Source organism: Clostridium sp. ATCC 25772, assembly GCF_001573875.1.
Lineage (GTDB): Bacteria > Bacillota > Clostridia > Clostridiales > Clostridiaceae > Clostridium_J > Clostridium_J senegalense.
On the sequence record NZ_LFRG01000001.1, the window covers coordinates 57,672 to 115,342 of the forward strand.

General features: G+C 27.9%; 55 protein-coding genes and 1 other RNA gene (2 of these 56 cut by a window edge). 50 read left to right on the plus strand and 6 right to left on the minus strand.

The features are described 5' to 3' along the window. From AZI32_RS00230 to spoVAE, 21 genes are all read left to right on the plus strand, one after another. Nucleotides 1-701: the 3' portion of an O-antigen polymerase gene (locus tag AZI32_RS00230; protein WP_061993917.1), read on the plus strand. 655 nt of this gene lie to the left of the window's left edge; the window shows 701 of its 1,356 coding nt (coding positions 656-1,356); its start codon lies beyond the left edge, outside the window; the stop codon is at nucleotides 699-701. Nucleotides 702-792: 91 nt separating this feature from the next. After that, nucleotides 793-1,890: a glycosyltransferase gene (locus AZI32_RS00235; protein ID WP_061993918.1), complete on the plus strand. Its 1,098-nt coding sequence runs from the start codon at nucleotides 793-795 to the stop codon at nucleotides 1,888-1,890. A 19-nt stretch (nucleotides 1,891-1,909) separates the two neighbouring features. Next, a complete protein-coding gene (gene wecB, locus AZI32_RS00240; RefSeq protein WP_061993919.1) occupies nucleotides 1,910-2,971 on the plus strand; it encodes a UDP-N-acetylglucosamine 2-epimerase (non-hydrolyzing) in 1,062 nt (353 codons plus the stop codon). Between the two features lie 15 nt (nucleotides 2,972-2,986). Continuing rightward, nucleotides 2,987-4,015, plus strand: coding sequence for a glycosyltransferase family 2 protein (locus tag AZI32_RS00245; RefSeq protein ID WP_061993920.1), 1,029 nt, complete (start codon nucleotides 2,987-2,989; stop codon nucleotides 4,013-4,015). A gap of 93 nt (nucleotides 4,016-4,108) precedes the next feature. Then, complete coding sequence (locus AZI32_RS00250; RefSeq protein WP_061993921.1) at nucleotides 4,109-5,368, plus strand: O-antigen ligase family protein; 1,260 nt, start codon at nucleotides 4,109-4,111, stop codon at nucleotides 5,366-5,368. 91 nt (nucleotides 5,369-5,459) lie between these two features. Further along, on the plus strand, nucleotides 5,460-6,113 hold the full coding sequence (locus AZI32_RS00255; protein ID WP_061993922.1) for a sugar transferase: 654 nt from the start codon (nucleotides 5,460-5,462) through the stop codon (nucleotides 6,111-6,113). After that, on the plus strand, nucleotides 6,114-6,821 hold the full coding sequence (locus AZI32_RS00260; RefSeq protein WP_061993923.1) for a WecB/TagA/CpsF family glycosyltransferase: 708 nt from the start codon (nucleotides 6,114-6,116) through the stop codon (nucleotides 6,819-6,821). A gap of 451 nt (nucleotides 6,822-7,272) precedes the next feature. Next, the gene (locus tag AZI32_RS00265) at nucleotides 7,273-8,253 is read left to right on the plus strand and encodes a glycosyltransferase (protein ID WP_061993924.1); all 981 of its coding nucleotides are present in this window, start codon (nucleotides 7,273-7,275) and stop codon (nucleotides 8,251-8,253) included. Between the two features lie 526 nt (nucleotides 8,254-8,779). Further along, the gene (locus AZI32_RS00270) at nucleotides 8,780-9,217 is read left to right on the plus strand and encodes a MarR family transcriptional regulator (protein ID WP_061993925.1); all 438 of its coding nucleotides are present in this window, start codon (nucleotides 8,780-8,782) and stop codon (nucleotides 9,215-9,217) included. Between the two features lie 52 nt (nucleotides 9,218-9,269). Continuing rightward, nucleotides 9,270-10,700 (plus strand): MFS transporter, encoded by a 1,431-nt coding sequence (locus AZI32_RS00275; protein WP_061993926.1) that lies wholly within the window; start codon nucleotides 9,270-9,272, stop codon nucleotides 10,698-10,700. Between the two features lie 261 nt (nucleotides 10,701-10,961). After that, entirely contained in the window at nucleotides 10,962-12,533 is a 1,572-nt protein-coding gene (gene hutH, locus AZI32_RS00280) for a histidine ammonia-lyase (protein WP_061993927.1), read from the plus strand. A 29-nt stretch (nucleotides 12,534-12,562) separates the two neighbouring features. Then, complete coding sequence (gene ftcD, locus AZI32_RS00285; RefSeq protein ID WP_061993928.1) at nucleotides 12,563-13,459, plus strand: glutamate formimidoyltransferase; 897 nt, start codon at nucleotides 12,563-12,565, stop codon at nucleotides 13,457-13,459. A 275-nt stretch (nucleotides 13,460-13,734) separates the two neighbouring features. Beyond that, nucleotides 13,735-14,976: an imidazolonepropionase gene (hutI, locus tag AZI32_RS00290; RefSeq protein WP_345968942.1), complete on the plus strand. Its 1,242-nt coding sequence runs from the start codon at nucleotides 13,735-13,737 to the stop codon at nucleotides 14,974-14,976. Between the two features lie 16 nt (nucleotides 14,977-14,992). Next, nucleotides 14,993-15,628, plus strand: coding sequence for a cyclodeaminase/cyclohydrolase family protein (locus tag AZI32_RS00295; RefSeq protein WP_061993929.1), 636 nt, complete (start codon nucleotides 14,993-14,995; stop codon nucleotides 15,626-15,628). Between the two features lie 196 nt (nucleotides 15,629-15,824). Next, the gene (locus tag AZI32_RS00300; RefSeq protein ID WP_061993930.1) at nucleotides 15,825-17,576 is read left to right on the plus strand and encodes an N-6 DNA methylase; all 1,752 of its coding nucleotides are present in this window, start codon (nucleotides 15,825-15,827) and stop codon (nucleotides 17,574-17,576) included. Nucleotides 17,577-18,096: 520 nt separating this feature from the next. After that, a complete protein-coding gene (spoIIAA, locus tag AZI32_RS00305) occupies nucleotides 18,097-18,432 on the plus strand; it encodes an anti-sigma F factor antagonist (RefSeq protein WP_010293002.1) in 336 nt (111 codons plus the stop codon). Nucleotides 18,433-18,445: 13 nt separating this feature from the next. Next, nucleotides 18,446-18,877 (plus strand): anti-sigma F factor, encoded by a 432-nt coding sequence (gene spoIIAB / locus AZI32_RS00310; RefSeq protein ID WP_061993931.1) that lies wholly within the window; start codon nucleotides 18,446-18,448, stop codon nucleotides 18,875-18,877. 9 nt (nucleotides 18,878-18,886) lie between these two features. After that, nucleotides 18,887-19,642, plus strand: coding sequence for an RNA polymerase sporulation sigma factor SigF (sigF, locus tag AZI32_RS00315; protein WP_061993932.1), 756 nt, complete (start codon nucleotides 18,887-18,889; stop codon nucleotides 19,640-19,642). 109 nt (nucleotides 19,643-19,751) lie between these two features. Beyond that, nucleotides 19,752-20,213: a stage V sporulation protein AC gene (gene spoVAC / locus AZI32_RS00320; RefSeq protein ID WP_061993933.1), complete on the plus strand. Its 462-nt coding sequence runs from the start codon at nucleotides 19,752-19,754 to the stop codon at nucleotides 20,211-20,213. A gap of 4 nt (nucleotides 20,214-20,217) precedes the next feature. Beyond that, the gene (gene spoVAD, locus AZI32_RS00325) at nucleotides 20,218-21,240 is read left to right on the plus strand and encodes a stage V sporulation protein AD (RefSeq protein WP_157450809.1); all 1,023 of its coding nucleotides are present in this window, start codon (nucleotides 20,218-20,220) and stop codon (nucleotides 21,238-21,240) included. Beyond that, nucleotides 21,241-21,597, plus strand: a complete 357-nt coding sequence (gene spoVAE, locus AZI32_RS00330; RefSeq protein WP_061993934.1) for a stage V sporulation protein AE — start codon at nucleotides 21,241-21,243, stop codon at nucleotides 21,595-21,597. Between the two features lie 30 nt (nucleotides 21,598-21,627). Here the strand turns inward: spoVAE and AZI32_RS00335 are convergent, their stop codons facing one another. Further along, the gene (locus AZI32_RS00335) at nucleotides 21,628-24,084 is read right to left on the minus strand and encodes a PBP1A family penicillin-binding protein (protein WP_061993935.1); all 2,457 of its coding nucleotides are present in this window, start codon (nucleotides 24,082-24,084) and stop codon (nucleotides 21,628-21,630) included. Nucleotides 24,085-24,267: 183 nt separating this feature from the next. On the opposite strand from AZI32_RS00335, the gene yunB reads away from it, so the two are divergent. Beyond that, entirely contained in the window at nucleotides 24,268-24,900 is a 633-nt protein-coding gene (gene yunB, locus AZI32_RS00340) for a sporulation protein YunB (RefSeq protein ID WP_061993936.1), read from the plus strand. 50 nt (nucleotides 24,901-24,950) lie between these two features. Here yunB and hpt read toward each other — a convergent pair whose 3' ends face one another. Then, nucleotides 24,951-25,475 (minus strand): hypoxanthine phosphoribosyltransferase, encoded by a 525-nt coding sequence (hpt, locus tag AZI32_RS00345; protein ID WP_061993937.1) that lies wholly within the window; start codon nucleotides 25,473-25,475, stop codon nucleotides 24,951-24,953. A gap of 472 nt (nucleotides 25,476-25,947) precedes the next feature. Here hpt and hflX point away from each other — a divergent pair, with 472 nt between their 5' ends. The 7 genes from hflX (at nucleotide 25,948) to AZI32_RS00375 (ending at nucleotide 31,789) form a co-directional block, all read left to right on the plus strand. Then, the gene (hflX, locus tag AZI32_RS00350; RefSeq protein ID WP_061993938.1) at nucleotides 25,948-27,741 is read left to right on the plus strand and encodes a GTPase HflX; all 1,794 of its coding nucleotides are present in this window, start codon (nucleotides 25,948-25,950) and stop codon (nucleotides 27,739-27,741) included. A 126-nt stretch (nucleotides 27,742-27,867) separates the two neighbouring features. After that, on the plus strand, nucleotides 27,868-28,515 hold the full coding sequence (locus tag AZI32_RS00355; RefSeq protein WP_061993980.1) for a HEAT repeat domain-containing protein: 648 nt from the start codon (nucleotides 27,868-27,870) through the stop codon (nucleotides 28,513-28,515). 14 nt (nucleotides 28,516-28,529) lie between these two features. Beyond that, complete coding sequence (locus tag AZI32_RS00360; protein ID WP_061993939.1) at nucleotides 28,530-29,183, plus strand: YigZ family protein; 654 nt, start codon at nucleotides 28,530-28,532, stop codon at nucleotides 29,181-29,183. Nucleotides 29,184-29,312: 129 nt separating this feature from the next. Then, entirely contained in the window at nucleotides 29,313-30,053 is a 741-nt protein-coding gene (locus AZI32_RS00365) for a YebC/PmpR family DNA-binding transcriptional regulator (RefSeq protein WP_061993940.1), read from the plus strand. 164 nt (nucleotides 30,054-30,217) lie between these two features. Continuing rightward, nucleotides 30,218-30,739 (plus strand): hypothetical protein, encoded by a 522-nt coding sequence (locus AZI32_RS00370; RefSeq protein ID WP_061993941.1) that lies wholly within the window; start codon nucleotides 30,218-30,220, stop codon nucleotides 30,737-30,739. A 236-nt stretch (nucleotides 30,740-30,975) separates the two neighbouring features. Next, a complete protein-coding gene (locus AZI32_RS18200; protein ID WP_157450810.1) occupies nucleotides 30,976-31,137 on the plus strand; it encodes a hypothetical protein in 162 nt (53 codons plus the stop codon). Nucleotides 31,138-31,219: 82 nt separating this feature from the next. Further along, nucleotides 31,220-31,789 carry a GNAT family N-acetyltransferase gene (locus tag AZI32_RS00375; RefSeq protein WP_061993942.1) on the plus strand — a complete coding sequence of 190 codons (570 nt, stop codon included), beginning with the start codon at nucleotides 31,220-31,222 and terminating at the stop codon, nucleotides 31,787-31,789. Nucleotides 31,790-31,850: 61 nt separating this feature from the next. Here the strand turns inward: AZI32_RS00375 and AZI32_RS00380 are convergent, their stop codons facing one another. From AZI32_RS00380 to AZI32_RS00390, 3 genes are all read right to left on the minus strand, one after another. Then, nucleotides 31,851-32,879 carry a PTS sugar transporter subunit IIC gene (locus AZI32_RS00380; protein WP_061993943.1) on the minus strand — a complete coding sequence of 343 codons (1,029 nt, stop codon included), beginning with the start codon at nucleotides 32,877-32,879 and terminating at the stop codon, nucleotides 31,851-31,853. A 474-nt stretch (nucleotides 32,880-33,353) separates the two neighbouring features. Next, nucleotides 33,354-34,214, minus strand: coding sequence for a response regulator (locus tag AZI32_RS00385; RefSeq protein WP_061993944.1), 861 nt, complete (start codon nucleotides 34,212-34,214; stop codon nucleotides 33,354-33,356). Between the two features lie 2 nt (nucleotides 34,215-34,216). Then, a complete protein-coding gene (locus tag AZI32_RS00390; RefSeq protein ID WP_061993945.1) occupies nucleotides 34,217-35,500 on the minus strand; it encodes an ATP-binding protein in 1,284 nt (427 codons plus the stop codon). A 214-nt stretch (nucleotides 35,501-35,714) separates the two neighbouring features. Here AZI32_RS00390 and AZI32_RS00395 point away from each other — a divergent pair, with 214 nt between their 5' ends. The 21 genes from AZI32_RS00395 (at nucleotide 35,715) to AZI32_RS00495 (ending at nucleotide 57,244) form a co-directional block, all read left to right on the plus strand. After that, nucleotides 35,715-36,335, plus strand: a complete 621-nt coding sequence (locus tag AZI32_RS00395; protein ID WP_061993946.1) for a hypothetical protein — start codon at nucleotides 35,715-35,717, stop codon at nucleotides 36,333-36,335. Nucleotides 36,336-36,555: 220 nt separating this feature from the next. Then, nucleotides 36,556-37,146 (plus strand): Holliday junction branch migration protein RuvA, encoded by a 591-nt coding sequence (gene ruvA, locus AZI32_RS00400; protein ID WP_061993947.1) that lies wholly within the window; start codon nucleotides 36,556-36,558, stop codon nucleotides 37,144-37,146. A 57-nt stretch (nucleotides 37,147-37,203) separates the two neighbouring features. Then, nucleotides 37,204-38,205 carry a Holliday junction branch migration DNA helicase RuvB gene (gene ruvB / locus AZI32_RS00405; protein WP_061993948.1) on the plus strand — a complete coding sequence of 334 codons (1,002 nt, stop codon included), beginning with the start codon at nucleotides 37,204-37,206 and terminating at the stop codon, nucleotides 38,203-38,205. A 320-nt stretch (nucleotides 38,206-38,525) separates the two neighbouring features. Beyond that, nucleotides 38,526-39,551: a tRNA preQ1(34) S-adenosylmethionine ribosyltransferase-isomerase QueA gene (gene queA / locus AZI32_RS00410; protein WP_061993949.1), complete on the plus strand. Its 1,026-nt coding sequence runs from the start codon at nucleotides 38,526-38,528 to the stop codon at nucleotides 39,549-39,551. 62 nt (nucleotides 39,552-39,613) lie between these two features. Then, nucleotides 39,614-40,741, plus strand: a complete 1,128-nt coding sequence (tgt, locus tag AZI32_RS00415) for a tRNA guanosine(34) transglycosylase Tgt (protein ID WP_157450812.1) — start codon at nucleotides 39,614-39,616, stop codon at nucleotides 40,739-40,741. Nucleotides 40,742-40,964: 223 nt separating this feature from the next. Next, a complete protein-coding gene (gene yajC / locus AZI32_RS00420) occupies nucleotides 40,965-41,258 on the plus strand; it encodes a preprotein translocase subunit YajC (protein WP_061993951.1) in 294 nt (97 codons plus the stop codon). 56 nt (nucleotides 41,259-41,314) lie between these two features. Next, on the plus strand, nucleotides 41,315-41,683 hold the full coding sequence (locus tag AZI32_RS00425) for a TIGR04086 family membrane protein (RefSeq protein ID WP_061993952.1): 369 nt from the start codon (nucleotides 41,315-41,317) through the stop codon (nucleotides 41,681-41,683). A gap of 156 nt (nucleotides 41,684-41,839) precedes the next feature. Continuing rightward, nucleotides 41,840-41,977, plus strand: a complete 138-nt coding sequence (scfA, locus tag AZI32_RS00430; protein ID WP_010292964.1) for a six-cysteine ranthipeptide SCIFF — start codon at nucleotides 41,840-41,842, stop codon at nucleotides 41,975-41,977. Nucleotides 41,978-42,040: 63 nt separating this feature from the next. Beyond that, nucleotides 42,041-43,414, plus strand: a complete 1,374-nt coding sequence (gene scfB / locus AZI32_RS00435; protein ID WP_061993953.1) for a thioether cross-link-forming SCIFF peptide maturase — start codon at nucleotides 42,041-42,043, stop codon at nucleotides 43,412-43,414. Between the two features lie 93 nt (nucleotides 43,415-43,507). Next, nucleotides 43,508-44,752, plus strand: a complete 1,245-nt coding sequence (secD, locus tag AZI32_RS00440; protein WP_061993954.1) for a protein translocase subunit SecD — start codon at nucleotides 43,508-43,510, stop codon at nucleotides 44,750-44,752. A gap of 1 nt (nucleotide 44,753) precedes the next feature. Continuing rightward, nucleotides 44,754-45,623, plus strand: a complete 870-nt coding sequence (gene secF, locus AZI32_RS00445; RefSeq protein WP_061993955.1) for a protein translocase subunit SecF — start codon at nucleotides 44,754-44,756, stop codon at nucleotides 45,621-45,623. A 156-nt stretch (nucleotides 45,624-45,779) separates the two neighbouring features. After that, nucleotides 45,780-46,655 carry a DHH family phosphoesterase gene (locus tag AZI32_RS00450; RefSeq protein WP_082761087.1) on the plus strand — a complete coding sequence of 292 codons (876 nt, stop codon included), beginning with the start codon at nucleotides 45,780-45,782 and terminating at the stop codon, nucleotides 46,653-46,655. 331 nt (nucleotides 46,656-46,986) lie between these two features. Then, complete coding sequence (locus tag AZI32_RS00455; protein WP_061993957.1) at nucleotides 46,987-47,505, plus strand: adenine phosphoribosyltransferase; 519 nt, start codon at nucleotides 46,987-46,989, stop codon at nucleotides 47,503-47,505. A gap of 338 nt (nucleotides 47,506-47,843) precedes the next feature. Next, entirely contained in the window at nucleotides 47,844-50,021 is a 2,178-nt protein-coding gene (locus AZI32_RS00460; RefSeq protein WP_061993958.1) for a bifunctional (p)ppGpp synthetase/guanosine-3',5'-bis(diphosphate) 3'-pyrophosphohydrolase, read from the plus strand. Between the two features lie 19 nt (nucleotides 50,022-50,040). Continuing rightward, nucleotides 50,041-50,496 carry a D-aminoacyl-tRNA deacylase gene (dtd, locus tag AZI32_RS00465; RefSeq protein WP_061993959.1) on the plus strand — a complete coding sequence of 152 codons (456 nt, stop codon included), beginning with the start codon at nucleotides 50,041-50,043 and terminating at the stop codon, nucleotides 50,494-50,496. Between the two features lie 19 nt (nucleotides 50,497-50,515). Continuing rightward, complete coding sequence (locus tag AZI32_RS00470) at nucleotides 50,516-51,121, plus strand: MBL fold metallo-hydrolase (protein ID WP_061993960.1); 606 nt, start codon at nucleotides 50,516-50,518, stop codon at nucleotides 51,119-51,121. A 27-nt stretch (nucleotides 51,122-51,148) separates the two neighbouring features. After that, on the plus strand, nucleotides 51,149-52,597 hold the full coding sequence (locus AZI32_RS00475; RefSeq protein ID WP_061993961.1) for a coproporphyrinogen III oxidase: 1,449 nt from the start codon (nucleotides 51,149-51,151) through the stop codon (nucleotides 52,595-52,597). A gap of 12 nt (nucleotides 52,598-52,609) precedes the next feature. After that, nucleotides 52,610-53,863, plus strand: a complete 1,254-nt coding sequence (hisS, locus tag AZI32_RS00480) for a histidine--tRNA ligase (RefSeq protein ID WP_061993962.1) — start codon at nucleotides 52,610-52,612, stop codon at nucleotides 53,861-53,863. A 253-nt stretch (nucleotides 53,864-54,116) separates the two neighbouring features. Then, nucleotides 54,117-55,907 carry an aspartate--tRNA ligase gene (gene aspS, locus AZI32_RS00485; protein WP_061993963.1) on the plus strand — a complete coding sequence of 597 codons (1,791 nt, stop codon included), beginning with the start codon at nucleotides 54,117-54,119 and terminating at the stop codon, nucleotides 55,905-55,907. Between the two features lie 139 nt (nucleotides 55,908-56,046). Further along, nucleotides 56,047-56,227: non-coding RNA, 6S RNA (gene ssrS / locus AZI32_RS00490), on the plus strand. Between the two features lie 447 nt (nucleotides 56,228-56,674). Next, a complete protein-coding gene (locus AZI32_RS00495; protein WP_061993964.1) occupies nucleotides 56,675-57,244 on the plus strand; it encodes a DUF3867 domain-containing protein in 570 nt (189 codons plus the stop codon). Between the two features lie 108 nt (nucleotides 57,245-57,352). Here the strand turns inward: AZI32_RS00495 and AZI32_RS00500 are convergent, their stop codons facing one another. After that, nucleotides 57,353-57,671, minus strand: the 3' portion of a protein-coding gene (locus AZI32_RS00500) for a threonine/serine exporter family protein (protein ID WP_061993965.1). 131 nt of this gene lie beyond the right edge of the window; 319 of the gene's 450 nt are visible here — the last part of the coding sequence; its start codon lies off the right edge, out of view; the stop codon is at nucleotides 57,353-57,355.

The following is a 57,671-nucleotide window of genomic DNA, read 5'->3' on the forward strand; positions in this document are numbered from 1 at the left end:
AAACTTACAATTTTGCTAAGGCACCAGTGGTATTTTACTTATTTGTATTTATAATTATATACATATATGTAAAAGGAGAAATAAAATTAAAATTATTTATTCCATTAGTTGCATTTTTAGGAGCAATTATATTTGCTATGTATGCTTTAAATGGAAGGTTAAATCATATATTTAGTATCTATGAAGGGCCACTTGGAAGAACTATATATACTCAAGCAGTTACTCTAATATTCCATATAGATTTATTTACTTCAGGACTGCCGTTACTGATGGGACGTAGTTTTTCGCCTACAATATTGTCATTGGTAGGTATAGGGCAAAGTCATATAAGGTCTGCTAGAGTTGTTATGACTTATTATGGGAGTAGAAATGTATATAAAGGTATAGCTGGAGTTATGAATGCTATGTTTATTGGAGAAGCTTTTGCTAATTTTGGTGTAAAAGGTGTGGTATTTGCAGCAATATACATGGGTATACTGTTTGGAGGTATATTTATAATATTCTTAAAATGCAAAAAAGATCCTATAAATATAACTTTATTTGCAGTTTTAACATCAAATTTTGCAATAACAAGTCAAGCAGGATTCTGTGATTTTATGTATAGTTCTAGTACTATTAGTATAATAGCACTTTTGATGTTTATAAAATACTCTACGTTCATATTTGAAAAGTTAAATATAAAGTCATTAAAAAGAAACTAGTAAATATAGATAAGCATACATAATTAATATTTTAAAATTATGATTTGCTTATCTTATATTATTAATAAAAAAGTTTATTTTGGAGGAAAATATGCAAAAAAAATGTATAGTCCATTTACCATTTTACATAAATACAGAGCATCCATCAGGATCGCAAATAAGACCAGTTAAAATAATTAATGCATTTAAAGAAATAGGATATGATGTAGAAATTATAAGTGGATATGGTAAAGAGAGAAAGACAAAAATAAGTATTGTTAAAAATAATATAAAAAATGGAATGAAATATGATTTTGTTTATAGTGAGAGTTCTACAGAACCAACACTATTGACAGAACAACACCATCTACCAGTATATCCAACTTTAGATTTTGAATTTTTAAAGTTTTGTAAAAAGAATAATCTTAAGGTAGGACTATTTTATAGAGATATATATTGGAAATTTCCTATATATAAAGAAAGTGTTGGATTGTTGAAAAGAACATTTGCAAGCTTTTTTTATAAATACGATTTAAAAAAATATAATAATATATTAGATATTTTATATTTACCTTCAATGGAAATGAAAAAATACATATATGAGATTAAGAATTTAAATGTAAAAGAATTGCCTCCAGCAATAGATTTAAAGAAAGATATAAATGTAAAGAACTCTATTGAAGATAATAGTCTAACTATATTTTATGTAGGTGGAATAACAGGGTTATACGATTTAGAAAAGCTTTTCTTAGCTGTATCTAAATGTAAAAATGTAAAACTTATAGTATGTTGTAGGGAAAATGAATGGAAAAAATCAAAGGATAAATATGAACAATATTTAACTGGAAATATAGAAATTATTCATAAATCAGGTAATGAGTTGGAATCCTATTATAAAAAAAGTGATATTGCAAGTCTATTTTTTGAACCATCTGAATATAGAAGTTTTGCAATGCCTTTAAAACTTTTTGAATATATGCAATATGAAAAACCAATAATAGCAACTAATGGAACCGCTACGGCTAAATTTGTAGAAAAGTATGATATTGGATGGAATATAGATTATAATGTTGAAGATTTAATTGAATTACTTAATAATATAGGTAATAATAATATTGAAATATCTAATAAAGTTAAGAATATATCAAATATATTAGAAGATAACACATGGAAAGCAAGAGCATTGCAAGTATCTAGAGATTTACAATAATTAAGAGGTGAGATAAATTATGAAAATAGTAACTGTAGTTGGAGCTAGACCACAATTTATAAAGGCTGCAGCAGTATCCAATATATTAAGAAAAAAACATACTGAAATTTTAATACATACAGGACAACATTATGATACAAATATGTCAGAAATATTTTTTGAGGAATTAAATATTCCTAAACCTAATTATAACCTTTCAGTAGGTTCAGGCGGACATGGTAAACAAACTGGAGAAATGATGGAGAAACTAGAGGAAATTTATAAAAAAGAGAAACCAGATTGTGTTTTAGTATATGGCGATACTAATTCTACATTAGCAGGTGCATTAGTTGCTAGTAAAATGTTAATACCAGTAGCTCATGTAGAAGCCGGACTTAGAAGTTTTAATAAAAATATGCCAGAGGAACAAAATAGAATTCTTACAGATCATATTTCTAAATTTTTATTTATTCCAACTGAAAGTGCAAAGTTAAATTTAAAAAATGAAGGTATAAATAATGGTGTTCATAATGTTGGAGATGTTATGTTCGATGCTGTATTACATTTCAAGACTATAGCAGCACAAAAAAGTAAAATAATAAGTGAATTAGGATTAGAAAAAAATGAATATATATTGACAACTATACATAGAGCTGAAAATACTAATTCTATAGATAGATTAAGAAATATAATAGAAGCATTAAATGAAAGTAAAGAAAATATAGTCCTACCATTACATCCTAGAACAAAAAAGTATATGGATGATTATGGATTAAAGTTTAATGAAAATATAAAAATAATAAATCCAATAGGATATTTAGATATGCTTTCACTTGAAGCTAATAGTAAAAAGATAGTTACTGATAGTGGTGGAGTTCAAAAAGAAGCGTTTTTTATGAGTAAACCATGTATCACTATGAGGGATGAAACTGAATGGATTGAAACTGTTGAAAATGGATGGAATATAATAGTTGGAACAGATAAAGAAAAAATATTAGACGCTATCAAAAACTTTATTCCTAAAAAAGAAAAAGAAGATATTTTTGGAGACGGAAAAGCAGGTCAAAAGATAAATGATTTATTAGAAGTTAGTATCCATTAATAAAGGAGAGTTTACATGAATTATAGATATACCGTTTCAGTAGTCATTCCTTGTAGAAATGAAAAAAACTACATAAAAGAATGTTTAGATTCTTTTGTGAATCAGACATATCCTAAAGATTTATATGAAGTTTTAGTTTGCGATGGAATGTCTGATGATGGTACGAGAGATTTAATTAAAGAATATGAAGATAAATACGATAATATACATTTAGTTGATAACAAAGGATTAACAGCTCCTAAAGCTATGAATGAAGGAATACGATATAGTAAGGCTGATAGTATAATAATATTTGGAGCTCATGCGTATGCTGATGAAAAATTTGTAGAAAATAATATGAATTTATTATTTAATAATAAAGAGGTAGGTTGTGTAGGTGGTCCCATAGAAACTATTAGTGAAAATGATAAAGGAACAGCTATTGCCTTGGCAATGAGTTCACCGTTTGGTGTAGGAAATGCATTATTTAGATATGCAAAAGAGGAAATGTTTGTAGATACAGTGGCCTTTGGTGCATATAAAAGAGAAGTTTTAGAAGATATAGGTTATTTTGATGATGAATTAGTTAGAAATCAAGATGATGAGATTAACTTTAGAGTTACTAAAGGTGGATATAAGATATTACTATCTCCAACAATTAAATCCACATATTATAGTAGAGGATCCTTTAAAAAACTTTGGAGACAATATTTTCAATATGGTTTTTGGAAAGTTAGAGTAATGCAAAAGCATGGAGGTACACCATCTATAAGACATCTAGTACCAATGGCATTTGTTTTGGGAAATATAGGTGCAGCTATATTAAGTTTATTTTTAAAACCTATATTCTATATTTGGATGTTAGTTTTAGCTTTATACTTAATAGGAGATTTAATATCTTCATTTAAGATAACCAAAGGGAAAAGAAAGCTTTTAAAATACATTCCCATAGTTTTTCCTATATTACATTTTAGTTATGGTATAGGATTTCTAGATGGATTAGTAAATTTTTATGTATTAAAGTCAAATAAAAGGATAAATAAAAATACTAAGACTTCAAGATAGATTAATTAGAAAAGAGTACTTACAATAGAGCATATTAGTGAAAGTATAAATTATAAATTTTAAGGGCCCTTCCTTTAGGTATGGGCACTTTAAATGTTAAAAAGAGTTGGTGATAATATGAATAAAACATCTAAATTATTATATTATTTAATTTGCATATATGTATTAATTTTGCCTATAATAAATGATAAGCTAGGGCTTATAGGTAAAATTCCAGATATTATATTGATGTCAATTATTTTTATTTATGCTATATGTTCATTAATAAATAAAAATAATAGAAAAAAACTTTATTTAAATTTAAACAATTTTATAACCTCATTTTTAGGTATTAGTATAATTGTACTAGCTATAGTTATGGCTTTTTCAACAATATATTCTGCAGAAAAAGGATTAGCATTAAAAGAAACATTTAGATTTGTAACATATATAGCTTTAGTATTTATAGTAAAATATGAAGTAAAAGAAAAGAAAAGTATAGAAAACATAATAAAGTGTTTTGTATGTACAACGGCAATTTTATGTGTATATGGAGGTATACAGTATTTTACCAAGATTGGATTAGATCCAATATTTATATCTTCAGAAGGAACACGTATTACATCGACTATGGAAAATCCAAATGGATTAGGAGCATATTTAGTTTTAAGTTTCTTTCCTATATTTATGTTGATTTTTAATGAAAATAATAAAAAAAGTAAAAGTTTTTACATTATAACATCATTATTAATAGTTATAAATATATTTTTAACTTATTCAAGAAATGCTACTGTTGGATTCATCATAGGACTTTTAGTTTTAGCATTTTTATATAATTATAAATTTTTATCTGTTTTTATAATATTTGTACCAATAATTTTATTTGATAAATCTTTAATAAATAGATTTTCCAACATTAAAATATCTGTGTTAAATGACCCGCGAATAAAGCTGTGGAAGGTAGCAGGAAAAATGATAAAAGAAAATCCCATATTAGGAATAGGAAATGGTAATTATGTAGCTCTATATGATCAATATATTGAAAAATATCCAGAACTAAGATACAAAGATTACCATAGATTTAGTAGTCACAACTCATATCTAAAAGTTCAAAGTGAACTAGGGATATTAGGAATAATTTCATTTGTTCTTGTTATTGTAAGTTCTATTAGAAGTGTAGTTAGAGTTTATAAGAATTCTCATAATAAAATGTATAAATTATTTTTCATGGGAGTTATGGCATCTATTATAGCTTTTTTAGCTATGAACTTTTTAGATAATCTATTTTTTTCACCACAGACAACTACTTATTTTTGGTTGTTTATAGCATTATCAGAAAGTATTTTGTTTAATGATTTGAAAATATATAATTAATTTCATAATCTTATAGAATTATAAAATTAAAATATGGCAAGTATTAAAATAAAGAATAAATGTTTATAAATAGATGATGTGGAGGGATACAATGGACGCAAATGACATAAAAATAGACGCTTATAGTGAAATTAGAGGGAAGGCTATACAGTTTGGGATAAAAAGAATTTCAGATATAATATTATCAATTATAGGTATATTAATATTATCTCCAATATTTATAATATTGTGGGCATGGATAAAATTAGATTCAAAAGGACCAGCACTTTTCAAACAAGTGAGAGTAGGTAAGGATGGTAAAAATTTCACCATATTGAAATTTAGAACTATGGTAGTTTCAGCAGAATCAAAAAGAGAATTAGAAATAGATCCTGAAAATATGGATAATTTTGTTTTTCAAAGCAAAAGTGATAATAGAGTTACTAAGAGTGGAAAATTTCTAAGAAAAACTAGCTTAGATGAAATACCACAATTATTTAATGTTCTTAAAGGAGATATGAGTCTAATTGGTCCTAGACCAGAGATACCTGATGTTGTAAAATATTATCCAGAAAGCTATTATCAAAGATTATTAGTATTACCAGGGATAACAGGACTTGCACAAGTAAATGGAAGAGGAGAAATAGAACTTGGCAAAACTGTTTACTATGATTTAACGTACATAAAGAAGTTCTCTTTAATATTGGATATAAAAATATTATTCCAAACAGTTGTAAAAGTGTTTAAAAGTGAAGGGGCATTTTAGATGGGAATAAAATTATTAGATTATGATATTTTTTCAGGAACAAAAGAAGATCTTATTAAAGAAGTTTTTTCAAAAGAAAAAGTAAATATTGTATCTGGAAATCCTGAAATATTAAATCTAGGATTAAATAATAAAAAACTATTTGATTTTTTTACATCAGATAAATCAATAATAATTCCAGATGGAATTGGAACTATTATAGCATCAAAAATAGTAAAGAATCCTATACAAGAAAAACTAGCTGGAATTGAAATAATGGATGAAATAATTAAAGTTTGCAATAGTGAAAATAAAGGTATATATCTATTAGGTGCAAGTGAAGAAGTTTTAGAAGAATGTAAGAAAGAATTAAAAGAAAAATATAAAAATTTAAATATAGTTGGAAGTCATAACGGATATTTTGAGATGAGCAACTGTACACATATTACGAAAGAAATAGAAGAAAAAAAACCATATGCTATATTTGTAGCAATGGGTGCACCAAGACAAGAAGAATTTATTATAAAGAACATGGAAAGTTTACCATGTAGTATATATATGGGTGTCGGTGGAAGTTTTGATGTAATTTCAGGAAAAATTAGTAGAGCGCCTAAATGGATGATAGATTGTGGATTAGAATGGCTTTATAGAACATTAAAAAATCCTTCAAGAATAAAAAGGTTAGGTGTTATACCTAAATTTTTAATCACTACCATGAAAAATAGGTAGAATAGGGAGCATATTATGCTCTTTTTTTATAAAAGAATATAATATAGGGTTCTAAGTTGACTTTTAAAATTATCCATTCCAAAACTTGGATACCTAAAATAGTGAGACATGCTCCGAATCACTTAAAATTCAACACTATATCTTGTGTGAAAATATTTTAAAGTTATTGAATAAATTTAAATTCGAGCTTGTTTCTCTATATAATTTGATATTGTAACTTATTTTTAAAGTATAGATTATTATTTTAAAGTATTATATAATAGACTGATTAAATTAAAAATATAGATTGCTTTTTATTTCTCTTTAAACTTTTTAGGAGGGGATTAAAATTAAGGTTTTACATATTATATCGGGAAATGATAATGGCGGAGGAGCCAGCCATGTATTAAGTTTATGTAGCAAGGATAATAAATATTTTGAAAATGTTTTAGGTTGTGTAGGCGAAGGATATTTGTCTAACAAAGTAAAAAATACAAATATAAATTATAAAACTTTTCAGAAGAAGGTTTTAAATAATGAAATAGTAAAATATGTAGATGAAAATGATATAGATATTGTTAACTTTCATGGAGCATCACCATTTTTGATACATTTTTTTATAAAAAATAAAATAAAATGTAAAACTGTAGCAACAGTTCACAGTGATTATAGATATGATTTTTTAAATAATAAACTTAAGTATTATTTATATACACCATTAAGTTCATTAGGGTTAAAAAGTTTTGATAATTATATTACAGTTTCTGAGAATTTACTAAGATTGCTAGAAAAAAAGCAGTTTGAAGGAAAGAAAGCAGTAGTTAATAATGGTATAAGAATTAATAAATTTATTGAAAAAGAATCATCAGATCAATTAAAAAATAAATTTAAAATAAATGATGATGATTTTATTTTTGGAGTTATTGCAAGATTTCATCCTATAAAAAATCATGAAAATATAATTAAAGCATTTGCTAAATTTAATAATGATAATAAAAGTTCTAAGTTGCTTTTATTAGGAGATGGAGAATCAAAAGACAGAATAAAAGAACTTATAGTAGAGTTGAACTTGGAGAAAGAAGTTATTTTAGGCGGCTTTGTTGAAAATGTAGGAGATTATTTAAAAATATGTGATTGTACAATTATAGCATCTTACAGTGAAGGTGGTGCTCCGCCACTAGCAATGCTTGAATCAGCGGCTATGGAAATTCCAGTCATAACCACAAAAGTTGGAGACTTGGAAAATATAATAAATTTTAATAATGGAATATTGATAAAGTCACAAAGTGAAAAAGATATTTATATAAGCATGTTGGAGGCTTATGATAAAGGTGATAATTTAAAAGTTTTAGGCCATAATATTAAAAATTTAGTATTAAAAGAATTTACAATGAGTAGATTTTGGCAAAAGTATCATAATTTTTATAAAGAAATTTTGAAGGACAAACACTAGATAATCATCTAGTGTTTTTTATATAGTGATTTTAATGAAATTGTGGAAATATTTTTTAAAATAAGAATAATTCACATATGGTTGACTAGTCAACTATACTGTGATATATTTTTAAAATAATTAATGAAGCAATTATAGGGATGCAATCTATAACTTAAATTTATACATCAAATTTTTGTTATCAGTTGAGAAAAATAACCACAACTGTTCACTATTCACTCTTAACTTTTAACTAAAATAATCTGTTAGTTATTGAAAAAATATTAATTTGAGTTTTCTCATTTGATAAATGAATAAGTTTAAGATTTAATTTGGAACCCTATATAGGGAAACAAGCTCAAATTTAAATTTATTCAATAACTTTAAAATATTTTTATACAAAATATAGTGTTGAATTCCAAGTGATTCAGAGCATGTCTCACTATTTTGCGTATCCAAGTTTTGGAATGGATAATTTTAAAAGTCAACTTGGAACCCTATACAGAAATAAAGTTAAATTTAAAATAAAAAATAAGGAGGTGTATAGATGGATAAAAGAAGTTTTTTGCTAAAATATGTGGCTATAATATATAGGGAATCTCAGGGGTACATAGATGAAGCATTAAAAAAGTATAATTTAAGCTTTGGAACATATCCTTTTCTTTTAGCTTTATATAACAATGAAGGAATAAGTCAGAATATCTTAAGTGAGTATGTGAAAGTAGACAAATCTTTTTCAGCAAGAGCTATAAAAAAACTTATAGAAATTGGCTATGTAGAAAAAATAGTTAATAATGAAGATTCAAGAGCTTATAAATTATATCTTACTGAGAATGCTAAGGATATAGTTCCAGGTGTTTTAAATGAACTTGATGGATGGTTAAATATGATAACTGATGGATTAGAAGAAACAGAGAAAAAAAATGCAGAATCCCTATTAGAAAATATGTACAAAAATGTTGAACAATTTAATACTAAGGATTAAATAAAGGGATAAGAGTTTAAAATTAAATTAATTAAGGAAGGTAAATTAAAATATGACAAAAGATGAAAAATATATACATAACAATAGATGGTTAATACTTGCTATAGTGGTTATGTCTCCATTTATGGCATGTATAGATAGTAGTATAATAAATGTAGCACTGCCAATTATGGCAAAAGATTTAGGCACATCAATGGCAGGTATAGAACAAGTAGTTACAAGCTATCTTATAATAATTTCAGCTACAATACTTATATTTGGAAGACTTGGAGATATAAAAGGGAAAACTAATGTATTTAAATATGGCTTTTTAATATTTGTTTTAGGTTCTTTATTATGTGGAATATCAAATACATTAAATTTTTTAATATTTTCTAGAGTTATTCAAGCAATAGGTGCAGCAATGACTATGTCCACTAGTCAAGGAATAATAACTCAGATTTTTCCACTAAATGAAAGAGGAAGAGCGATTGGAATATCAGGGACATTTGTAGCACTAGGAACATTACTTGGACCTCCGTTAGGTGGACTTATAATATCTGTAGTAAGTTGGGAATACATATTTTTGATTAATGTACCTATAGGAATAGTAGCATTTATAGCAGCGTTAAAATATTTACCTAAAGATACAACAACTAGTAACCAAACTTTAGATATAAAAGGTGCATTACTTTTCTTAGTATGCGTAATTACATTGTTTTGGGCAATGCTTACAGGTCAACAAATAGGATATGGAAACATAAAAATAATATTATCCTTTGTAATAGCTGTAATATGTTTTATTTTATTTATTAGGCTAGAATTAAAAATTGAAAATCCAATGGTAGATTTGTCTATATTTAAAAATAAAACTTTTTCAATTAACATATTTTGTGCTTTTGTAGCATTTATAGGAATTAGTTGCATAAACATAATTCAACCATTCTATCTTCAGGATGTATTAAAGTTGTCACCTGCTAAAACAGGATTTATGATGATGGCATATCCTATAGTATTAACTATTGTGGCACCATTAAGTGGATACTTATCAGATAAAATAGGAAGTAAAATACTTACACTAATTGGACTTATTATAACGACTTTAGGGTTAATAGGAATGTCTACATTAAATGAAAACTCAACTTTTATAATTATTATTTCTATACTTGCAGTAGTAGCAGTAGGAAGCGGATTATTCCAATCTCCTAATAATAATTTAGTTATGTCCTCAGTTGAAAAAAGTAAATTAGGAATAGCTGGTGGAATCAATGCTCTTATTAGAAATTTAGGATTTGTGTTTGGGGTTTCAATTGCAACATCTATTTTATATAACAGAATGAGCTACAAAATCGGTTATAGAGTATTAAGTTATGTAGAAGGAAGAGAAGATGTATTCATATATGGCATGAGATGGGTTTATATTATTGCAGCAATAGGATGTTTTACTGGATTTTTAATATCTTTAATAGATAAAACAAAATTCAAATCGAAAATAAATAAATAAGTTTAAAAACAAGGTTTAGCTGGGTATAGTAAAACCTTGTTTTTTTGTAAAAATAATTTATAACTTTACTAAGTTAAAAATATTCAGACAATTTAGTTTTTATTTTTTGAAGGGGAATTAAAAAATATAAAGAATATGTAGTATAAAGATATAAAATAAGAGCTAATTGCAAAATTTGGAAGTTTAGGGGATTATCTAAATTATATGCAATATTTTATCTAAATTTAGTTTATATATAATATTAAAAGGGGGCAATCAGATATGAGCAATGTTACAGAACAAGAAAAAGGTAGAACTATTTTAGAAAATGATAAAAAGGTTATTATAAATGGAAAAGATTTAGATTTACAACAAATTATAGATGTTGCAAGAAATGATTATTTTGTAGAGTTAACAAACGAGGCAAAAGAAAGAGTTATAAAATCTAGAAACATAGTAGATAAAATAGTTGAGGATGAAAAGGTTGTTTATGGTATCACTACAGGATTTGGTAAATTTGCAGATGTAACAATAACAAAGGAAGATTGTAAAACATTACAAAGAAATTTAATAATCTCTCACTCATGTGGATTTGGGGAGAATTTAGATAGAGAGTATGTTAGAGCAATAATGTTATTAAGAGCAAATAACCTTTCAAAAGGATATTCAGGAATAAGATTATCTACATTAGAAACTTTAATAGATATGATAAACAAAAAAGTACATCCATTAATACCAGAAAAAGGTTCATTAGGCGCTTCAGGAGACTTAGCACCGCTTTCTCATATGGTTTTACCAATGATAGGTGAAGGTGAAGCAGAGTTAAATGGAGAAATTTTATCAGGAAAAGATGCTATGAAAAAAGCTGGAATAGAAACAATAGAACTTGTTTCTAAAGAAGGGTTAGCTCTTATAAATGGTACACAAGTTATGACAGCAGTAGCATCTATAACAACATATGATGCTATAAACTTGTTAAAACTTAGTGATATATCAGCAGCAATGACATTAGAGGCTTTAAGAGGAATAAAAGATGCTTATGATAACAGAACTCATAGAATAAGAAATCATTCAGGACAACAAAAAACAGCTATAAACATATTAAACTTAGTAGATGGTAGTACATTTGTAACTCGCCAAGGAGAATTAAGAGTTCAAGATGCTTATACACTAAGATGTGTTCCACAAATACATGGTGCATCTAAAGATGCTATAAGATATGTTGAATCTGTTATAGAAACAGAAATAAATTCTGTTACAGATAATCCAATAGTTACAGAAGAGGGGGATGTTATATCTGGAGGAAACTTCCATGGACAACCAGTTGCATTAAGTTCTGATTTCTTAGGAATTGCAATTGCTGAAGTAGCAAATGTTTCAGAAAGAAGATTAGAAAGACTTATAAACTATCAATTAAATGATCTACCTGCATTTTTAGTTAAACATGGTGGACTAAATTCAGGATTTATGATTACTCAATATGCAGCAGCAGCATTAGTTTCTGAAAATAAGGTTTTAGCACATCCAGCTAGTGTAGATTCTATACCATCATCAGCTAATCAAGAAGATCATGTTAGTATGGGAACAATAGCAGCAAGAAAAGCTAGAGATATACTAAAAAATGCTGAAAGAGTATTGGCTACTGAGCTATTAGCATCATGTCAAGCTATTGATTTCAGGAATGATTTAAATTTAGGAAAAGGTACTAAAGCTTGTTATGATACAATAAGAAAAAATGTGGAATTTATAGAAAATGATGTTGTTATGTATAAAGAGTTGGATAAGGTTTTAGATTTAATAAAATCAGGCGAAATATTATCTGCTGTAAATAATATAGTAGATATAAAATACTAATGATATAAAAAATATTTGGGGGTAATAGTATGGCAAAAATTATTGAATGTATTCCAAACTTTAGTGAAGGAAGAGACAGAGAAAAAATTGAAAAAATAATGGACACTGTTAGAGGTAAAGAAGGGGTCAAATTATTAGATTACTCTAGTGATACAGACCATAATAGAAGTGTTGTTACATTAGTTGGAGAACCAAGCAAAGTAGAAGAAGTAATAATAAATATGGCTGAAAAAGTTTATGAATTAATAGATATGAGTACACATGAAGGTGGACATCCTAGAATGGGAGCATTAGATGTAGTTCCATTTGTTCCAATAAGTGAAGTAACTATGGAAGAATGTGTTGAAATTGCCAATAGAGTTGGTAAAACAATAGGAGAAAAGTTTAATATACCAGTATATCTATATGAAAAAGCTGCTACAGCAGCACATAGAGAAAATTTAGCAAAAGTTAGAAAAGGACAATATGAAGGATTTTTTGAAAAAATAAAAGAAGAAATGTGGGCACCAGATTATGGTCCTAAAGAAGTTAATGTTAAAGGTGGCTGTGTTGCAATAGCAGCAAGACAACCATTAGTAGCCTTTAATGTAAACTTAGATACATCAAATGTTGAAATTGCAGATAAAATTGCTAAAACAGTAAGACACTTAGGTGGTGGGTTAAGATTTGTTAAAGCTATGGGAGTTATGTTAGAAGAGAGAAATATAGCTCAAGTTTCTATGAATCTTGTAAACTATGAAAAAACAGCAGTTTATAGAGCATTTGAAATGATTAAAATGGAAGCAAGAAGATACGGTGTTTCAGTGGTAGGCAGTGAAGTTATAGGACTTGTACCAATGAAATCTTTAATAGATTGTGCAGAATATTATCTTCAAATAGAAAACTTTTCAATGGATCAAATATTAGAAAAAAGAATTAGCGAATAGTTTATAAATTAAGGCATAATCAAATAAATAATAGACCAGTATTCTCGTATATTTATAGGGAAACAAGCTCCAATTTAAATTTATTCAATGACTTTAAAATATTTTTATATAAAATTCAGTGTTGAATTCTAAGTGATTTGGAGCGTGTCTCACTATTTTAGGTATCCAAGTTTTGAAATGGGGAATTTCAAAAGTCAACTTGGAACCCTATAGTACATTATTTCTTTTCGTATGCTTTACTTTGAAGATGTATATTTAAAATTGAGGTGTTTAATATGTCAATGATAATAAAAGAAATTGACTGTTTGGTAACTTGTAAAGGTAGTCATAAAAAGACTAGAGGTGATATGAACGATGCTCATATCATAGAAAATGGATATATTATTATAAAAGATGATGTTATAGTTGAAGTTGGACAAGGTGATGGCTATAAAAAACATTTAAATGATTGTGATAAGTTAATTGATGGAAAAGGAAAAACTGTTACACCAGGACTTATAGACCCGCATACTCATTTAGTTTATAGTGGATCAAGGGAAAAAGAATTGCCATTAAAATTAAATAAGGTAGGATATATAGAAATTTTAAATGCTGGTGGGGGTATTTTAAGTACTGTTGAAAATACGAAAAAAGCTTCATTACAGGATTTAGTTAATGAAAGTAAAACTAGATTAGACATAATGCTAAAATATGGAACAACTACTGTTGAAAGTAAATCAGGATATGGTCTTGATTTAGAAACAGAACTAAAAATGCTTAATGCAAATAAAATATTAAATGAAAGCCATCCAATAGATGTAGTTTCAACTTTCATGGGATTACATGCACTTCCAGCAGAATTTAAAAATGATAGAAAAGAGTTTTTAAAAATTGCCAAGAAAATGATTCCAGAGATTGCAAACAAAAACTTAGCTGAATTTATAGATTGTTTTTGTGAAGATGGTGTATTTTCAGTAGAAGAGTGTAGAGAGTTTTTAGAAGAAGGAAAGAAGTTTAATCTTATACCAAAGGTTCATGGCGATGAAGTTGAACCAATGGGGGGAGCAGAACTTGCAGGAGAAGTTAAGGCAATCTCAGCAGAACATCTTATTGCAGCAAGTGATGATGGAATAAAGGCCTTAGCAGATAATAATGTAGTAGCAGTACTACTTCCATCCACAGCTTTTTACCTTATGGTTGGAAGCTTTGCAAGAGCTAGAGATATGATAGAAAATGGAGTTGCGGTTGCTTTAGCTACAGATTGCAACCCTGGAACTTCACCAACAGAATCTATGCAAGCAGTTATGACATTTGCAGCATTTGGAATGAGGATGTTCCCAGAAGAAATAATAAATGCAATGACTATAAATGCAGCAGCAGCAATAAATCGTGAAAGAGAGATTGGAAGTATAGAAGAAAACAAGAAGGCAGACATAGTTATATTTAATTCTAAAAATTTAAATTACCTAATTTATCATTTTGGTGTAAATGCAGTAGACAAAGTTATAAAAGATGGTAAAATTGTTGTTGAAAATTAATTAGGGAGGCGAAAATATGTTAGACAAAAAAACAATTAGAGAATTCATGAGTGAACTTGCATCAAATTCACCAGCACCAGGTGGTGGTAGTGTTTCAGCAGTAGCAGCATCACTATCAGCATCATTAGTATCTATGGTGTGTAATTTAACAATAGGAAAGAAATCTTATGAAGCACTTAGTGAAGAAGAAAAGCTTCAAGTAGATAATAGCTTAAAAGTTTGCGATGTTGTGAAAGATGAATTCCTAGATTTAATGAATGAAGATACTGAAGTGTTTTTAGAACTTATGAAAGCATTTAAAATGCCTAAAGAAAGTGATGAAGAAAAGAAAGCTAGAAGTGCAAAAATACAATTAGGTTATAAGGGGTCATTAGAAGTACCTTTAAAAACCGCTAAAAAAACATTTAGCTTATATGACTATATATTAGCAGTTGCTAAATATGGAAATAAAAATGCAGTTTCAGATGCAGGGGTAGCTGCACTAATGGCTCAAAGTGGGTTAGAATCAGCTATATTAAATGTAAAAATCAACGTAACTTCTATAAAAGATGAAGAATATGTAAAAAATGTGAAAGCAGAAATAGAGCATTTGGTTAATGATGGACGAGCTAGAAGAGATGAAATATTAGCTATAGTTGAAAGTAAGTTATAAAAATTAATTTAATAAATTTATAAATGTAAAAATAGTCATCTTGAAATAGAAAACTAAATCTATTTCAAGGGGACTTTTTTTATTACCATTTTGATATAAACCCTTTTATTTACAGAATTACTTCAATAATTTTACAAATTATGATATACTAAATTAAAGAAATTGTTTGAATATTGAGAAAAGATGAGGGGAAGTTATGGATTTTGATTTTAAAAGGCAAATTATGGAGTTGTATAACCTTTTAACAACTCCAATTGATGAAATTTTTAAACAAACTGCCATAGTAAAATTTAAAAAAGATATTAAATTAAAAGAGGATGATTTAATTGGAGAATATTATTATGAAGGGCTAAAAGAAAATAAAGAGAAGGGGATTGTATACACTCCATATCCTATAGCTAAATATATAATTGAAAATAGTATAACTAAAGAAGATATATTAAGTAATCCATATATTAAAGTAGTAGATCCTTCTTGTGGTGTTGGAAATTTGATTATTCCGTGTTTTACACATTTATATAAAATGTACAAGGAGAATTTACCTAATATAAATAAAGCTAATGGTATAAATATTTTAGAAAAAGATATAACTACACATATTATAGAGAACAATTTATATGGTTTTGATATAGATGAATTGGCGCTGAAAATTTTGCAAATAGATTTGTTCAGTTATAGTAATTATATATATGATAAAAATCTTAGTAATGAGGATTTTTTATTTTTAGAAGAAGATTTAAGATTTGATATATTTATAGGCAATCCTCCTTATGTAGGACCTAAACAAATAGATAAAGAATATTCATTAAAATTGAAGGAAAGATTTAAAGCTATATTTAAAGATAAAAGTGACTTATCATATTGCTTTTTTAAAAAGTCATTAGATTTATTGAGAGTAAAAGGAAAATTATCATTTATAACATCGCGATATTTTTTAGAATCATCTAGTGGTAAAGAATTAAGAAAAACCTTAAGAGAAAATACTCACATAATAAGAATAATAGACTTTTATGGGGTTAGGCCTTTTAAAGGGGTAGGTATAGACCCAGTAATTATTTTTATGGAAAAAGAAAAAAATAGTTTGAGAGATGTAGAAATTATAAAGCCATTATCTGACAAAGGACGTAAGGATGATAAATTTTATAATTCGCTATTTTTAAATGAAGGAAATGCTTATAAAAAATTTTTGATAAGTGAGTCTACATTGAACGGAGAACGATGGATATTAAGAAATAATGATATAAAATCTATTATAGAAAAAATAGAAAGTTTTTGCCAGTTTCAACTATCAGATATTTGTACAAGTCATCAAGGAATTATTACTGGATGCGATAAAGCTTTTGTTGTTGATGAAGAAACTATAGAAAATGAAAATATAGAAAGAGAATTACTAAGACCTTGGATAAAAGGTAGCTTTATAAAGAAAAATCAAGTAAATAGAAGAAAAAACTATATAATATACTCGGATTTAATAGAAGATGAAGAAATGCAGCCTAATGCTATAAATCACATAAGACAGTATAAAGAAAAACTAAGTAAAAGAAGAGAGTGTATAAAAGGGGTTAGAAAATGGTATCAGCTTCAATGGGGAAGAAATAAAGAAATTTTTGAAGAAGAAAAAATAATATTTCCATTCAAGGCATCTGCTAATAAATTTTCTTTAGATAATGGTAGTTATTTTAGTGCAGATGTTTATGCACTAAGGCTTAAAGAGAATAAAAATTTCAAATATGAAGATTTATTATTTATATTAAATAGTAAGATTTATGATTTTTATTTTAAAACTTTTGCCAAAAAACTTGGAGAAGACTTATATGAATATTATCCTAATAATCTTATGAGATTATATATACCTAATATTAAAGTAGAAAAACTTTCAAATGAACAGCAATTATATGAATATTTTAATTTTAATGATAAAGAAATTAAACTAATAAATGAACAATAAAATGGAGATAAAGTTCTAAGTTGGTATTTAAAATTATCCATTCCAAAGCTTGGATACCCAAAATAGTGAGGCATGCTCCAAATCACTTAGAATTCAACAATGTATCTTGCATAAAAATATTTTAAAGTTATTGAATAAATTTAAATTTGAGCTTGTTTCCCTAGAATTATTTCCAGGTTATATTTAATAACTAAAAATAGTAGCTAACTTAAAGTTATAATTGTCACTGAAAACATGTTAAATAAGTGAATAAGTTGAAACCTCAGTTTGGAGTACTATACAAATGTTAATAAAAAGTCTTTATTTATAAAATCTATAACACTAAAAGTATTGGATTAAGTTAGAAATTATTTTATGTTTTACTTATAATAAATAAGTTTTGTTATAAAATAATAGTAAAATAATGTAAAAAATATTAATTTGTGTTATAATGTTTGTGTAATATAACATATTTAAAAGAATATAATAGTAAGTTAAATAGATTAATATTAGAATTATAGTAATGGTTGGAGGGAATATTATGCAATTAACATTTGAAAAATTAAATGAAAAGCTAATAGTAAAACTTAATGGGGAACTAGACCATCATAGTGCTTCAGAACTAAGAAATAAGATAGATGACAGAATGGATATGGAAGGAACTATGAAGCTTATATTAAATTTTTCAGGAGTATCTTTTATGGATAGTTCAGGAATAGGAGCTGTTATAGGAAGGTATAAAAAAATATCTATGCATGGTGGAAGTCTATGTGTGACAGATTTAAAACCTTCTATAAAAAAGGTTTTTGAGTTGTCAGGTTTATTTAAAATTATTGATGTTTATGACAATGTTGATGAAGCATTAAAGAATGTTTAATGGAGGGATTAAGATGAGTCACAATAGAATGAAAATAGAGTTTTTAAGTAAATCTGAAAATGAAAGTTTTGCAAGAGTTGTGGTATCGGTATTTGCAGCTCAATTGGATCCAACAATAGAGGAGATAAATGATATAAAAACTGCTATATCAGAGGCTGTTACTAATGCTATAATACATGGATATGAAGAAGATTCAACAAAAATGGTTGAAGTAGAAGCAACTATAGAGGATAATGAATTGACTGTAATTGTTGTAGATAAAGGAAAGGGTATAAATGATGTGAAGACAGCTAGAGAGCCACTGTTTACTTCAAGACCAGACTTAGAGAGGTCAGGTATGGGATTCACTGTTATGGAGACCTTTATGGATAGTTTAGAGGTAATATCAACACAAGGTGAAGGAACTAAAGTTATTATGAAGAAAACTTTTAACTCAGCAGTATAGGTGACTAATATGGGGGAAAAAAATTATAAGGTGAATAATTATAATTACGATGATAATATGGAGCTTATAAGAAGAGCTAAAGGTGGCGATAAGGAAGCTCTGGATTTTCTAATTGAAATGAATTTACCATTAGTATCTGCGTTAAGTAAGAAATTTTTAAATAGGGGCTATGAGTATGACGATATATTTCAGATTGGCTGTATAGGGCTTGTAAAGGCTGTAAACAATTTTGACGATGGGTTTAATGTTAAGTTTTCAACTTATGCGGTTCCAATGATTGTAGGAGAAATAAAAAGATTTTTAAGAGATGACGGAATAATAAAAGTAAGTAGAAGCATAAAAACTGTTGCAAAAAAGATACATTATGATAAAGATACACTTGCAAAAAAATTAGGAAGAGATCCAACGATAGAAGAATTATCTAAATTTTCGGAAATACCTAAAGAAGAGATAATCACTGCACTAGAGGCATCTAATAATATGCAATATTTATATGATACTATTCACCATGATGATGGTGCACCAGTATTATTAATTGATAAATTAAGTGAGGATTATGAAGAAGACACAGAGGTTTTAGATAAATTAGCATTAAAAGAAGCACTAAGTAAATTAGATGCAAAATCAAGACAAATTATTATGTTAAGATATTTTAAGGATAAAACACAAGTTGAAGTTGCTAAAATGTTAGGTATAAGCCAAGTTCAAGTATCTAGAATAGAGAAAAAAGTATTAAAAATTATGAAGGAAAAATTAAGTGGTTAAGATGTAAAAATATCTTAACCACTTTTAATTTTTAGATATTAAAGAATAATAGTAAGATTAGTTACTAATAATATATAAAAGAATAATAGTTATAAAAGAGGTGAACTTTATGAAGAAAAATAATATGAAGGAAAATAAACTGAAAAAAAAATTTCAGCAGTTATATGAACAAGAAACGCCTAAACCTAATTTAATAAAAAACTGTTTTAGGGCATTTTGGACCGGTGGATTAATTTGTACTATAGGTCAAGCAATATATAATGTGTTACTTAGATTTGGAATATCTGTTGAGCAAGCTAAAGTGTATTTACCTATAATAATGATATTTATAGGAGCCAGTCTAACAGGAATTGGTGTTTATGATAAAATTGGCGATTATGCAGGCGCTGGTTCTGTAGTTCCAATAACAGGGTTTGCTAACTCTGTAGTATCTCCAGCTATTGAATTTAAAAAAGAAGGATATGTTTTAGGTGTTGGAGCAAAAATATTTACAATTGCAGGCCCAGTTTTGGCATATGGAACAACGGCTTCAGTAATATTAGGACTTTTATACTATTTTATTAGGTGGTGATTTTTTGGCAGTTAGAATGGGAAAACAAACAGTAAAATTAGAAAGTAAACCTAAAATTCTCTCTACATATACAGTTGTAGGTCCGAAGGAAGGAGAAGGGCCATTAAAAGATTATTTTCACGAAATATTAGATGATGATATGTGTCAGTGTGAAACCTTTGAAAAAGCAGAAAGTAAAATACATTATTCAGCAGTTCAAGGATGTATAAAAGATGCAAATTTAAAAGAAAGTGATATAAACTATATATTTAGTGGAGATCTACTAAATCAATTATTTTCTTCAAGTTTTATGGCTAGAGATCTTTGTATACCTTTTATAGGTATGTATGGTGCTTGCTCTAATATGACAGAAACTCTCTCAGTTGCAGCAATGGCTGTAGAGGCAGGATGTGCTAATTATGCTATTGCATCTACATCCTCACACTTTTCATCAGCAGAAAGACAATTTAGAGTTCCACTAGAAATGGGAAGTCAAAGAACGCCTAGTTGTCAATGGACTGTTACAGGAGCCGGAGCAATGATATTAACAAACAGAAATGTTAAGCATAGACCATATGTTACATATATTACAACAGGCAAGGTCAAAGATTATGGAATAACAGATCCTAACGAAATGGGAGCTGCAATGGCACCAGCAGCAGTAGATACAATTAAACAACATTTTGTTGATACAGATTTAAAACCTAATTATTACGATTTGATTGTTACTGGAGATTTAGGTAGTATAGGGAAAAAAATAACAGAAGAATTATTATTGGAATATAAAATAGATGTTAGAAAAAACTACATTGATTGTGGTGCGGAGATATTTGACTGCAAAAAGCAAGATACCAATTCTGGAGGTAGTGGTTGTGGTTGCTCCGCGGCTGTTATGGGAAGCTATATTTATAAGAAGATGATTAAAGGAGAATTGAAAAGAGTTCTTCTAATTTCAACAGGAGCACTTTTAAATTCTATATCAACCCTTCAAGGTGAAACTATACCAGGTATTGCACATGCTATAGCTATTGAAATGGATGGTGATTAAATGAACGAATATTTATCTGTATTTATAGTTGGTGGAATAATATGTGTTATTGGTCAAATATTAATGGATACAACTAAGTTAACTCCAGCAAGAATATTAGTTTTATTTGTTACCAGTGGTGTTATACTACAGGGCCTTGGAATATATGAAAAAATAGTACAAATAGGAAAAGCTGGTGCTACTGTACCACTACCTGGTTTTGGATATTCACTAGCGAATGGTGTGATGAAGGCTATCGATAAGGATGGTTTTCTAGGAATATTTACTGGAGGTGTTCAAGGTGCAGCTGGAGGAATAAGTGCAGCTATTGTATTTGGGTACATAATGTCAGTTTTGTCTAATGCTAAAACAAAGTAGAGCTTTGAATTTCAAAGCTCTACTTTATTTTTAAAATAATTTTCTATTACTAGATTTATTTTTGTCCTTATTTGAATTTGAATTTTTATCTTTATCTTTATCTTTATCTTTGTCTTTATCTTTATCTTTGTCTTTATCTTTGTTCTTGTCATTGTTTTTATCTTTATCATTAGTTTTATAAGAAGTTGGGTCCGTTTCAGTAGGAACTAACCATTTTGAATCATTAAGGAATACATATGGATAATAATCCCTAGTTATAAATACTCCTGTTTTTATTTTACTTTTTGGTGTATTTTCAGATGGTAAGTAATATTTACCATCAGCACCTAAAACATATTGAGACTCTACGTGAATGTTATCTAAAGAGGAAGGTTGAGTTCCTTCAATAAATAATTCTGAATACACACGATTTCCTCTAGGATCTTTATAAGACAATTGTGTAGGAAGAGTACCTGAATCTTTACAGATATCTACACTAACAATTCCATCAGGACGTGCCAATTCCGAATATTCTAAGCTCTTATGAGCAGCAGCCATAACTCTACCCCAAAGTGCAGCAGGTTTATCACTGTTCATATTATAGATTGGAGTATAATCATCATTTCCAATCCATACTGCAGCAGAAAGATAAGGAGTTAATCCTGCAAAAGTTAAATCTGTAGAATCAGAAGAAGTACCAGTTTTACCTCTAACTTCCATATTACCAAAAGCAGCACTAGGACCAGTTCCAATTACAGGTTCTTTTAGCATATCATAAACTATATATGAAGCTTGAGATGATAATACAGTGTTCGTTTCAATTTTATTTTCTAAAATTACTTTTCCATGTCTATCTAAAACTTTTGTATATAATCTTGGCTTAGTATAAACTCCATTATTACCAAAGGTTCCATAAGCTGCAGATAATGCTAAAGGATTGGTTCCAGCTAAACTACCGCCATCTAGCTGTCCGAGAGCTAGAGCTGAAATTGAGCTTTTATCTGTTTCATCTAGTTGGATTCCAAAATTCTCACCATATTTTGCAGAAGTAGCAAGACCAATAGTATCTGTTACTTTAGTAGCAACTGTATTTCTAGAACTACGTATAGAATCTCGTAGTGTCATATAACCTTCATAGTCTAACTGTGCATTTTTAGGATCATATGGAGGGTTTCCATATTTTGAACCTATTGAAGTTGGAATTGGAGAATCTTCAATCATTGAACCAGCAGTTAAAATCTGCTCATTTATAGCTGGAGCATAAACTGTAAGCGGTTTTAATGAAGAACCAGGAGAACGTAAGAAATTTTCAGAAGCAGCTCTATTGTAAGAGTTTGGTTCTTGCTCACCACGACCACCAACTATACATTTAACATCACCAGTTTTATAGTCTATAATTGTTGCCGATGCTTGTAAATTTGGATTATCATAAATATTTAATATAGATCCATTAGAATCATTCACTATTTCTTGAACCTCATTTTGAAGTTCTGTATCCATAGTGGTATAAACTTTGTAACCACCATACATTAACTTATCAAGGGCTTCAGATTTAGAAATTTTATAAATCCCTACCATATCATCTACAACTTGATTTATTGCAGGTCTTGAAAAATATTCAAAGTTCATTCCATTGTTAGAATTAATATTAAAATCAAATGTCAAAGGATCTTCAATTGCAGCATCATATTCTGAATTAGTTATTTTGCCAAGTTCTAGCATTTTATCTAAAACAGTTTTTGTTCTAGGGGAATCAAAAGGTATATTATTTTTAAAATTTTCATAAGCATTATAATAAGACACAGATGGATTCTGTGCAGCGCCTGCTATAAAAGCTGATTGCTTTAATGTTAAATCTTTTGAAGATTTATTAAAATACATTTGAGATGCAGCTTCTACACCATGGGAAGTTCCCCCTAAGTATATAGTATTCATATAAGATTCTAAAATCTCACTTTTACTAAGTTCTTTTTCAAGCTTTAAGGATAAGTACATTTCTTGAACTTTTCTTTTTATGGATGTTCTATTTTCTAAGGAATCCTCTAAGAAATATCTATATTTAACTAACTGTTGAGTTATAGTGGATGCACCTTGTAAATTACCTTCAGACATACCGAAGATGATTTTAACATCTTGAAATATTGCGCCACCTATTCTTCTAAAATCAATACCTTTGTGAGAATAAAAACGTTCATCTTCTATACTAACAAAAGCATCTTTCAAATTTTCAGAAGTTTTATCTATATCTATAGATATTCGTCGCTCTGGAGTTAAGAATTCATCTATTAGATTACTTTTAGAATCATATATAGTAGAAGTTTCCTCAATATCAAGAAACTTTTCTACATCTATTGTTGGTGCTGTTTTTATCATACCGTAAACTACACCAGTACCTATTGCTGCACATGATAAGAATAATATAATAAATACAATAAATATACCTTTAAGTATTTTTTTTCTACTTGTTTTATTATTTTTATTTTCAACCGTAGGCTTTTTTTCACTCATAAGCATCCTCCTTAGGATTATTCTGTTGATTATCATTTTTGTATTATATCACACTATATAAAATTAATAAAATTTATAAAAATATTCTTTATATAAATAATAGTACATATAATTTATTATTACTATTTTACTAGAAAGTAAACATATTAAGAAAATTTTATTAGAAGAAGGGGATAATTGTATATGAAAAAATACACGAAATTAAAAATAGTAATGGTAATTATATTTATATTCGCCATACTTAGTTCATTTATATATTATTTTGATGAAATCATATTACCAAGTGTTCTTGCAATCTGTGATGGAGAAATGAGGGCAAGAGCAGTGCAAGTTATGAATAAATCCATTTTAGAAAAATATGTAGATGAGTTCGATTATGAAGATATTATTAAATTTCAAAAAGATGAGAATGGCAATATTGTATTGGTACAAGCAGATACATTAAAGATGAACAAAATTGCTAATGAAGTGTCTTTAGAAATTCAAGAGGAACTAAATAATTTAAGTTATCAAGATGTAAAAATTCCAACGGGATATATAACTAAAAACAATATATTGGCAAATTTCGGACCGAAAATAACAGCTAAAATGCAACCAATAGGGCATGTAGAAACAAAATACAGTTCAGATTTTGAAACTGCAGGTATAAATCAAGTAAGACATAAAATATATGTGGAGGTAAAGACAAATATTAAAGTAATATTACCTATGGCTAATGAGGATGTACAAGTCGTTACCCAGGTACCTATAGCAGAAACAATTATAGTAGGGAAAATACCTGAAACTTCAATACAAATGGATATGAATAAACAATAAAAAACGAGTGATTTTTCACTCGTTTTAAAATTAAATAAATTTAATATTAATTATGATTCCCAATTAAATATGTAAGGGATGTTTCTATAATAATCACCATAGTTTAAACCATAACCAACTACAAATAAATCTTCAATAGCAAATCCGCAAAAGTCTGGTTTTATATTTACTTTTCTTCTTGATGGTTTATCAAGTAAAGAACAACATTTAACAGAATTTGCACCTAAACTTTTTATATGATTTACAACAAAATCCATTGTTATTCCACTATCAATGATATCATCAACTATTAAAACGTCAAATCCTTCTATATTATCAGGAACATCATTAACAACTTTAACAATACCAGATGATTCTTCATTATGGCCGTAGCTAGATGTTGTCATAAAACCTATTTTTGTAGGAACAGATATATATCTTACTAAATCAGCAGCAAATATAAAGCTACCTCTAAGAAGTGATAAAACATAAAGTTTTTTTCCTTCATAAGCCTCAGAAATTTCTTTTCCTAATCTAGCATTTGCTTTTTCAATTTCTTCTTTAGAAAATAATACATTAACTTTCTTGTTTTCCATTTGAACACGCCCCTATATAAATATTTTGTTTAAATTTATTGTTTAATTAATACTTTTGAAAATAATATATACGTTAAATATTATGCCCTTAGTGTAAATAATATATTGAATTTTAAATAACAATAAATTGTATTATGAAAATGATATATTATTTATATTAACAACAATTATAAACTTTTTCAATAAATATATAAAACAAGCTATAATCCTAGTGTTTGATAACTGAAAAAACTATAGTTGAATTTAAAATTTTAAACAGCAACTTATGAATTTAACTAGATATATAATTTGAAAAAAACATGTGTAATAGTACTATAGGCTAAGTGCTTACGTTACTAGAATTTATGGTATTAAATTAATGGGAAGTTGGAAAGGCTATAAATATTAGTAGATATTTAGCTTAAGATGCTATACTATTATTATGTGATTTAAAAAAAAGTATGCTAGTTAGCTTTTATAAGGAGGATTTTGCATGATAGATGGAAATATAGATGGAGTAAAAAAATCCATATTAAATAAATTAGAAGTTATACAGGATTTAAAGGTGCCTAGAGATACTATTGTTACTTTAGATATAGTAAATATATTAAAAGAAGTTACATTAGAAATTGAAAGGGAAGTTAGTGTTGCAATAGATAGAAAGGGGAATATAGTGTCAATAGCTGTAGGAGATAGCAGCACTGTTGACGTGCCTTTAATTGATGTTCGTGAAGGAAAACTTTCAGGCGTAAGGGTAATACATACTCATCCCAATGGTAATCCTAAACTTTCCGCATTAGATATATCAGCATTAATAAAATTAAAATTAGATGCTATGGTAGCAATAGCTGTTAGCGAAAGTGAAGAACTTAATTATAATATTGGCTTTTGTGATGTAACTGATAATATATTAGTAGAAGAAGAAATACATTTAAGAAACAGTGAGAAACTTTTAAATTTTAACCTTTTAGAAAAAATAAAATATATAGAAGATATTATTAAAAATAATAATGTTGTTGAGGATAATACGGAAAGAGCAGTTTTAGTAGGTACTGAAGATGAAGAAAGTTTAGAGGAATTAGAAGAACTTGCTAAAGCTTGTGAGGTAGTTCCTGTATATTCAACACTTCAAAAGAGAAGTAAGAATAAAATAGATCCGGCTTTTTATATAGGAAGAGGAAAAGTTGAAGAAGTGGCTTTAATTAGACAATCATTAAGGACTAATGTTGTTATATTTGATGAAGAACTTTCTGGGGCACAGGTTAGAAATTTAGAGCAAGCATTAGGTGTTAAAGTTATTGATAGAACTACATTAATTCTTGAAATATTTGCAAGACGTGCTAAATCAAAAGAAGGAAAAATACAAGTAGAACTATCTCAACTTAAATATAGACTTTCAAGACTTGCAGGACTTGGAACTGTTCTTTCAAGAACTGGTGGAGGTATAGGTACAAGAGGACCAGGAGAGAAAAAATTAGAAACAGATAAAAGGCATATAAGAGAAAGAATACTAGATCTTTCAAAAGAACTTGATAGAATAAAACACGTTAGGGTTACACAAAGAGAAAAAAGAAGTAAAGATACTGTGTCTAAAATAGCCCTTGCAGGTTATACAAATGCAGGGAAATCAACATTAAGAAATAAGCTATGTGATTTATATCCTTTAAAATCTGCTACCGTTAAAGAAAAAGTTTTTGAAGCAGATATGTTATTTGCTACCTTAGATACTACTACAAGAGGAATTCTTCTTCCAGATAATAGAGTAGGTACAATAACAGATACAGTTGGATTTATAAGAAAACTTCCTCATGATTTAGTTGAAGCATTTAAATCTACATTAGAGGAGGTTATATATGCGGACCTAGTACTTCATGTTGTTGACAGTGCTAATAGTGATGCTGAAAAGCAAATAGAAGTTGTAGAAGAAGTTTTAAAAGAACTTAAAGCTGATGATAAACCTACTATGTTAATCTTAAATAAGATAGATAATGCAGATGAAGATATGATTAATAACTTAAAAGAAAAGTATGATAATTATGAGATAATAGAAGTGTCTGCAAGAGAAAATATAAATTTAGATTTGCTTTTAAATAAGTGTACAGAGTTACTTCCATATAAGTTAAAAGGATTTAAAGTTTTAATTCCATATAGTGACTCAAGTACTGTTGCATATATTCATAGAAATGGAAAAGTGGATAGTGAGAGTTATGAAGCAGAAGGAACTTTGATGGAAGTTCAAGGGGATGAAGAAGTTTACAATAAGTGCAAAAAATATATAGTAGAATAATATTTTTAAAAGGTGTCTCTATTCATTGTTAATGAAATTGAGACACCTTTTAATTATGCCATGCTATGAAATTTTAAAATGGTATATTATAATGGAGATAATAAAATGTGTACAGGTGGTGAGAAGATGAGCAAAGGATTAGTAAAATTCGATTGGAATTTTATAGAAAAATATTCTGAAGAGGAAATATCATATTTTCTACATTTAGAAGGAAAATCTTTAGATGCCATAAGTAAAATTAGAAATATTGACAAAAGTGATGTTCAAAGACATCTTATATCGTCAAAGATGAAATATAGATATTTGAATAAGAGTGAAAACATTGAACAATTATTTAAAAATTTAACTACAGTAGCTAAAAATGAAAGAGTATATATACTAAACAGCTTAGATGTTGTTAATAAAACTAAGCTTATAGATTACATATTAAATAACCATCTAAATATATCATTAAAGGAAAAAGAAGTAGCAGTGTGGATGTTAGGGGAGCTAAGGTCTAATAAATCTGTTGATTTTCTTATAAGATGTACGGTTCATAAGTTTGTAAACATAAGAAGATTGTCTATTTCGGCACTGGGAAAGATTGGAGATAACAAGTGCGAATCAGCACTTATAAGAGCATTAAAGGATGATAATGGTCAAGTAGTTAGCTATGCCATAAAATCATTAAAGAAAATTAATGCTATAGATTATAAGGAAAGAATAAAAGAAATATATAATTCTACAGATAAAGCCTATATACAAAAGGCTTGCGAAGAATATTTAGGTATATAGAATGGAGTGAGGATATGAGTTATTTTACTATAAAAGATGAAGCAAAGGCAGAATTTAATGAAAGAAAATCGGTTTTTATAGGATATACAAAAAGGGTAAAAACAGAAGATGAAGCAAAAGAATTTGTGAGTAAAATAAAAGGTATGCATAAACAAGCTACACATAATTGCTCTGCATATATTGTAGGAGAAAATAAGAATATTCAAAGGTATAGTGATGATGGAGAGCCTCAAGGAACAGCAGGAATACCTATATTAGAAGTTTTAAAGAAAAATGATTTAACAGATATAGCAGTTGTTGTTACAAGATATTTTGGTGGTATACTTTTAGGGGCTGGTGGGCTTGTAAGGGCTTATTCTAAGGGAGCTTCTGAAGTTATAAAAGAAGCTGGAATTGTTGAAAAGGTTAAGGGGTTTGAGATAAGAGTTATATTGGATTATGATTTATTAGGAAAAATACAGTATATATGTGGAACTAACAATTGGTATATAGAGGATACAATTTACACAGATAAAGTTGAATTGATAATGTACTGTGAAAGTAGTAACTATGAAGAAGTTTCTAATAGTTTTGTAGAAGCAACAAGTGGAAAAGTTATAATAAGTGAAGAAGATGAAGAATTTTACTTTAAAATGGGAAATAGGTTATATAAAGAGTGCAATGTTTAACTTGATTTTGATAAGAATTTATATATTCTTAAATTTGAAAGGAATATTTCATTATGTTATAATGTTGCAGTAATATTTAAAATAAGCCATTATAGGCAGTATTTATATATTTAGTTAGGAGGAGTTCAAATGTCAGGACATTCAAAGTGGCATAACATACAAGCTAAGAAGGGTAAAGTTGATGCTAAAAGAGGAAAAATATTCACAAAAATAGGTAAAGAAATAGTTGTTGCGGTTAAAAATGGTGGACCTAGTGAAGACACAAATGCTAAACTAAGAGATGTTGTAGCAAAAGCAAAAGCTGCAAATATGCCAAATGATAACATTCAAAGAGCTATAAAAAAAGCAGCAGGAGAGTTAAATTCTGTTAATTATGAAACAATTGTTTATGAAGGATATGGTCCTGAAGGAACAGCTGTTATAGTTGAATGTTTAACAGACAACAAAAATAGAACAGCAGGAAATGTAAGATATGCATTTTCTAAACAAGGTGGGAATATGGGTTCAACAGGATGTGTAGGATTTATGTTTCAATCTAAAGGTGAAATAGTTATAGAAAAAACTGATAGCACAGATGAAGATGAATTAATGATGTTAGCTTTAGATACAGGAGCGGAAGATTTTGCTGCAGAAGAAGAAGTTTTTGTAGTAACAACTGCACCAGAGGACTTTGGAAAAGTAAGAGAAGCATTATCAGAAAGTGGAATTGAATTCTTAGAAGCTGGAGTGAAAATGATACCAGATACATATACTGAAATAGATGAAGAAACAGCTGTGAAATTCCAAAAAATGCTTGATGTTTTAGAGGATGATGAAGACGTTCAAGAAGTTTACCATAATGCTGAATTCCCAGAAGGATGGGAAGGTTAATAGTTGTAATAAACTATTAGAAAATCTATCTTTCATTACATAGTAGCTATTTGTAATGAAAGGTAGATTTTTTTAGTTGATAAGTTTTTTATTGGTACATAATGTAATAGTAAATTAAAAAAATTATAATTTAAATGTCTAAATTATAAGAATGGGGTGTTTGTATGATTTATACAATAATAGCTAGCATAATAGCTATTATATTATTTATATCTTTAAGAAAAAATATAAATAGAATTATAAGAGGGATTTTGTTTTTATTTATAATAGTTCTTATTATTGGAAGTAGTTTTATAAGAGGAATGAATTTTGGAACTTATGTTGGATCTTTAAATATAAATTGGAATTTGAACATTCCAAAGGCTGAAAAGGAATTAAAAGTTTTAGACAGTGGTTCAAGTTTTCATGGCGATGGAGAAGATGTGGTTATATTACAATATTCTAAAGAAAAACTACTTAATATAGAAAAAGAGCTTAAATGGGAACAATGTAATAAATATATTGTAGAGGATATGCAAAGGTTTTATAGTGATAGTAATGAAAGTTATAAAAAAGAAAGTTTAGTGCTAGATAATAAAAAGAAGTATTTATATTTTCATAAGTTTGAAAATAACAATTATGATTGGGTTACTTTTCTTTTAGATGAAAGAGAAAGTTGTATTTATGTTTTTGAAAGTCATATGTAATTTATAAAAAGTTGCTTATAAAAATATAATTCAATTTAGGGATGTGTTTCAGTAAATTAGATATTTATAATATATTATTGTTTTAGGTTCAGTTTAGAATGAAAAAAGGATACAAAAAACAATGGGTTTAGTTGCTATATTTAGAATATTTTGATAATATATATAATAATATGAGAGTCAATTTATGGTTAATTATATGAAATCAATTCATATAATTAAGTAGGGGGGTGCTATTTATGTTGGATAGTTTTAAAAGAACTTCAGCTAGAGAAGCAGAATTTAGAGGAGAACCAAATGACACTAAAAAATATTTTTTAAAACCAAATGCTAAAGCAAATGCAATTATAGTAGGAGCTATTATAGTTGGTATTGCAATAGGTTTTTACTTTTTATCATAATATTAAATAAATTACAAAGGCAATAACTAATATTCTATATAGTTATTGCTTTTAATTTATAAAAATAATAGAGGAGTTCTTTATGAGTATAGAAGATAGAAATGATTATTTTAAACATTTTCCTTTTTTGAAAAGTGAGAGATTTTACTTAAAAGAAGTAAATTACAGTTTAAAAAGTGAATTTATTAAAATGATGTCTGATAATGAAAATATGAAAAATTCAGGCATGGAGGTTACTAACGTAAAAAAACAGTGTGATATGTATTTAAAAAAAGTTAAGAATATGTATGAAAATAAAACAGGTATAAGGTGGAGTATAATAGATAAGAAAACTGAAAAATTTTTAGGTGAGATAGGAATATATAATATAGATTTTAATTCAAATAATGCAGAAATAGGATGTAGCATTTTGAAAAAATATTGGAGATGTGGAATTGCAAGTGAATGTATATCAACTGTTGAAGAATTTTTTTTCAATAATCTTAAAATGCATAAAATTATGGCTAAAATAGATATAAAAAATACACCCTCTATAAAATTGATAGAAAAACTACATTTTTATAGAGAGGGAGTTTTAAGAGAACATTATTTTAATAATATAGAAAAACGATATGTTAGTATAGCAATATATTCAAAGATAATTAATAATTAAAAAATAGAATTAATAAAAGACAGGCTATTTTCACAGTCTGTCTTAATTTATCTTTTATATTTTAGGCTACTTCTTCAGTTCCGGTAGCATTAGCAGGTTGTCTGCCTTTATTTTTAAATACAGAGCCACCAAGTAATCCAGCAACAGTTCCACCAATTATAGCAAATATTATAGCGAAGATTACATTTTTAGGATTATTAAAAGCAAATGGCGCTAATAGACCGGGAATCGGTGATGCTGTACCAGGGGCATTGTTGATTATTCCAAATGCTGCGGCTGAAAGTCCAGCAAGACCTCCACCTAAGAAGTTTGAAACATATATAGGGATTGCATTAATTGTTATTATATGAGCTTGAGTTAATGGTTCTAGCATTACTGCTACAATATTGCTTTTATTGCCTAGTTTTAATTTTTTAAATATTAATCCATTTGTAAAAGACCCTCCTACACAAGCTATAGAAGCAATACCCATTGCTAGACCTTTGAGCCCTAACATTGCAGTAAGAGCCATAGAACTTAATGGAGATGTACAAATCATTTTCATTATCCCACCTAGTAAGAATCCCATTAATAATGGTGATTGTTCAGCTGCCACAGATATCATTCCACCTATACTAACTAAAGTAGAATTAACCACAGGATCTATACCTACAGCAATAAATCTCGCAAGTGGAGCAATGATTAAGGCACCTAATATTACATCTAATCCTTCTGGTAAATATTTTTCTATATAGGGAGATATAAGCCCAACAATATATCCAGCTATGAATCCAGGTAATATACCATATCCACCAACGGCTACACCGCCAGCTACAGCAAAAACAGGATTAGCACCCATGTTCGATGATACCAATATTACAGCGGCAACTCCGCCTAAGCTGCCAGCGGCATTACCGACAGTTCCAAAGAAAGTTAATTGTAATAAATCACCAGTTATATATTTATGGATGGCCTCTACTAAAAAAGTAGCTACAGCTGCATTAGCAAGTCCCGACATTGCTTTTTGTCCTTTAGGCATTTTTAAACTAAATAGTGAGAATAAAACTAAAGTTAATAGTAAAAGTCCTATACCCTTAACTAGTATTAACATAAAACCCCTCCTAAAATTAAAGCTTGTATGTGAAAGATATTTTAAAGCAGAATATGATAATAAGAATGAATTCCATAGGTAAAAAAATATTAACAATTTTTAAAACAAATAGGTTTCTTTTAACTTATTTATAAGTATAATAGGTAGTTACAGAAAACTACAGATAATTACAAAAAAGTTATTTAAATTTTTAGAATATACTAAAAATTTAAATAATGTACATGGCTTTATAAATGCAATTAATAATAATTTAAAAAAATATATAAAGCTTTAATAGGTTGTTAAAAAATTTAAAAGTATAATTGATGTTTCAAAAAATTAAAATAAAATGTATGTATAAAAATAGAAGCTATCTTCACACATACATTTTATTTAAGTTTATATTATAACATTTAAATTAAGTTTTTTATTTTGTTAAATCCCATGTTGTAAATTTCTATACTTATTAATAAGTATAAATGAAAATTATAAGTATTAATCGTTACTATAAAACATTAATGCATTTAAAAATTTTTTTATGTTCGTTTTTCCGCCAGAAGAAACTTTCCCTCTTATAAAATCCATTTCTTTTTTTACTTGTTCAAAATTATAAAGAGTATTAGAATATTCATTAAAGCTATCATTCATATAATCTTCAAGGCCAAGATTAGCAAGGTTAATCATTCCGGCATTTGCTGCTCTACGAATTCTTTGTTCCATTGATTTTGGACTATCAGTAAATTTTTTACAAAGTTTGTTCAGTGTAAAATCATATACACTCTGATTAGTTTTTATTAAATATTCAACTAAAGTTAAAATATCTTTACTGCCTAATTCACCCATAATACCTAATTTTTGAAGTACTGCTTGGAGTTTTAACATAAAACTATTTTCTTTAGACTCTTCCTCATCTTTAGGAGCAGAATCATTTATGTTTGTTGATATTTCTTTTATAAACAAATTCTGCATCTTGTAAAAAGTTCTATTTATCGACAGTGATTTACAGACTTTATCTATAACATTTTCTACTTCTATAGCATTTACAGGCTTTTGAATGAAAAATTCAATACCAGATTCATATGCTTTACCTATAATATCTTTTGAATTTACTTGAGATAACATAATAAAACTGATATCTAAATTTTCTTCTTTGCATTCATGAACTAAAGATATACCATCCATCAAAGGCATTAATAAGTCCACTATAACAATATCAGGGGTCAAGGTTTTTATATCTTCTAATCCATCTATTCCGTTAGTAGAATAACCGATAACTGTTCCTAAATTTCTATTTTCTATAATTAATTTTAATATATTTATTATGTTTACATCATCATCTATTAAAAAAAATTTCATGGTTATAATTCCTCCAATATATTCTTTGGTATTCGAATTAAAAAGGTTGTCCCTATATCTTCAAGGGAAGTAACATCAATTGACCCTTGTAATTCATCAGTTATTATGTCTTTTACTAAACTTAATCCTAGGCCGCGATTAATTTCACCTGTTTCGTAATTGATTTTAGTTGAATAACCTGGTGAAAATATATAATTCAAATTTTCCTTCTTTATGCCAGATCCATCATCCTTAATTTTAAAAATATGATTTTTTTGATCTGTATAATGAATAGCACTAATATAATGCTTTTTATCATCATTAATAGATTCTATTGAATTCATAATTAAATTTCTAAGAATAGACATAAGAAAGTAATGTTTATTTGTAAAAAAGTTTTTTTCTATAGAGAAAGATAAGGAAATATTTTTTTTGTAAGAAGAAATTTCTCGTATCATACTAATTTGAAGAATTTTTATAATTTCTTCAAAATCAATACCATTATCGTTAAGGTTATCTTCTAAAGCGTCTTTAATTCCTCTAACAACTAAAGAGTATTCTTTTTTTATTTCATGAATGTCTTTTGCAATTATTAATGAATCGTTAGCCCACGTATCGCTAGATGCATTTTTAGATATTTTCTCGAAAAGGCCATAAGATATAGACATCACATTCTCAATAGCATGCATATTTTTTTCTATCCAAAAAACTTCACTTTTTAATTTAGCTGTTACCCATAAAAGCTTTTTATATCTTTCAGCATGTTCTTTTTTCAAAAGGATAATACTGTAATAATCAATAGCAACGAAAACTATATACACTAAAAGAGAACGGATAATAGCAACTAAAATAATACTTTCTTGAACTTTAAAGGAAAAAACTATAGTACCAACACGAATAAATCCTTCAATAAAGTTAGAAACATAATCTATGATTATTAAATTAAGTAGAAAAAACTTATTTTTCAAGCTATAGTTAATAGTTTTTATATAAAAATTAAAAGCTAATCCATAAAATATATAAAAAAATATTTCAGGAGAGTATGATGAAATTGAATTGTCAAAACTACCTGTAGTAAGAAAATGAACAATTATTCTTAGAAAAAAAACTCCTAGTGAAGACAATAATGTAGTTAAGGTAACATTAAAACTTCCTAGAAAATATATAAATATAGGCAGCAATATTATAGCAAATGAAATTTTGAAATTCGTTAAAAATAAGTTGATATGAAATTGTGCCCCAATAGAGATAAAAAAACTAACTAAAATAGTTCTTTTTATATTATTATCTAAACTTAAATTCATCATATAAAAACCCTTCTTAATCATTTGAAATGTTGAAAAATTCACACTATTAATTTTATCACAAAATATAAATTATCTAAACTTTTCATAAATAAAAATCATAACTAATTATAATTAAAAATAAAAAAATTATAAAAATTCATTGTAATTGTATAAAAAGTATAAAAATGGATAAAAATCTTAATAAAGACTTTTATACAAAGGAGTGAATTTAAAAATGAACAAATTAAAGGAATATAAGTTTCAAATTTTATCATCATTAATAATAGTTTTTGCATTATTTTTTTGTGGATATTCATTTTATATAAATATGGCTAAGAATAAACAAATAGATACATTAACAAAGGAAGTTAGTTCTACAAATATAAAAGATAATACAGTGGTGGAATTTTTTATAAAATACTCTAATTGCAACAACTTCATAACTGATGATAAAATGATGAAGTTAGTAGAAAAGGATAAAGATAAAATTAAAGATTTAAAAGAAGAACAATTGGAAGAAATATATAAAGGATATGGATATAAGTTAGATAAACATACTTCTGACAAAATTACTTTTATTAAAGAAATACCAGGATATGCATATGAAAGTGGAAAGTATTTCATAGGGGTAAATGAAAATAAGGTTGTTATATACAATAAAAAAGAAGATAACAGTTTAGTAGTTGTTGAAAATATGATTCCAAATGTAAGAAGTGAAGATAAGAGACCTATAACGCTAGAAAATCTTAAGGATAAAGGTAATTTAATAGAAAGCTTTTATGAAGGAAAAAAAGAATATCAATTTGATGATAAAGAATCAGCGTTAGAATATGCAAAAGCATTATGTAGTTCCTAAAATATAAAATAATTAAGTCTAAAATGCATAGTAATTTTACTATGCATTTTTTATATATGCATATAAAAACTAACTAAGGCCATACATTGATGTAATTTAAAAGTGTTAAGGTTGAATTGAAAATCTGTTGATGTTAAAGTAATATAGTGAAATACTATATAAATTTAATGTTATAATTTATTAGTAAAAAATTATAAAATGTTAGGAAGGATTTATAAAAATGTATGAATATATAAAGGGTAAATTCATTTCTATAAATAAAGATTATGTAGTTCTAGAGAATAATGGAATTGGATATAAAATATTTACATCAGGAAATACAATGGCTCAGATGCCCAATACCAATGAGGAAGTGAAGTTAAATATTGTTCAAATTGTAAGGGATGATTTTATAGGTCTTTATGGATTTTTGACAAAAGAAGAGGTTGAAATGTTTAATTTACTACTTACAATAAATGGAGTTGGGGCAAAGGCCACATTATCATTATTATCTATATGTACAGTTGCAAATCTTAAATATGCAATATTAAGTAGTGATGAAAAAACTATTACAAAAGCTCCTGGAATAGGAAAGAAGATAGCTCAAAGAATTATTTTAGAATTAAAAGATAAGCTAGATTTGCAAGAGGTTATGGAAAATGGAATAGATGAGACTATAATAGAAATGGATGTTATTCATAACGAAGCTTTTGGGGCTTTACTAGCTTTAGGTTATTCAGAGAAAGAAGCTGAAAAAGCAGTTAAAGCTGTTGGAAAAGAAGCAAATGTTGAAGATATGATTAAAAAGTGTTTAAGATACTTAATGAAATAATCTGAATTTAAAATAGTATATAAAGTTACTATATAATTTTAAGAAAGGAGTGATTGTATGGAGGATAGAATTGTTACTTCTGATTTTATAGAAGAAGATAGCGATGGAGAGTACTCATTAAGGCCGCAAAGATTAAAAGAATATATAGGTCAAGATAAGGTTAAAGAACGATTAGATATATTTCTAAAAGCAGCTAAAATGAGAGGGGAACCTTTAGATCATACTCTTTTTTATGGACCACCAGGTTTAGGAAAAACTACTCTTGCTAATATTATTGCAAAAGAAATGGGTGGGAATTTAAAAGTTACTTCTGGACCTGCTATAGAAAGGGCTGGAGATTTAGCATCTATTTTAACATCTTTGTGTGATAATGATGTTTTATTTATAGATGAGATACATCGACTAAATAGGGCTGTAGAAGAAATTTTATATCCAGCAATGGAAGATTACTCTTTAGATATAGTTATAGGAAAAGGTGCATCAGCAAAGTCTATAAGACTAGATTTACCTAAATTTACTTTAATAGGTGCTACAACTAGGGTAGGACTTTTAACAGCTCCACTTAGGGATAGATTTGGAGTACTTTGTCCTATGGAATATTATAGTGAAAATCAATTAAAAGAAATAGTTGTTAGGTCAGCAGAGATTATGAATGTGTCTATCAAAGAAGATGCTGCATTAGAGATTGCAAAAAGGTCTAGAGGTACTCCTAGAATTACAAATAGGCTATTAAAAAGAGTAAGAGATTATTCCATTGTAAAAGGAAATGGAATAATTGATTATGAAGTAGCAAATAATGCAGCAGATCTTTTAGAGATTGATAGTGAAGGGTTTGATCAAATAGATAATAAAATAATAGAAGCAATAATATACAATTTTGGTGGTGGACCAGTAGGAATAGAAACTTTAGCCTATTATATAGGAGAAGAACTAGGGTCTTTAGAAGAAGTATATGAACCATATTTGATAAAAAAAGGGTTTATAATAAGAACACCTCGCGGAAGGATAGCTTCAGAAAAGGCTTATAGACATTTAGACATTAAAATGCCAGAAAAATAATATTTGAGATATAGTTTATAAAGTGGTAAAATAATAACCTTGAGAGAATGTGTATTAGAGACAAAAATAAATTATTATATAGGGATTAAAGATGGCATTTAAAATAGTAATACTATATGAGAGTAAAAAAGTGGCTAGTAGAAGGTTATATATGAAAGTTTATTTCTAGAACTAGCCACTTAATGTAACTTTTTTGATTATATAAAGGTTTCGCATATGATAAAAGTAAGAATCTAAAGGTTATGTTAAAATCTTATATTATATAAATATAATTTGAATTTTTTATTTTAAAAAAATTAAAAATTAGGACGGTGTAGACAGTGAACGTAAAAGATTTTTATTTTGATTTACCAGAAGAATTAATAGCACAAGTGCCCTTAGATAAAAGAGATGAATCAAGACTTATGCTAGTTGATAAAAATACAGGAGAGTTAGAACATAGAACATTTAAGGATATTATAGATTTCTTAGATGAAGGCGATTGCTTGGTTTTAAATGATACAAGGGTTATGCCAGCAAGATTATATGGACATAAAGAAGAAACTGGTGCTAAAATGGAATTCCTTCTTTTAAGAAGATTAGAAAAAGATGTTTGGGAAACATTAGTAAAGCCAGGAAAAAGAGCTAAAATTGGAAACAGATTTGAATTTGGGGAAGGTAAATTAAAGGCTGAAGTAATAGAAGTACTTGAAAATGGAAATAGAAAAGTTAGATTTGAATATGAAGGAATATTTGAAGAGGTACTAGATGCTTTAGGGGAAATGCCGCTACCACCATATATAACAGAGAAATTAGAAGATAAGGAAAGATATCAAACAGTTTATTCTAGGGAAGTTGGATCGGCAGCAGCGCCAACAGCAGGTCTGCATTTTACAGAAGAACTTTTAGAAAAACTTAAAGAAAAAGGTGTTAATATAGCATTTGTTACTTTACATGTTGGTCTTGGAACATTTAGACCAGTAAAAACAGAAAAGGTTGAAGAACATGAAATGCATTCAGAGTATTATTATTTAAATAAAGAAAATGCTGATACAATAAATGCTGCAAAAGATAAAGGTAAAAGAGTAATAGCAGTAGGAACAACATCCAATAGAACTTTAGAAAGCATTGCAGATGAAAGTGGAAGAGTTAAAGAACAATCAGGATATACAAGTATTTTTATATATCCAGGATATAAATTTAAAATAGTAGATGCTCTTATAACTAATTTTCATCTTCCAGAATCAACGCTTATAATGTTAATAAGTGCTTTTTCAACAAGAGATATTGTTATGAATGCATATAAAGAGGCTGTGGAAAATAGATATAGGTTCTTTAGCTTTGGAGATGCAATGTTTTTACATTAGATCTTGATACATAACTATTATAAAAACATGTGTAATAAAATTACAAAAGGATGGTTGGATTTATGTACAAATTATTAAAAAAAAGTGGAAAGGTAAGAAGAGGTGAATTTACAACACCTCATGGAGTTATACAAACTCCTGTATTTATGAATGTTGGTACACTAGCAGCTATAAAGGGTGCTGTATCATCTATGGACCTAAAAGACATAGGTTGTCAAGTAGAGTTATCAAATACATATCATTTACATTTAAGACCAACAGATAAAGTTGTTAGTAAAATGGGTGGATTACATAAATTTATGAACTGGGATAGACCTATACTTACAGATTCAGGTGGATTTCAAGTTTTCTCCCTTTCTAAAATGAGAAAAATAAAAGAAGAGGGAGTTTATTTTAACTCTCATATTGATGGAAAAAAAATATTTATGGGACCAGAAGAAAGTATGCAAATACAAAGCAACTTAGCATCTACTATTGCTATGGCTTTTGATGAGTGTATACCTAATCCTTCTTCAAGAGAATATGTAGAGGCATCTGTTGCTAGAACAACAAGATGGCTTGAAAGATGTAAAGTAGAAATGGATAGATTAAATTCTTTACCAGATACTATAAACAAAGAACAAATGCTTTTTGGAATAAACCAAGGTGGAGTTTATGAGGATATAAGAATAGAACATGCTAAAACTATTACAAAGATGGATTTAGATGGATATGCTATCGGTGGATTAGCTGTAGGTGAGAGTCATGAGGATATGTATAGGATTATAGATGCAGTAGTGCCTTATTTACCTCAAGATAAGCCTATATACTTAATGGGGGTTGGTACACCGCAAAACATATTAGAGGCAGTATCAAGAGGAGTAGACTTCTTTGATTGCGTTTTACCAGCAAGAAATGGAAGACATGGACACGTATTTACTAAACATGGTAAAATAAATCTTATGAATGCTAAGCATGAATTAGATGATGCACCAATAGATGAAGGATGTCAATGTCCAACATGTAAGCACTATAATAGAGCTTACATAAGGCACTTATTTAAAGCTAAAGAAATGTTAGCTATGAGGCTTTGTGTATTACATAATCTATATTTTTATAATAAGCTTATGGAAGATATAAGAAATGCAATAGATGGCGATTATTTTGAAGAATTTAAAGCAGAAAAATTAAAAGCGTGGGGCTCAAAATAATAGGTTTTACTATTTATATATTATGGTTATAATATAAAAGATAGATAAATATTAAAAAAAATTCATTAATTTTAAAAAAACATATAACTTTTTATAAAGAAATATGTTAAAATGCTCCATGTATCATTTTACGATAAGTCCTATGAGATGAAATTTAATTAAAATTAAATTAAAAAATTTAACATGATTATAAGTTTAGTCATGTGAATAAGGAGGAATAAGGATGCAAGCTATTTTATTTAACATTGTACCTATAGTATTAATGTTAGGGTTATTTTATCTTATGATTTTCTTGCCAGAGAAGAAAAGAAAGAAAAAGTATCAGGATATGTTAGGTGATTTAAGCCTTAATGATGAAATAATGACAAAAGGTGGAATCATGGGAAGAGTGGTTAATATCCAAGAAGAATTTATAATATTAGAGAGTGGTCCGGATAGAGCAAGGATAAAACTAGCTAAAAACGGAATTAGTTATGTTATAAAATCAAAAGAGGAAAAAGACACTAAATCAGAATAAAACAATGAATAAAAGCCCCCTAATTGTAATATATTACAATATAGGGGGGGATTATAATGGGGAAAAAAATAAAGTATTCCTGTGTTGGACATGGCGTACTTAGAGCATTTATATTAACAATGTTTGCTTTAATAGTATACTCATTACTTATAAGTGTCATATCAGTAGGTCCGAAGGTGAATTCTATATTTTATATAATACTAACTTTAATCAGTATTATATATGGAACTATATGTGCTACTATTAAAGCCGGAAGTAATGGTTGGCTTATGGGAATTTTAGTTGGATTATTTTACATTGTAGCATTATTTATAGTTTCAATATTATGTGGTAAAGAATTTGCATTTGGAATAAAGGAAATTACAAGAGTGATTATGGCTACTTTAGTAGGTGCATTATCAGGAATGATTGCTGTGAATCTATAAAATTAAAATTTATTATAGATATAACATTGGTGGAAATAATGGATATAAAAAATAATTTTTAAAACTTAGTATATACTATTGTACAATACGAGGTTTTGAAATTATAATATATATATATAAATTATTTAAAACACCTAAAGGATGGAGGAATTTACAATGAAACACATTAAAACAGTTAACAAATCAAACATAAAAGAAAGTTTAAAGAAGCCAGGATGCAAAGAGTGTGCAAACTCTTGTCAATCAGCATGTAAAACTTCATGCACAGTAGCTAACTTAGCTTGTGAAAACTAATTAATAGTAAAAAAGAGGCAGTAACTATATAGTTGCTGCTTTGTGTTTAGTAGGAGGAATAAAATGGCGTTAATTCATAAATTTAAACAAGGTAATGATTATTATGTAATAGATGTAAACTCAGGAGCAGTTCATGTAGTTGACGAATTAGTTTATGATCTTTTAGATGAAAATAAGTTAAGAAGTAAAGAAGAATTAGTTAAAGACTTTAAAAACAAATATTCTGTAGAAACTATAGAAGAAGTTTATAGTGAATTAAAAGAATTAGTAAGTGAAGGAATGTTATATTCATTAGATTTATATGAAAATATAGCAAAAAAAAGTGGACAAGCGCAATCATATGTTAAAGCAATGTGTCTAAACATAATTCATGATTGTAACTTAAGATGCAAATATTGTTTTGCAGATGAAGGTGAATATCATGGATGTAGAAAAGCAATGTCTCCAGAAGTAGGTAAAAAAGCAATAGATTTTGTAATTGAAAATTCAGGACCAAGAAAAAATATAGAGGTAGATTTATTTGGTGGGGAACCATTAATGGCATTTGAGCAAATTAAGGAAATTGTAGATTATGCAAAAGAACAAGAAAAAATTCATAATAAAAATATAAGATTTACAATGACAACAAATGCAACACTTTTAAATGAAGAGAATATGAAGTATTTAGATGAAAACATGGGTAACTTAGTTTTAAGTATAGATGGTAGAAAAGAAGTCAATGATAAAGTAAGAGTTAGAGTAGATGGTTCAGGATGTTATGAGAGTATTTTACCTAAAATAAAGGCTATGGTGAATATGAGAGATAAATCTAAAACTTACTATGCGAGAGGAACATTTACAAGAGAAAATACAGATTTCTTTGAAGATGTAAAGCATATGGCAGATTTAGGTTTTGATGAAATTTCTATAGAGCCTGTTGTACTTCCAGATGAACATGAACTTTCTTTAAGAAAAGAAGATTTACCTACAATATTTGGGCAATATGATAAATTATATGAAGAAATGTTAAAGAGACATAAAGAAGGAAACGAATTTAGATTCTATCATTTTAATATAGATCTTCAAGGTGGTCCTTGTGTATATAAAAGGATATCTGGATGCGGAGCAGGACATGAGTACATAGCAGTAACTCCAGATGGAGATATTTATCCTTGTCACCAATTTGTAGGAAATGAAGATTATTTACTAGGAAATATATATGATGGAATAAAGAAAAATGAAATAGTTCAACAATTTAAAGAGGCTCATATATACAACAAACCAACTTGTAAAAAATGTTGGGCGAGATTTTATTGTAGTGGTGGATGCCAAGCAAATAACTTTAATTTTAATGGTGATATGCATATACCATACGAAATTGGTTGTGAAATGCAGAAAAAGAGAGTTGAATGCGCTATAGCATTAAAGACTAAAATTATGGAAATGGAAGAAAACTAATCCAAAATTGTGATTGACTATGAAATTTGGAAGATATATAATAAATAACATTGGAAAAAACATAAATTTACTAATGTAAGAAAGGGGATAGACATGAAGAGAGGTAAAAGTGTGTCCTTATTTATTGGCGCTGTGGTAATTATAGCCTTATTAGCTTATATTGGATATTTTGGGGCAGAGGCCTTTGGATATAGGTTCAAATCTTTTGGACAGTCAATAAATAAAGGTCTTGATCTTCAAGGTGGTTCATCTATACTTATGGAGATAAAAGCTGATGAAGTAGACAAAGACACTATCAATAGAACTATTGAATTAATTTCTATGAGGGTGAATAAATTAGGAGTCAGTGAAACTTCAGTAACTCGTGAAGGGGATAAAAGAATAAGAATTGAAATTCCAGGTCAATTTGATACAAAATCTGTACTTGATACTGTTGGAAAAACAGGTGAGTTAAAGTTTACAGACTCTGAAAAAAATATAATTCTTTCAGGGCAAGATGTAAAAAATGCAGTTGCCCAATATGATAATGAAGGAAAAGCAGTAGTTGGATTAGAGTTCAATGATGAAGGAACTAAGAAATTTGCAGATGCTACAACTAAAAATGTAGGTAAACAGATTGCAATATCAATGGATGATGAGGTTTTAACTAATCCTCAAGTAAATCAAGCTATAACTGATGGAAAAGCAGTTATAACTGGTATGGAATCTTTAGAAGATGCTACAAGAATAGCTAATATAATTAAATCTGGTGCACTTCCAGTGCCGGTTCAAACTCTTTCTGTTAAAACAGTAGGACCAACTATTGGTATGGAAGCTGTAGGATTGAGTAAAAAAGCAGCAGTAGTTGGCATAGCTTTTGTTATGATATTTATGTCTTTATACTATAAACGTCCTGGAGTTATATGTTCATTAGCCATTGTATTATATGTATGCCTATTATTATATGCTTTTGCTATATTTGAAGTAACATTAACTCTCTCCGGTATTGCAGGATTTTTATTAACAGTAGGTATGGCTGTTGATGCTAATGTACTTATATTTGAGAGAATAAGAGAAGAATTAAGAACTGGAAAATCAGTAAAATCATCAGTAGAATCTGGATTTAGTAAAGCTTTAGCAACTATACTAGATTCAAATATAACAACTATAATAGCTGCCGTTTCTTTATATATAATAGGAACTGGTTCTGTTAAAGGATTCGGATTAACGCTTATAATTGGTATAGTAATAAGTATATTTACTGCGTTAACTGTTACAAAGTTCTTAATAAATATGGCAGTGAATATTGGTATTCTTAACAAACCATCCCACTTTGGTGTTAAAAAGGGGGTAAATTAAAATGAAATTTATAGAAAAAACTAAAATTTGGTTTACTATATCCCTTATACTGATAATTATAGGAATGGGTACAGTAGTGTTTAGAGGGTTAAATTATGGTATAGATTTTACAGGTGGTACAATTATTGATATAGCTTTAAATGATAAATTCGAAAAAAGTAAAGCTGATGAAATATTAGATAAATATGCAAAAAATAAGTATGCTACTAAAGTTGTAGATAATGGAAAAGAACTTGAAATAATAGTTCAAGATGGCGTACTTACAGATGAAACAACTGATAACTTAATTGAAGATATGAAAAAAGAGTTTTCATTAGATGATTCAGCAATTTTAGGAAAAGAAAATCTAGGTGGAACTATTGGTAGGGAACTGAAAGTGAAAGCGTTTATAGCTGCCATAGTTGCAAATATAGCTATGCTTATATATATTGGGTTTAGATTTGAATTTAATTTTGCAGCGGCAGCTATAATTGCAGTATTACATGATGTTTTAATAACTGTAGGAGTTTATGCAGTTTTAGGAATACCTGTTAATACACCATTTATAGCAGCGGTCCTTACTATTATAGGATATTCTATAAATGATACAATAGTTATATTTGATAGAATTAGAGAAAATTCAAAGAAAATGAGAAAAGTAGAAATCTCTGAGATCGCAAATATAAGTATAAATCAAACAGTATCTAGATCTATAAATACTGCACTTACAACATTATTTACTATAACTGCAGTATATGTATTTGTTCCAAGCATAAGAGAATTTTCATTACCGTTAATAATTGGTATAGCTATGGGAGCATATTCATCAATATTTATAGCTAGTCCAATTTGGGTTATCTTAAAAAATAGAAAAAAAGCAGCAAAAATATAACATAAATTGTAAAAAAATATAATATATATTATGGGGGATAGGTTTTTTGTAAAAAAAAAGGCATATCTCCTGCTTTTTTTTACAAAAATATTTGTAATGTTATAGATTTTAAATTATAATATTAGTTGTTTTCTATTGTTTTGGAGGAGCATGTTTATGGATGAACACTACGTTAAAAATACCTATAATTCTCTATTACTAAAAGGTATGAAGAGTGCTCTTAAAAGAATAATAAAAGCGATAAATGAGAGAGAAAAAATAGTAATTTATGGTTATTATGATTTTGATAGTATTACTGCAATTTCGCTTTTAATATTAGTATTAAGATACTTAAATGCTGATGTGGAGTATTTTCAACCTAACGAAATTAGAGAAGATAGAAATTTAAAAGATAATGATATACAAAATTACATAAAGTACTTAGGTGCAGATCTGATAATAACTGTAGGTTCTACTGTAAGCTCAGAAAAAGAAATTCAACTATGCAGGGACCTGGATATAGATATTATTGTTACAGATTATCATAAAGATTGTAAGTGCTACGATGAGGTTGTTGTTATAAATCCTAATAAAGAGGGGTGCAACTATCCATTTAAAAATCTTTCAGCATCTGGAGTGGCTTACAAGTTGGTACAAACTGTATCAGAATATTATAAAATGACTTGTATAAATAAGTACATAGATCTTGTTATGTTAGGGACTATATCTAAAGGAGTGCCTGTTATTGGTGAGAATTGTTTTATAGTAGATGAAGGATTAAAACAATTAGAATGTAGCAATAATTATGGTATAAGAGCTTTAATTGATGATAATAATGTAGATGACATAGAGGAATTTATACATAATAATTTGACTATGGATATATTTCAAAGGACAAATTCTATGGGTAGAATAGATAATGCAAGAATAGCTATAGAATTATTTACTACTAATGAAAAACATAGAGCAAAGCAGATATCTAAATATCTGTACAATGAAATAAAAAAAAGTAAGAAGCAAAATTTTAATAGTAGATCAAAAATCTTTGTATAATGTATATAAAGGTATAATTAAAATGCTTGTATATCCTAAAGATTGAGTTTTTCACTATATTAATTTAAAAAATGAGAGTTTGTATAATGTTTTATATGTTCTGTTATTAAGTAATATTTAAATGAATAAAATATTATATTTTATATATACTAAATGTATAATTTTGGTGATGGTTAATATAGTTTGAATATACGGTTTAGAATATAAAATAGGACATAATAACATTTTGTTTTAATGTATTGCATTTGGCAAGGTATATTTGTGGTTTTTAGGATTTTGAGATAATTTAAATTCTAGAAATATGATAAATTATAAAAAGGGGGAAACGACAATGAATTTAAAAGAAAAAATAAGAGTTATAGATAATTTTCCTAAAGAAGGAATTAGTTTTAAAGATGTTACGACTTTACTTGAAGATGGAGAGGCCTTAAAGTTTTCCATAGATAAAATTGTAGAACATTTAAAGGATAAAAATGTAGATTTAATAGTTGGACCAGAAGCCCGTGGATTTTTATTTGGGGTACCTGTTGCTTATGCATTAGGAGTTGGATTTGTTCCATGTAGAAAGCCAGGTAAGTTACCATATGAAACATATAACACTAAATATGGTTTAGAATATGGTAGTGATACATTAGAAATCCATAAGGATGCTATAAAAAAAGGTCAAAGAATAGCTATAGTAGATGATTTATTAGCAACAGGTGGAACTGTTTCTGCAGTGGCAAGTCTTGTTGAAAAAATGGGCGGAGAAGTAGTTTCTTTAGATTTTGTAATTGAACTTACAGAATTAAATGGAAAAGAAAAAATAAAGGACTATGATGTAATGTCTTTAGTAGAATATAATCTTTAATTTGTGAAAATTAACAGCTTAACTACAGGGTTTCAGGTGAGCTTTAAAAATTATTTGTTTTAAAACTTGGATACCTAAAAGAGCGATGTAGGATCATAAGTATTTAAACTCAATGCTGAATTTTGAATGAAGTACTTTTAAGTTCTTGAATAAATTTAATTTCGAGCTTGTATCCCTACATTAATAATAAATATAATATTACAAATAAAAGCTGACATTATTTCTATAAAATGTTTAAAGCAAATTGCATTAATAAAATTGTTATTATATAATAATATCATTGATAAAAATAGTGGCTGGTTACTTAACCAGCCTTTAGTTTTAGGAGTGTAATCTAGATGCTAGAAAAGTTATTGGATAAAATAAATAAAAATTGTACAAATGTTGATATAGAAGAAGTTCGTAAAGCTTTTGAATTATCTTTTGAAGCACATAAAGAGCAAAAGAGAGAATCCGGGGAGCCTTATATAATTCATCCGTTAGAGGTAGCCTGTATATTGGCAGAGTTAGGTCTAGATACATCAACTATAGTGGCTGGACTTCTACATGACGTTATAGAAGATACAGATTATACATATGAAGATATATGCCAAATGTTTAGTGTTGAGGTAGCTGATTTAGTACAAGGGGTTTCTAAATTAGGTAAAATTAAATATAAAACTAAAGAAGAGCAACAGGCTGATAATGTAAGGAAAATGCTTCTTGCTATGGCAAAGGATATAAGAGTAATACTTATAAAACTTGCGGATAGGTTACATAATTTGCGTACTTTAAGATTTAAAAAAGAAGCTAAACAAAAGGAAAAAGCAAAAGAAACGTTAGATATTTATGCTCCACTAGCACACAGACTAGGAATATCTAAAATAAAATGGGAACTAGAGGATTTATCTTTAAGATATTTACATGAAAAAGAATACTATGAGCTAGTAAAAGAAATAAGCCAAAAGAGGGCAGAGAGAGAAATTCAAATAGAGAATATAATTAAAAATTTACAAGATAACTTAGATAAAGTTGGGATTAAATCTGAGATAGAAGGTAGGCCCAAACACTTTTATTCTATATATAGAAAAATGGTTAAGAAAAATAAAACAATAGATCAAATTTTTGATTTAACTGCAGTTAGAGTGCTTGTAGATGATATAGGAGATTGTTATGCTGCTTTAGGCATAGTTCATACTATTTATAAGCCTATACCAGGACGATTTAAAGATTATATAGCTATGCCTAAACCTAATATGTATCAATCTATACATACTACAGTTATAGGACCTTTTGGAAAGCCTGTTGAAATTCAAATTAGGACTTATGAAATGCATAGAATAGCAGAATATGGTATTGCTGCCCATTGGAAATATAAAGAGGGTATATCAAATAACAGTGACTCTTTAGAATCAAGACTTTCATGGCTTAGAGAAATGTTAGAATGGCAAGGGGAAACTTCAGATGCAGAAGAGTTTATGGAAGGATTTAAAATAGACTTATTTTCAGATGAAGTCTTTGTTTTTACTCCTAAAGGTGATGTAATTAGTCTTCCATATGAATCTACACCTATAGATTTTGCTTATAGTATACATACAGATATAGGTCATAAGTGTACTGGGGCAAAGGTTAATGGCAAGATTGTACCACTAACATATCATTTAAAAACTGGAGAAATTGTTGATGTTATAACTTCTTCCAATTCTAAAGGACCGAGAATGGATTGGATAAATATAGCTAAAAGTAATAGGGCTAAAAGTAAAATTAAGTCATGGCTTAAACGTGCTAAAAGAGATGAGAGCATTGAAAAAGGAAAAGAACTTTTAGAAAAAGAATGTAAAAAGCATGGATTTACGTTAAATGAAATTTTAAAAGCTTCCGCCCTAGAAAAAATTTTAAAAAGGTACAATTTGAAATGCTTAGATGATTTATATGCAGCTATAGGTGTAAATGAAATTATACCTACTAATATTGTTAATAAACTTAAAGAGTCTTTAAATGAGAATCAAATTCAAAATAAAGATGATGAAATAAAGTCAATTGAAGATAAAAATACTATAAAAATTAGAGCAAACAATAAAGGGGTTTCACATATTCAAGTTAAAGGAGAAGGAAATCTATTAGTAAGGTTTGCTAAGTGCTGTAACCCAGTGCCAGGGGATGAAATAATAGGATATATAACTAAAGGAAGTGGGGTTTCAGTACATAGAAAAGATTGCAAAAATCTTATAGCTTTAGAAAATAAAGAAAAAGAAAGAATTGTAGATGTAAGCTGGGAAGATGAAAAGAACTTTGGTGAGTATTTAACAAAAATTCAAATTAAAGCTGATGACAAAGTTGGAGTACTTACAAATATAATTCAAATTATAAATGACAGTAGTGTAAATATTATATCAATAAATGCAAAAACAACAAAGGCTAGAGAAACTATTATAAATGTTAAAATATCTATAGCCACTGTTGAGCAATTAACTAAAATACAAAAGAAAATACGATCATTAAATGGTGTATATGATGTTTATAGAATAAAAAATTAAATTGGATAGGGTGATAAAGATGAGAGCTATAGTTCAAAGAGTTAAAAACTCTAGAGTTGAAGTTGAAGATAAAATCATAGGGAAAATAGAAAAGGGATTAAATGTTCTTATTGGGATAAGTAAAGAAGATACAGAAGAAGATATAGATTATATAGTAAGAAAAGTTTTAGGAATGAGAATATTTGAAGATGAAAATGATAAAATGAACTTTTCGGTAGAAGATATAGGTGGAAGTATACTTTTAATTTCTCAGTTTACATTATATGGAGATTGCAGAAAAGGTAAAAGACCTGACTTTATGAAGGCACAAGGTGGAGAAAAAGCCAAAGAATTATATGATAAGTTAGTTTTAGAGTTTAAGAATAAACTAGGTGAAGATAAAATTGAAACTGGTGAATTTGGAGCTGATATGCAGGTTTATATACAAAATGATGGACCTGTAACATTACTATTAGAAAGTAAAAAAGAGTTTTAGTTATAGGTAGGTGTTAATTATGGTAATAAAAAGAGTTGTTGCAGGAATATATGGAGCAAATTGCTATATAATTATGGATGAAGAGACTAAAGAAGCTGTTGTTTTAGATCCTGGTGGGGACGTAGATGATATAGAAAAGGAAATTACTAAATTAGGTGCAAATGTAAAGTATATTCTTCTAACACATGGTCATGTAGACCATGTAGGTGGAGTAGATGAACTTTTTAAACTTGTAGGTGGAGAGATAGGAATAAGTGAAAAAGATTATAAGTTTATGAAAAAAGGTACTTATATTTATGGAAATGTTTTCTTTAATGGTGTAAATATCTATCTAAAACAAAGTGATAAAATTAAATTGAAAAACTTTGAGATAGAATGTATAGAGACACCTGGACATACACCAGGAGGACTTACATTTAAAATAGGAAATAATGTGTTCACAGGTGATACATTATTTACAGGTTCTGTAGGAAGAACAGATTTAGAGGGTGGAGATACAGAAACTCTTATGAACTCTATAAAAAATAAGCTTATGATATTAGAAGACTCTGCTATTGTGTTTCCAGGTCATGGTCCAAGAACTACAATGGAAAGAGAGAAAGCAACTAATCCATTTTTAAGATAGAATTTTAGAAAAAGGACTTGATAAAAATTGTATAACAAGGATACAGAAATAAGAGTTAATTTAAATAATTTACAATTTAGATATGATATTTTTCAAATAATAAATTTGTTTTATACTTTAGGTGATATAGAATTTGTTGATGAAAAAGAACACATAAAAATAGATATTTTTCAAGAAAAGATATCTATAAAACATGAAGATATTATTAAAGATTATACTATAAATGATAATTATAAAATTAAAGAAGAAGTTAGAAAAGCAGTTTTTGCTTTTCTAACTGATTTAACTAACAAGGATTTAGTTTGGGGAACTTTAGTTGGGATAAGACCATCTAAAAAGGCTATAGAACTTTTGGAAAAAGGTGTTAGTGAAGATGATATTATAAAAGAATTTAATGATAGATATTTTACATCTAAAGAAAAGTCTCAACTTTGCATAGATGTTGCGAAATGGGAAAGAAATATAATAAACAAGGATGAAAAAACTATTAGTGTTTATATAGGAATGCCATTTTGTCCAACTAGATGTGCATACTGTTCATTTACTTCGAATCCAATATCAAGTTGTAAAAATATAGTTAAACCTTATTTAGAAGCATTACATAAAGAAATATCAGAACTAAGTTTATATATAACAAAAAAAGAGCTTAAAATAGAGTGCGTTTATTTTGGAGGGGGTACTCCAACTGCTGTAAATAATGAAGAGTTTGAGTATATAATGGGACATATATATAGTTCTTTTATAGAGAATAAAAATATAAAAGAGTTTACCGTTGAATGTGGTAGACCAGATAGCATTACAAAAGAAAAGCTTTTAACGATGCAAAAATATAAAGTTCAAAGAATAAGCATAAACCCTCAAACAATGAATGATTCAACACTAAAACTTATAGGAAGAAATCATAACGTTGAATCTGTAGTTGAAAAGTTTAATTTAGCTTGTGAATTAGGCTTTGACAATATAAACATGGATATAATAGTAGGGCTTCCAGGAGAAAATTTAAACAATATAAACAAAACTTGTGAAGCTATTAAAAAGTTAAATCCTCAAAGTTTGACAGTGCACGGTATGTCTATTAAAAGAGCATCTAAACTTTATGAGAATTTAATAAATAATAAGAAGTTTGAAATACCTAGCCAAGATGAGCTTAATGATATGTATGCAAAGACTGTTGAATTATCAAAGGAACTTGATATGAATCCATATTATATGTATAGACAAAAAAATATGGTAGGAAATATGGAGAATATAGGGTATTCAAAAAATGATAAAGAAGGCATATATAATATACAGATGATAGAAGAAAAACAAACAATTGTAGCATTAGGAGCAGATGCTGTTTCAAAAGTTGTTTTTCTAAATGATAATAGAATTGAACGCTTTGGAAATGTAAAAGATGTAAGAGAATATATAAAAAGAATAGATGAGATGATAGAAAAGAAAATAAATTTATTAGAATCTCTTTATGGAGTATAAAGGAGGAATTTCATGAACTTTAAAGCGCCGAAAGGAACTAAGGATATATTACCATCAGAGGTGTATAAGTGGCATTATGTAGAAAACTTAATGAGAGATATAGCTGCTAAATACGGTTGTTTAGAAGTAAGAACTCCAATGTTTGAAAGTACAGATTTGTTTAAAAGAGGTGTTGGTGAAACAACAGATATAGTGCAAAAGGAAATGTATACTTTTGAAGACAAAGGTGGAAGAAGTATAACATTAAAACCTGAAGGTACAGCACCGGCTGTTAGAGCATTTGTTGAAAATGCACTTTATGCAGATGCGCAACCAACAAAGTTATATTATTTTACACCAGCATTTAGATATGAAAAAATGCAAAAAGGTAGATTAAGACAACATCATCAATTTGGTGTTGAAGTTTTTGGTTCGCAACAGGCTTCCGTAGATGCTGAAATAATAAGTATAATTATGGATGTTTATAAACACTTTGGAATAGAAGGATTAGAGCTTCATATAAATAATTTAGGATGTCCAAATTGTAGACAAAAATATAATGATGCATTAAAAGAATATTTAGAGTTAAAAAAAGAAGGATTATGTCCAACTTGCCATAGTAGGTTAGAAAAGAATCCATTAAGAATATTAGACTGTAAAGTTGAAGCATGTAAAGAAATTGTAAAAGATGCGCCTATAACACTAGATTATGTATGTGATGATTGTAAAAATCACTTTGAAAATTTAAAAACATATTTAGAGGCTGTAGGAATTAGCTATGTTATAGATCCGATGGTTGTTAGAGGCCTAGACTATTATACTAAAACTATATTCGAAGTTATGGATAATGGATTCACCCTTTGTGGTGGTGGTAGATATGATGGCTTAATTAAAGAAATTGGTGGTCAAGATATACCTGCTGTAGGTTTCGGTATGGGAATGGAGAGATTATTATTAACTCTTGAAGAAAAAGGTATAGAAATACCAAAGCCAAATTACATTGATGCTTATATTGTATCAATGGGTGAAAGTTCTAAGATAGAAGCTGTTAAACTTGTTAATGCCTTAAGACACTTAGGAATAAAAGCTGATTGTGATCATATTGGAAGAAGTGTTAAAGCTCAGATGAAGTTTGCTAATAAAATGGGAGCAAGTTTTACAGCAGTTTTAGGGGAAGAAGAAATAAATAATAGAATATTCAAACTAAAAAGAATGGATGATGGAAATCAATTCGAACTTAGTTTAGATAGTATAGATGAAATATCAGATGTAATTAAAAATAATTAGTTTTACTGTAGGAATGAAAAACTACTTCTTAATTTATAATTTGAAGATTTTGAGCACTATAAAACTAATATAATTTTAAGTTTTTGTTTTAATTGGGTTTCATATCTAAACAGATTTTACTTTAGATGTGAAACCCATATAATGAAGTTGTAGCTACTATTGCTACAATCGGAATAAAATTTATGTTATAAATATTTAATAATTTTTTGTATATCTATACATAAAGGATAAGTAATTTTTAGGAGGTACAAATATGGGAGAAGCATTAAATGGGCTTAAAAGAACCATGATGTGCGGTGAACTTAGAGAGGAACATGTTTCTCAAAAGGTTACTGTAATGGGATGGGTCCAAAGAAAAAGAAACTTAGGTGGTCTAGTTTTTATAGATTTAAGAGATAGAACTGGCATACTACAAGTAATGTTTGGAGAGGAAATAAATAAAGAGGCTTTTGAAAAAGCTGATTTGGCTAAATCAGAGTATTGTATAGCTGTAACTGGTGAAATGGTAAGAAGAGAATCTCCAAACAATAATATTCCAACTGGAATGGTAGAGTTAAAGGGAGAAAGTATAAAAATATTATCTGAATCAGAAACTCCTCCAATATATATAAAGGAAAATTTAGATGCAGCAGAAAATATAAGATTAAAATATAGATATTTAGATTTAAGAAGACCAGATATGCAAAATATCTTTATGATAAGAAATAAAGCAAATAAGATTGTAAGGGATTATTTAGATGAAAATGGTTTCTTAGAGATGGAAACACCTATGTTAACTAAGAGTACTCCAGAAGGAGCTAGAGATTATTTGGTTCCTAGTAGGAATTATCCTGGAATGTTTTATGCATTACCACAATCACCACAAATATTTAAGCAATTGCTTATGGTTTCAGGTTTTGATAAGTACTATCAAATAGTAAAATGTTTTAGAGACGAAGATTTAAGAGCAAATAGACAACCTGAATTTACACAAATAGACTTAGAGATGTCATTTGTAGAAGTTGATGATGTAATAGCATTAAATGAAGGACTGATTAAAAAAGTATTTAAAGAAATAAAAGGAATAGATGTACAACTTCCAATAAAAAGAATGCCATTTAAGGAAGCTATGGAAAAATACGGTTCTGATAAACCTGATTTAAGATTTGGTATGGAAATTAAGAATATCACAGATGCTGTCAAAGGTAGTGAGTTTGCAGTATTTAAAAATGCAATAGCAAATGGTGGTTCTGTAAGAGCTTTAACAGTAGAAGGCGCTTCAGATATGGGAAGAAAAAAAATAGATAAACTTGGAGAATTTGTTAAAACATATAAAGCAAAAGGATTAGCATGGATAGCATGGAAAGAAGAAGAAATTAAATCACCAATAGCTAAATTCTTTAGTGAAGAAGAAATGCAAAATTTATTAAATGCTGCAGGAGCTAAAGTTGGAGATTTAGTATTAATAGTTGCAGATGTAGATAATATAGTATTACAATCATTAGGAGCATTAAGATTAGAGATTGCAAAACAGCTTGAAATATTAAAAGATAATAATGAATTTAATTTTGTGTGGATAACAGAGTTCCCATTATTAGAATATGATGAAGAAGAAAAAAGACATGTAGCATTACATCATCCGTTCACATGTCCTATGGATGAAGATTTAGAACTTTTAGAGGTAGATCCTTTAAGTGTTAGAGCTAAAGCATATGATATAGTTTTAAATGGAGAAGAGCTTGGTGGAGGTAGTATAAGAATTCATGATACTAAACTTCAACAAAAAATGTTTGAACTTTTAGGATTTAGTAAAGAAAGTGCATGGGAGAGATTTGGATTTTTATTAGAAGCATTCAAATATGGACCACCTCCACATGGCGGACTTGCATATGGTTTTGATAGAATGGTTATGTTCTTAGCTGGAACAGATAACATAAAAGATGTTATAGCATTCCCTAAAAATCAAAATGCGTATTGTCCAATGAGTGAGGCTCCAAATCTTGTTGATGATAAACAATTGCAAGAATTATGTATTAAAACTGATGTAAAAAAAGAAGAAAATTAATATTAAAAGAAATTATATGTTGAGCATATATTTCAAAATTATGGACAAAATAAAAGTATAATAAACTTTGTTAAAAAGTATTAATAAATATTTGAAAAAATATTACTGTTAGTATATAATAGAATTATAAGTTGAATTAATTTTCCTACTGTGTGCGTGGAAAAGGCCTATATTGAGCCAACATTTTAACAATAGGAATCACTGCTCTTTATTTGGAGTGTTGACTTGAGTACGGCTTAAGTACCAGAAAAATAAAGGAGGATTCCACCCGTGGTAGCACGGGTTCAAATACGCCTTGGAGACGGCATAGTGGGGTTAATTTAAAGAATTAAAGGTTGCATTTATGTAACCTTTTTTTTATACTAAATAAAAAGCATAAATAAAAACCGTTCGTTATATGAAAATTTAAGAATAGTTTATTGCTAGGGGTTAGCTAAAACAACGTATTTTTGACATGAAAATTATTAATACTATATTAGGTTGGCTAAGAGCGTTTTGTGCAGCTACAAGCTAATAAGAGGTAATGTAGTGCATTATCTTTGAAATGAAATAAGTTCAAAATTAGAATGGAGCATTCTACTAACCATAATAGAATGTAAATGGTGATTTGGTATTTAAGTTTTATAATGGTTAAAAAATTTATTATATATTTTAATATAGCTGAAACATAATGGAATTTTACGGCTGTGAGGCTTAATATCATGTTACAATACATATAAGTATAAAAAAGGAGGACTAACTAGTTTAAATAATTAGTTAACAAGTATATGAGTGATATAATTAATTTTAATGAGTTAAAAACTAAAGCAAGTGATAAAGATATCGATAAATTTGAAAATTATATATATGAGTTGTATTATTCAATGTCACAAGGAAAAATGAATATAAGTGATTTTACAAAGAGTTTAAAAGAATATATGGATAAAAACTCTATATCTAATGAAAAATTAATGAATATCCAAAAGAAACTTATGGAGAGGTATGGATTTGATACTGAGGATTTACAAAATCAAATGAAAGATTTTGGTGTTGATTTAAATTCTATGGGTCTTGGAAATATAACCGAAGAATATGAAAATTTAAGAAAAACCATTAGTTTTCAAGAAAAATATCAAGGTAAAACCCAAAGTTCTGCTGTTATGATATATAAAATAACTAATGATATTAATGATTTAGATATTTTATTAGAACAAGAAAATGTTATATTAAGAAGCTCTAATAAAATAGATATTCAAGATATAGAGTTAAATGAGTTTTTGTGCTCCTATAAAAAATTGTTAGAAGGAAAAGTACTTAAAATCTCTATATGTGAAAATGCGAAAGAGTATGAATATTAAAACCAAAATATAACAAAATCTATCTTTAAAGGCTTGAAATTTGAGCATATGTTCAAATTTATGGACGTCCCCAATTTGTAAGTTGGGGACGTTTTTATATTAAAAAATTTAATAAGTGCGTTTTTTAGAAAATATACTAGTTAAAAGATTTGCTACTGTAGAGGTAAGAATTACAGCTACAGCTATTGAACCAGCGTAAGATAATGTGTCTAATCCTTTGATTAAAGATAGCGCATAATTTCCTTTTACAGTTTCGAAAGTAGTATAATACATTCCACTTCCAGGAACTAAAGGAATTAATCCGCAAATTAAGTACAAGGTTACTGGTTTGTTAAAAATTTTTGCACAAATTTCTGATACCATACTTACAGCTATTGTACCAAAAAACATGGAAACTACAGCTGAGTAGCCTAAAAATAATAAATAT

Excerpts from the sequence above, each read along its gene's own strand:
- hpt (WP_061993937.1), bottom strand. The coding sequence starts at position 25,475 with ATGGAAAACAAGAAAGTTAATGTATTATTTTCTAAAGAAGAAATTGAA.
- scfB (WP_061993953.1), top strand. The coding sequence starts at position 42,041 with ATGGCGTTAATTCATAAATTTAAACAAGGTAATGATTATTATGTAATA.
- AZI32_RS00450 (WP_082761087.1), top strand. The coding sequence starts at position 45,780 with ATGGATGAACACTACGTTAAAAATACCTATAATTCTCTATTACTAAAA.
- dtd (WP_061993959.1), top strand. The coding sequence starts at position 50,041 with ATGAGAGCTATAGTTCAAAGAGTTAAAAACTCTAGAGTTGAAGTTGAA.
- AZI32_RS00385 (WP_061993944.1), bottom strand. The coding sequence starts at position 34,214 with ATGAAATTTTTTTTAATAGATGATGATGTAAACATAATAAATATATTA.
- yajC (WP_061993951.1), top strand. The coding sequence starts at position 40,965 with ATGCAAGCTATTTTATTTAACATTGTACCTATAGTATTAATGTTAGGG.
- hutI (WP_345968942.1), top strand. The coding sequence starts at position 13,735 with ATGTCAATGATAATAAAAGAAATTGACTGTTTGGTAACTTGTAAAGGT.
- AZI32_RS00255 (WP_061993922.1), top strand. The coding sequence starts at position 5,460 with ATGGACGCAAATGACATAAAAATAGACGCTTATAGTGAAATTAGAGGG.
- spoIIAB (WP_061993931.1), top strand. The coding sequence starts at position 18,446 with ATGAGTCACAATAGAATGAAAATAGAGTTTTTAAGTAAATCTGAAAAT.
- spoVAE (WP_061993934.1), top strand. The coding sequence starts at position 21,241 with ATGAACGAATATTTATCTGTATTTATAGTTGGTGGAATAATATGTGTT.
- hutH (WP_061993927.1), top strand. The coding sequence starts at position 10,962 with ATGAGCAATGTTACAGAACAAGAAAAAGGTAGAACTATTTTAGAAAAT.
- hflX (WP_061993938.1), top strand. The coding sequence starts at position 25,948 with ATGATAGATGGAAATATAGATGGAGTAAAAAAATCCATATTAAATAAA.
- secF (WP_061993955.1), top strand. The coding sequence starts at position 44,754 with ATGAAATTTATAGAAAAAACTAAAATTTGGTTTACTATATCCCTTATA.
- yunB (WP_061993936.1), top strand. The coding sequence starts at position 24,268 with ATGAAAAAATACACGAAATTAAAAATAGTAATGGTAATTATATTTATA.
- aspS (WP_061993963.1), top strand. The coding sequence starts at position 54,117 with ATGGGAGAAGCATTAAATGGGCTTAAAAGAACCATGATGTGCGGTGAA.
- spoIIAA (WP_010293002.1), top strand. The coding sequence starts at position 18,097 with ATGCAATTAACATTTGAAAAATTAAATGAAAAGCTAATAGTAAAACTT.
- AZI32_RS00275 (WP_061993926.1), top strand. The coding sequence starts at position 9,270 with ATGACAAAAGATGAAAAATATATACATAACAATAGATGGTTAATACTT.
- wecB (WP_061993919.1), top strand. The coding sequence starts at position 1,910 with ATGAAAATAGTAACTGTAGTTGGAGCTAGACCACAATTTATAAAGGCT.
- AZI32_RS00365 (WP_061993940.1), top strand. The coding sequence starts at position 29,313 with ATGTCAGGACATTCAAAGTGGCATAACATACAAGCTAAGAAGGGTAAA.
- spoVAC (WP_061993933.1), top strand. The coding sequence starts at position 19,752 with ATGAAGAAAAATAATATGAAGGAAAATAAACTGAAAAAAAAATTTCAG.
- AZI32_RS00390 (WP_061993945.1), bottom strand. The coding sequence starts at position 35,500 with ATGATGAATTTAAGTTTAGATAATAATATAAAAAGAACTATTTTAGTT.
- AZI32_RS00455 (WP_061993957.1), top strand. The coding sequence starts at position 46,987 with ATGAATTTAAAAGAAAAAATAAGAGTTATAGATAATTTTCCTAAAGAA.
- AZI32_RS00360 (WP_061993939.1), top strand. The coding sequence starts at position 28,530 with ATGAGTTATTTTACTATAAAAGATGAAGCAAAGGCAGAATTTAATGAA.
- AZI32_RS00270 (WP_061993925.1), top strand. The coding sequence starts at position 8,780 with ATGGATAAAAGAAGTTTTTTGCTAAAATATGTGGCTATAATATATAGG.
- AZI32_RS00335 (WP_061993935.1), bottom strand. The coding sequence starts at position 24,084 with ATGAGTGAAAAAAAGCCTACGGTTGAAAATAAAAATAATAAAACAAGT.
- AZI32_RS00370 (WP_061993941.1), top strand. The coding sequence starts at position 30,218 with ATGATTTATACAATAATAGCTAGCATAATAGCTATTATATTATTTATA.
- AZI32_RS00260 (WP_061993923.1), top strand. The coding sequence starts at position 6,114 with ATGGGAATAAAATTATTAGATTATGATATTTTTTCAGGAACAAAAGAA.
- AZI32_RS00235 (WP_061993918.1), top strand. The coding sequence starts at position 793 with ATGCAAAAAAAATGTATAGTCCATTTACCATTTTACATAAATACAGAG.
- ruvB (WP_061993948.1), top strand. The coding sequence starts at position 37,204 with ATGGAGGATAGAATTGTTACTTCTGATTTTATAGAAGAAGATAGCGAT.
- ruvA (WP_061993947.1), top strand. The coding sequence starts at position 36,556 with ATGTATGAATATATAAAGGGTAAATTCATTTCTATAAATAAAGATTAT.
- ftcD (WP_061993928.1), top strand. The coding sequence starts at position 12,563 with ATGGCAAAAATTATTGAATGTATTCCAAACTTTAGTGAAGGAAGAGAC.
- secD (WP_061993954.1), top strand. The coding sequence starts at position 43,508 with ATGAAGAGAGGTAAAAGTGTGTCCTTATTTATTGGCGCTGTGGTAATT.
- AZI32_RS00375 (WP_061993942.1), top strand. The coding sequence starts at position 31,220 with ATGAGTATAGAAGATAGAAATGATTATTTTAAACATTTTCCTTTTTTG.
- hisS (WP_061993962.1), top strand. The coding sequence starts at position 52,610 with ATGAACTTTAAAGCGCCGAAAGGAACTAAGGATATATTACCATCAGAG.
- AZI32_RS00460 (WP_061993958.1), top strand. The coding sequence starts at position 47,844 with ATGCTAGAAAAGTTATTGGATAAAATAAATAAAAATTGTACAAATGTT.
- sigF (WP_061993932.1), top strand. The coding sequence starts at position 18,887 with ATGGGGGAAAAAAATTATAAGGTGAATAATTATAATTACGATGATAAT.
- AZI32_RS00425 (WP_061993952.1), top strand. The coding sequence starts at position 41,315 with ATGGGGAAAAAAATAAAGTATTCCTGTGTTGGACATGGCGTACTTAGA.
- AZI32_RS00355 (WP_061993980.1), top strand. The coding sequence starts at position 27,868 with ATGAGCAAAGGATTAGTAAAATTCGATTGGAATTTTATAGAAAAATAT.
- AZI32_RS00470 (WP_061993960.1), top strand. The coding sequence starts at position 50,516 with ATGGTAATAAAAAGAGTTGTTGCAGGAATATATGGAGCAAATTGCTAT.
- AZI32_RS00495 (WP_061993964.1), top strand. The coding sequence starts at position 56,675 with ATGAGTGATATAATTAATTTTAATGAGTTAAAAACTAAAGCAAGTGAT.
- AZI32_RS18200 (WP_157450810.1), top strand. The coding sequence starts at position 30,976 with ATGTTGGATAGTTTTAAAAGAACTTCAGCTAGAGAAGCAGAATTTAGA.
- AZI32_RS00395 (WP_061993946.1), top strand. The coding sequence starts at position 35,715 with ATGAACAAATTAAAGGAATATAAGTTTCAAATTTTATCATCATTAATA.
- scfA (WP_010292964.1), top strand. The coding sequence starts at position 41,840 with ATGAAACACATTAAAACAGTTAACAAATCAAACATAAAAGAAAGTTTA.
- tgt (WP_157450812.1), top strand. The coding sequence starts at position 39,614 with ATGTACAAATTATTAAAAAAAAGTGGAAAGGTAAGAAGAGGTGAATTT.
- AZI32_RS00300 (WP_061993930.1), top strand. The coding sequence starts at position 15,825 with ATGGATTTTGATTTTAAAAGGCAAATTATGGAGTTGTATAACCTTTTA.
- AZI32_RS00250 (WP_061993921.1), top strand. The coding sequence starts at position 4,109 with ATGTTAAAAAGAGTTGGTGATAATATGAATAAAACATCTAAATTATTA.
- AZI32_RS00295 (WP_061993929.1), top strand. The coding sequence starts at position 14,993 with ATGTTAGACAAAAAAACAATTAGAGAATTCATGAGTGAACTTGCATCA.
- AZI32_RS00380 (WP_061993943.1), bottom strand. The coding sequence starts at position 32,879 with ATGTTAATACTAGTTAAGGGTATAGGACTTTTACTATTAACTTTAGTT.
- AZI32_RS00245 (WP_061993920.1), top strand. The coding sequence starts at position 2,987 with ATGAATTATAGATATACCGTTTCAGTAGTCATTCCTTGTAGAAATGAA.